Source organism: Sphingopyxis sp. (genome assembly GCF_036675685.1).
Classification (GTDB): domain Bacteria; phylum Pseudomonadota; class Alphaproteobacteria; order Sphingomonadales; family Sphingomonadaceae; genus Sphingopyxis.
Map to the genome: position 1 here is coordinate 1 of NZ_JAKFEM010000007.1, position 57671 is coordinate 57671.

The 57671-nt window shown below is 66.8% G+C and carries 49 protein-coding genes (1 of these 49 running past the window's edge); 33 read left to right on the forward strand and 16 right to left on the reverse strand.

Annotation, left to right across the window (positions count from 1 at the left end; translation table 11 throughout):
- Positions 1-258: 258 nt before the first annotated feature.
- Genes V6M50_RS03920 through V6M50_RS03935 form a run of 4 tightly spaced genes read right to left on the reverse strand, consistent with a single transcriptional unit; the run spans position 259 to position 4323 of the window.
- A complete protein-coding gene (locus V6M50_RS03920; protein ID WP_332817240.1) occupies positions 259-1689 on the reverse strand; it encodes an amino acid permease in 1431 nt (476 codons plus the stop codon).
- A gap of 47 nt (positions 1690-1736) precedes the next feature.
- Positions 1737-2384 (reverse strand): GntR family transcriptional regulator, encoded by a 648-nt coding sequence (locus V6M50_RS03925; protein WP_332817241.1) that lies wholly within the window; start codon positions 2382-2384, stop codon positions 1737-1739.
- 7 nt (positions 2385-2391) lie between these two features.
- Complete coding sequence (locus tag V6M50_RS03930; protein ID WP_332817242.1) at positions 2392-3390, reverse strand: 4-hydroxyproline epimerase; 999 nt, start codon at positions 3388-3390, stop codon at positions 2392-2394.
- Positions 3391-3399: 9 nt separating this feature from the next.
- Complete coding sequence (locus tag V6M50_RS03935) at positions 3400-4323, reverse strand: dihydrodipicolinate synthase family protein (RefSeq protein WP_332817243.1); 924 nt, start codon at positions 4321-4323, stop codon at positions 3400-3402.
- A 48-nt stretch (positions 4324-4371) separates the two neighbouring features.
- Here V6M50_RS03935 and V6M50_RS03940 point away from each other — a divergent pair, with 48 nt between their 5' ends.
- Together V6M50_RS03940 and V6M50_RS03945 are read left to right on the forward strand one after the other, a co-directional pair.
- Positions 4372-5646: an NAD(P)/FAD-dependent oxidoreductase gene (locus V6M50_RS03940; protein ID WP_332817244.1), complete on the forward strand. Its 1275-nt coding sequence runs from the start codon at positions 4372-4374 to the stop codon at positions 5644-5646.
- Between the two features lie 2 nt (positions 5647-5648).
- Complete coding sequence (locus V6M50_RS03945; protein ID WP_332817245.1) at positions 5649-6851, forward strand: M24 family metallopeptidase; 1203 nt, start codon at positions 5649-5651, stop codon at positions 6849-6851.
- 1 nt (position 6852) lies between these two features.
- Here V6M50_RS03945 and V6M50_RS03950 read toward each other — a convergent pair whose 3' ends face one another.
- Positions 6853-7872, reverse strand: coding sequence for an Ldh family oxidoreductase (locus V6M50_RS03950; RefSeq protein ID WP_332817246.1), 1020 nt, complete (start codon positions 7870-7872; stop codon positions 6853-6855).
- Between the two features lie 103 nt (positions 7873-7975).
- Here V6M50_RS03950 and V6M50_RS03955 point away from each other — a divergent pair, with 103 nt between their 5' ends.
- Genes V6M50_RS03955 through V6M50_RS03970 form a run of 4 tightly spaced genes read left to right on the forward strand, consistent with a single transcriptional unit; the run spans position 7976 to position 15677 of the window.
- On the forward strand, positions 7976-10348 hold the full coding sequence (locus V6M50_RS03955) for a glycoside hydrolase family 127 protein (protein ID WP_332817247.1): 2373 nt from the start codon (positions 7976-7978) through the stop codon (positions 10346-10348).
- Positions 10349-10383: 35 nt separating this feature from the next.
- Complete coding sequence (locus tag V6M50_RS03960; RefSeq protein ID WP_332817248.1) at positions 10384-12096, forward strand: gamma-glutamyltransferase family protein; 1713 nt, start codon at positions 10384-10386, stop codon at positions 12094-12096.
- Positions 12097-12114: 18 nt separating this feature from the next.
- Entirely contained in the window at positions 12115-13866 is a 1752-nt protein-coding gene (locus V6M50_RS03965; protein ID WP_332817249.1) for a DUF885 domain-containing protein, read from the forward strand.
- A gap of 8 nt (positions 13867-13874) precedes the next feature.
- Positions 13875-15677: a DUF885 domain-containing protein gene (locus V6M50_RS03970; RefSeq protein ID WP_443030480.1), complete on the forward strand. Its 1803-nt coding sequence runs from the start codon at positions 13875-13877 to the stop codon at positions 15675-15677.
- A 27-nt stretch (positions 15678-15704) separates the two neighbouring features.
- Here the strand turns inward: V6M50_RS03970 and V6M50_RS03975 are convergent, their stop codons facing one another.
- Positions 15705-17282 carry an aldehyde dehydrogenase (NADP(+)) gene (locus V6M50_RS03975; protein WP_332817251.1) on the reverse strand — a complete coding sequence of 526 codons (1578 nt, stop codon included), beginning with the start codon at positions 17280-17282 and terminating at the stop codon, positions 15705-15707.
- Positions 17283-17577: 295 nt separating this feature from the next.
- Between V6M50_RS03975 and V6M50_RS03980 the strand changes: the two genes are divergently transcribed.
- Positions 17578-18231, forward strand: a complete 654-nt coding sequence (locus V6M50_RS03980) for a response regulator transcription factor (RefSeq protein WP_332817252.1) — start codon at positions 17578-17580, stop codon at positions 18229-18231.
- Between the two features lie 168 nt (positions 18232-18399).
- On the opposite strand, the gene V6M50_RS03985 is transcribed toward V6M50_RS03980, so the two are convergent.
- Positions 18400-19452 carry an ACP S-malonyltransferase gene (locus V6M50_RS03985; RefSeq protein WP_332817253.1) on the reverse strand — a complete coding sequence of 351 codons (1053 nt, stop codon included), beginning with the start codon at positions 19450-19452 and terminating at the stop codon, positions 18400-18402.
- A complete protein-coding gene (locus V6M50_RS03990) occupies positions 19449-21650 on the reverse strand; it encodes a thiamine pyrophosphate-dependent enzyme (protein WP_332817254.1) in 2202 nt (733 codons plus the stop codon). The genes V6M50_RS03985 and V6M50_RS03990 overlap by 4 nt, the downstream gene beginning before the upstream one ends.
- A 166-nt stretch (positions 21651-21816) precedes the next feature.
- Here V6M50_RS03990 and V6M50_RS03995 point away from each other — a divergent pair, with 166 nt between their 5' ends.
- From V6M50_RS03995 to V6M50_RS04030, 8 genes are all read left to right on the forward strand, one after another.
- Entirely contained in the window at positions 21817-22512 is a 696-nt protein-coding gene (locus V6M50_RS03995) for a DUF4129 domain-containing protein (protein WP_332817255.1), read from the forward strand.
- Positions 22509-23747 (forward strand): DUF4350 domain-containing protein, encoded by a 1239-nt coding sequence (locus V6M50_RS04000; RefSeq protein ID WP_332817256.1) that lies wholly within the window; start codon positions 22509-22511, stop codon positions 23745-23747. The genes V6M50_RS03995 and V6M50_RS04000 overlap by 4 nt, the downstream gene beginning before the upstream one ends.
- A 94-nt stretch (positions 23748-23841) precedes the next feature.
- Complete coding sequence (locus V6M50_RS04005) at positions 23842-24711, forward strand: AAA family ATPase (RefSeq protein ID WP_443030483.1); 870 nt, start codon at positions 23842-23844, stop codon at positions 24709-24711.
- Complete coding sequence (locus V6M50_RS04010; protein ID WP_332817257.1) at positions 24708-26036, forward strand: DUF58 domain-containing protein; 1329 nt, start codon at positions 24708-24710, stop codon at positions 26034-26036. The genes V6M50_RS04005 and V6M50_RS04010 overlap by 4 nt, the downstream gene beginning before the upstream one ends.
- Positions 26033-27073 carry a stage II sporulation protein M gene (locus V6M50_RS04015; protein ID WP_332817258.1) on the forward strand — a complete coding sequence of 347 codons (1041 nt, stop codon included), beginning with the start codon at positions 26033-26035 and terminating at the stop codon, positions 27071-27073. Before V6M50_RS04010 ends, V6M50_RS04015 begins: the two co-directional genes overlap by 4 nt.
- Entirely contained in the window at positions 27070-27936 is an 867-nt protein-coding gene (locus V6M50_RS04020) for an RDD family protein (RefSeq protein ID WP_332817259.1), read from the forward strand. Before V6M50_RS04015 ends, V6M50_RS04020 begins: the two co-directional genes overlap by 4 nt.
- Positions 27923-28609 carry a nitroreductase gene (locus V6M50_RS04025; RefSeq protein WP_332817260.1) on the forward strand — a complete coding sequence of 229 codons (687 nt, stop codon included), beginning with the start codon at positions 27923-27925 and terminating at the stop codon, positions 28607-28609. The genes V6M50_RS04020 and V6M50_RS04025 overlap by 14 nt, the downstream gene beginning before the upstream one ends.
- Positions 28610-28611: 2 nt before the next feature.
- A complete protein-coding gene (locus tag V6M50_RS04030) occupies positions 28612-29109 on the forward strand; it encodes a hypothetical protein (RefSeq protein WP_332817261.1) in 498 nt (165 codons plus the stop codon).
- Positions 29110-29147: 38 nt separating this feature from the next.
- Here the strand turns inward: V6M50_RS04030 and V6M50_RS04035 are convergent, their stop codons facing one another.
- Entirely contained in the window at positions 29148-29582 is a 435-nt protein-coding gene (locus tag V6M50_RS04035) for a hypothetical protein (protein WP_332817262.1), read from the reverse strand.
- Between the two features lie 107 nt (positions 29583-29689).
- On the opposite strand from V6M50_RS04035, the gene gyrB reads away from it, so the two are divergent.
- Positions 29690-32266 carry a DNA topoisomerase (ATP-hydrolyzing) subunit B gene (gene gyrB, locus V6M50_RS04040; RefSeq protein WP_332817263.1) on the forward strand — a complete coding sequence of 859 codons (2577 nt, stop codon included), beginning with the start codon at positions 29690-29692 and terminating at the stop codon, positions 32264-32266.
- Positions 32267-32365: 99 nt separating this feature from the next.
- The gene (locus tag V6M50_RS04045) at positions 32366-32746 is read left to right on the forward strand and encodes a septal ring lytic transglycosylase RlpA family protein (RefSeq protein WP_332817264.1); all 381 of its coding nucleotides are present in this window, start codon (positions 32366-32368) and stop codon (positions 32744-32746) included.
- Positions 32747-32806: 60 nt separating this feature from the next.
- On the opposite strand, the gene V6M50_RS04050 is transcribed toward V6M50_RS04045, so the two are convergent.
- A complete protein-coding gene (locus tag V6M50_RS04050) occupies positions 32807-33736 on the reverse strand; it encodes a glutaminase (protein WP_332817265.1) in 930 nt (309 codons plus the stop codon).
- Between the two features lie 280 nt (positions 33737-34016).
- Between V6M50_RS04050 and V6M50_RS04055 the strand changes: the two genes are divergently transcribed.
- The 8 genes from V6M50_RS04055 to V6M50_RS04090 all read left to right on the forward strand — a co-directional run bounded on the left by V6M50_RS04055 (position 34017) and on the right by V6M50_RS04090 (position 45788).
- Complete coding sequence (locus V6M50_RS04055; RefSeq protein WP_332817266.1) at positions 34017-34487, forward strand: VOC family protein; 471 nt, start codon at positions 34017-34019, stop codon at positions 34485-34487.
- Positions 34484-34813: an ArsR/SmtB family transcription factor gene (locus V6M50_RS04060; RefSeq protein ID WP_332817267.1), complete on the forward strand. Its 330-nt coding sequence runs from the start codon at positions 34484-34486 to the stop codon at positions 34811-34813. The genes V6M50_RS04055 and V6M50_RS04060 overlap by 4 nt, the downstream gene beginning before the upstream one ends.
- Positions 34810-35277: an SRPBCC domain-containing protein gene (locus tag V6M50_RS04065; RefSeq protein WP_332817268.1), complete on the forward strand. Its 468-nt coding sequence runs from the start codon at positions 34810-34812 to the stop codon at positions 35275-35277. Before V6M50_RS04060 ends, V6M50_RS04065 begins: the two co-directional genes overlap by 4 nt.
- A gap of 142 nt (positions 35278-35419) precedes the next feature.
- Entirely contained in the window at positions 35420-37828 is a 2409-nt protein-coding gene (locus V6M50_RS04070) for a ligase-associated DNA damage response DEXH box helicase (protein ID WP_332817269.1), read from the forward strand.
- An 85-nt stretch (positions 37829-37913) separates the two neighbouring features.
- Positions 37914-38951: a retroviral-like aspartic protease family protein gene (locus tag V6M50_RS04075; RefSeq protein ID WP_332817270.1), complete on the forward strand. Its 1038-nt coding sequence runs from the start codon at positions 37914-37916 to the stop codon at positions 38949-38951.
- 123 nt (positions 38952-39074) lie between these two features.
- A complete protein-coding gene (pdeM, locus tag V6M50_RS04080) occupies positions 39075-39791 on the forward strand; it encodes a ligase-associated DNA damage response endonuclease PdeM (RefSeq protein WP_332817271.1) in 717 nt (238 codons plus the stop codon).
- 158 nt (positions 39792-39949) lie between these two features.
- Entirely contained in the window at positions 39950-42754 is a 2805-nt protein-coding gene (locus V6M50_RS04085) for a TonB-dependent receptor (RefSeq protein ID WP_332817272.1), read from the forward strand.
- A 250-nt stretch (positions 42755-43004) separates the two neighbouring features.
- Positions 43005-45788: a TonB-dependent receptor gene (locus tag V6M50_RS04090; RefSeq protein ID WP_332817273.1), complete on the forward strand. Its 2784-nt coding sequence runs from the start codon at positions 43005-43007 to the stop codon at positions 45786-45788.
- A gap of 128 nt (positions 45789-45916) precedes the next feature.
- Here V6M50_RS04090 and holA read toward each other — a convergent pair whose 3' ends face one another.
- The 4 genes from holA to V6M50_RS04110 are packed head-to-tail and all read right to left on the reverse strand — an operon-like array spanning position 45917 to position 50584.
- Entirely contained in the window at positions 45917-46948 is a 1032-nt protein-coding gene (gene holA, locus V6M50_RS04095; RefSeq protein ID WP_332817274.1) for a DNA polymerase III subunit delta, read from the reverse strand.
- A 6-nt stretch (positions 46949-46954) separates the two neighbouring features.
- Positions 46955-47497 carry an LPS assembly lipoprotein LptE gene (lptE, locus tag V6M50_RS04100; protein ID WP_332817275.1) on the reverse strand — a complete coding sequence of 181 codons (543 nt, stop codon included), beginning with the start codon at positions 47495-47497 and terminating at the stop codon, positions 46955-46957.
- Positions 47497-50058, reverse strand: coding sequence for a leucine--tRNA ligase (gene leuS, locus V6M50_RS04105; RefSeq protein WP_332817276.1), 2562 nt, complete (start codon positions 50056-50058; stop codon positions 47497-47499). The genes lptE and leuS overlap by 1 nt, the downstream gene beginning before the upstream one ends.
- Positions 50059-50110: 52 nt before the next feature.
- Positions 50111-50584 carry a DUF3576 domain-containing protein gene (locus V6M50_RS04110; protein WP_332817277.1) on the reverse strand — a complete coding sequence of 158 codons (474 nt, stop codon included), beginning with the start codon at positions 50582-50584 and terminating at the stop codon, positions 50111-50113.
- Between the two features lie 329 nt (positions 50585-50913).
- On the opposite strand from V6M50_RS04110, the gene V6M50_RS04115 reads away from it, so the two are divergent.
- Entirely contained in the window at positions 50914-51576 is a 663-nt protein-coding gene (locus tag V6M50_RS04115; RefSeq protein ID WP_332817278.1) for a hypothetical protein, read from the forward strand.
- Here V6M50_RS04115 and V6M50_RS04120 read toward each other — a convergent pair.
- Positions 51549-52175: a thiamine phosphate synthase gene (locus tag V6M50_RS04120; RefSeq protein WP_332817279.1), complete on the reverse strand. Its 627-nt coding sequence runs from the start codon at positions 52173-52175 to the stop codon at positions 51549-51551. The genes V6M50_RS04115 and V6M50_RS04120 overlap by 28 nt on opposite strands.
- 56 nt (positions 52176-52231) lie before the next feature.
- On the opposite strand from V6M50_RS04120, the gene V6M50_RS04125 reads away from it, so the two are divergent.
- On the forward strand, positions 52232-52894 hold the full coding sequence (locus V6M50_RS04125) for a YggS family pyridoxal phosphate-dependent enzyme (RefSeq protein WP_332817280.1): 663 nt from the start codon (positions 52232-52234) through the stop codon (positions 52892-52894).
- 32 nt (positions 52895-52926) lie between these two features.
- A complete protein-coding gene (locus V6M50_RS04130; protein ID WP_332817281.1) occupies positions 52927-53556 on the forward strand; it encodes a GyrI-like domain-containing protein in 630 nt (209 codons plus the stop codon).
- Here V6M50_RS04130 and V6M50_RS04135 read toward each other — a convergent pair.
- Entirely contained in the window at positions 53550-54062 is a 513-nt protein-coding gene (locus V6M50_RS04135; protein WP_332817282.1) for a DUF4402 domain-containing protein, read from the reverse strand. The two genes, V6M50_RS04130 and V6M50_RS04135, sit on opposite strands and share 7 nt — an antisense overlap.
- Positions 54063-54147: 85 nt before the next feature.
- Between V6M50_RS04135 and V6M50_RS04140 the strand changes: the two genes are divergently transcribed.
- From V6M50_RS04140 to V6M50_RS04160, 5 genes are all read left to right on the forward strand, one after another.
- Positions 54148-55230: a type III polyketide synthase gene (locus tag V6M50_RS04140; protein WP_332817283.1), complete on the forward strand. Its 1083-nt coding sequence runs from the start codon at positions 54148-54150 to the stop codon at positions 55228-55230.
- Positions 55227-55943, forward strand: coding sequence for a methyltransferase domain-containing protein (locus V6M50_RS04145; protein ID WP_332817284.1), 717 nt, complete (start codon positions 55227-55229; stop codon positions 55941-55943). The genes V6M50_RS04140 and V6M50_RS04145 overlap by 4 nt, the downstream gene beginning before the upstream one ends.
- Positions 55940-57043, forward strand: coding sequence for an NAD(P)/FAD-dependent oxidoreductase (locus V6M50_RS04150; RefSeq protein WP_332817285.1), 1104 nt, complete (start codon positions 55940-55942; stop codon positions 57041-57043). The genes V6M50_RS04145 and V6M50_RS04150 overlap by 4 nt, the downstream gene beginning before the upstream one ends.
- Before the next feature lie 96 nt (positions 57044-57139).
- Positions 57140-57547 (forward strand): peptide-methionine (R)-S-oxide reductase MsrB, encoded by a 408-nt coding sequence (gene msrB / locus V6M50_RS04155; protein WP_332817286.1) that lies wholly within the window; start codon positions 57140-57142, stop codon positions 57545-57547.
- A gap of 57 nt (positions 57548-57604) precedes the next feature.
- On the forward strand, positions 57605-57671 hold the 5' end (the start) of the coding sequence (locus V6M50_RS04160; RefSeq protein WP_443030481.1) for a transglycosylase domain-containing protein. Its footprint extends 2120 nt past the window's final position; 67 of the gene's 2187 nt are visible here — the first part of the coding sequence; its start codon is at positions 57605-57607; the stop codon falls past the right edge of the window.

Sequence of the window (57671 nt, forward strand, 5' to 3'; positions counted from 1 at the left end):
ATTCGTCATCCCGGGCTTGACCCGGGACCCGCCTTCCTTCTTCCCAACCGAGAAAAGACAAGGCAGGCCCCGGGTCAAGCCCGGGGTGACGAGAAGTTGGATGACTGCAACCGGTCGTTAGCGGACACCCTCAATTTCCGTTCGTGTCGAGCGAAGTCGAGACACCCCCGATGGGCATCTCGACTTCGCTCGATGCGAACGGGATTGGAAAAGGGCGACTACCTGTATGACCGGCAATCGCCCATTTGCCCTCTATCGTCAGATCCCAACCACCGGCTGGTTATGCCGCGCCATGCTGCGCGCACGGCCGTAGGCGAGGTAGACGAGGATGCCGAGGATGTTCCATCCGAGGAAGCGGACCAGCGTCATGCCGGGCAGGCTGAACAGCAGATAGAGGCAGCCGAGCACCGCGAGCGAGCCGACCAGATAGGGCGCCGGGCAGCGGAACACGCGCGGCAGGTCAGGCGCCTTCTTGCGCAGCACCATCAGGCAGACGCCGACCGCGATGAAGGCGACCAGCGTCCCCGCATTGGCGAGTTCGGCGATCTCGTCGAGGCGGAAGAAACCCGCGACCGCGGCGACGAAGAGGCCAGTGATGCCGGTGACCAGCACCGGCGTGCCCGTACGCTTCGACACCTTGCTCAGCGAGCGCGGCAGCAGCCCGTCGCGGCTCATCACAAAGAACACACGGCTCTGGCCGTACATCATCACGAGGATGACCGAGGGCAGCGCGATCAACGCCGCGAGCGCGACGAGATGCGAGGCGACCGGATGGCCGAGCGTGCGCAGCACCAGCGCGAGCGGTTCGGGCGAGTTGCCGAGCGTCGTATAGTGCATCGCGCCGATCGCGCTGATCGCGACGAGCATGTAGATCAAGGTACAGATCGCCATCGATCCGATGATCCCGATCTTGAGGTCGCGCGACGGATTCTTGGCCTCTTCGGCCGAGGTTGCGACCGCGTCGAAGCCATAAAAGGCGAAGAAGACGATCGCGGCGGCGGCCATCACCCCCTTCGTCGCGCCGCCCTCGACATGGCTGGCAAAGCCATAAGGCATGAAGGGCTGGAGATTGTTCGCGTCGAACGCGGGCGCCGCGAAAGCGACGAAGATCGACAGCGCGGCGAGCTTGATGATCACGAGGATGATGTTGAGCGTCGCGCTCTCGCGCGTGCCCGCCATCAGCATCCCGGCAACCGCCAGCGCGACGATCACCGCGGGCAGGTTGACGATCCCGCCGGCGTGCGGCCCCGACAGCAGCGCCGCGGGCAAATGGATTCCTGCCGACTGGATCCAGCCGACCAGATAGCCCGACCAGCCGACCGCAACGGTCGAACAGGCGAGCGAATATTCGAGGATCAAACTCCACCCGACGATCCATGCCAGCGTCTCGCCGAGCACCGAATAGGTGTAGGTATAGGCGCTGCCCGCGGTCGGGATCATCGTCGCGAGCTCGGCATAGGCGAGCGCCGCGCAGGCACAGACCGCACCGGCGATAGCAAAGGCGAGGATCACTGCCGGGCCCGCGCGCTCGGCGCCCACCCCGGTCAGCGTGTAGATCCCCGTTCCGACGATCGCGCCGACCCCCAGCGCCACGAGATGCGGCCAGCTGAGGCTGGCGCGCAGGCTATGCCCCGCCTCCTGCTGTGCAACCGCGATGGGCTTTATCGGCCCGAAAAAACCTGCTGCCACCTATTGCTCCTCCCTGAAACTGGAGCCGACGGCAGCCGGCTCCCCGGTTAATCGTCGACGAGCTGCTGACGCAGATCGTCCAATGTCTTGCGGATATGCGCATCGACCAGTTCGCCGACCTGGTCGGCATCGCGCGCGATCCAGGCCTTGAGCAGCGCGCGATGCTCCTCGTTCGCGCGTTCGTCGCGCCCGAGCGGCTCGAGATGCACGCGCACATAGCGTTCGGAGAGCACCTGCAGCCGTTCGAGGATGCTGACCGTGACCGGCTGGCCGCACGGGCGGAACAGCGCGCGGTGGAAGGCGCGGTTGAAGGCGCCGACGCCTTCGCCATGCTCGTCGGTGACATGGTCGAGCGTCTCGAGCGTCACGATCGCGTGCGTATGATCGGCCTCGGTCGCGAGCTTTGCCGCGAGCGCGGTGGCATCGGGTTCGAGCTTGATGCGAAGCTCATACACCTCCTGCGCTTCGGACGCGCTGAGCGACCGCACGAAGAAGCCGCGGTTCGCTTGGGAGCGAACCAGTCCTTCCTCTTCGAGACGCGCGAGCGCCTCGCGTAGCGGGATCTTGCTGACGCCGAGTTCGGCGGCGAGCGCGTCCTGCCGGATGGCATGGTCGCTGGATACGACGCCCGAAAGGATGCGGTCGCGGACTAGGTCCACCAGCTGGTCGGAAAGGTTTCTGATGATGAGGCTCATAAATGCCTCATAGCACCGAAAATCCATTCCAGAAGGCATCTGCGCGATCGACCCAGATCGTGTTGAATCCGGTCGCGATCGCCGATCCTTCGATCGAGGGGATGATGGCGGGGGTATCGCCGAGCATCGCCCGGTCCTCGACGCGCCCGATAAAGCGGCTGCCGATATAGCTTTCGTGCACGAAACGCTCGCCGACCTGCAGCCGTCCCTTGGCGACGAGCTGCGCCATCCGCGCCGATGTACCGGTGCCGCAGGGGCTGCGATCGATCGCGCGTTCGCCATAAAAGACGGCGTTGCGGCCGTCGGCGCCGGCGCCCCTGGGCCGGTCGGTCCACATCACATGGCTGACCCCCCGGATGCGATCGTCGAGCGGGTGCACCGGCTCATACGCCGCCTGCATCAGCGACCGCACCGTCCGGCTGAGGTCGACGATCCGCGACGCACCGAGCGCGTCGAGGCCGATATAGGGGCCCTGCGGCTCGACGATCGCGTAATAATTGCCGCCATAGGCGACGTCGATCGTCAGCCGGCCGAAGCCCGGAACGTCGATCTCGACCCCCTCGGCAGCGAGATAGGAGGGCACGTTGCGAATCCGCACCCACGACACCCGGTCGCCTTCGGTACCATATTCGATGTCGATCGTTCCCGCGGGAACCTCGACACGCAGCTTGCCCGGCTGACGCGGGGTGATCAGCCCGTTTTCGAGCCCGAAGGTGACGAGGCCGATCGTGCCATGGCCGCACATCGGCAGGCAGCCGCTCGTTTCGATAAAGAGGATGCCGATGTCGCTGTCGGCCTCTGTCGGCGGATAGAGAAAGCCGCCCGACATCATGTCGTGTCCGCGCGGCTCGAAGCACAGGCTCGTCCGGATCCAGTCGAACCGGTCGAGGAAATCCTGGCGCCGCTCGGCCATCGACCCGCCACGGACGAGCGGCGCACCACCGGCGACCAGCCGGACCGGATTTCCGGCAGTATGGCCGTCGATGCAGAAGAAGCTGTGGCGCATCGGGACCGGTCAGCCCGCCAGCGCCGCGATCTTGCTCGGCTGGGTCGCCGCGCATTGCTCGACCCACGCGATCACATCCTTGCGGCGCTGGCCGGCGAGCGGCAGGCGCGGCAGGCGCACGCGCTCGGACCCGCGTCCCATGATCTGCTCGGCGAGCTTGATCGACTGGACCAGGTCGCGGTCGGCGTCGAGATGGAGAAGCGGCATGAACCAGCGATAGATCGCCAGCGCCTCGTCATATCGGCCCTCGTTGAAGGCCGCGACAAGGCGGACCGATTCGGTCGGGAAGGCGCTCGTCAGCCCCGAGACCCAGCCACTGGCCCCGAGGAACAGGCCCTCGAGCGCAATGTCGTCGAGCCCGGCCATCACCGTATAGCGATCGCCGAAACGGTTGAAGACATCGGTGAAGCGGCGCGGATCGGGGGCGCTTTCCTTGATTGCGACGATATTGGGGACATCGCGCAGCGCCTGAAGCGTCGCGAAATCGACGTCGACGCGGTACGCGGGCGGATTGTTATAGAGCATGATCGGGAGCGAAGTCGCCTCGGCCACGGCGCGGAAATGCGCCTGCAGCTCTTCGGGCGTCGGCACATAGACCATCGCGGGAAGCAGCATGATCGCGTCGGCGCCGAGCTTTTCGGCGTCCTTGGCATATTGGACCGCGCGCGCGGTGGTGAATTCGGAAACCCCCGCGACGATCGGCACGCGCCCGGCAACCGCCTCGACCGCACCTTTCAGGACATGGCGCTTCTCGTCGGGCTCGAGCGAATTATTCTCGCCGCACGTGCCCAGGATGATGAGCCCGTCCACGCCGTCATCGACGAGCGCGCTCTGCACACGCTGGGTTGCGTCGAAATCGATCGACAGGTCCTCGGCGAATTGAGTGGTAGCTGCGGGATATACGCCCTCCCACAGTGTCCGTATTACGCTCATTCATTACCTCCGTTGAAGCTTCGGATCGTATACGGTATATGATACAAGATGCCAAATGATTTTCCATCCCGCCCGTCCGATCCGCAAAATGCCGTCGTCATCGGCGGCGGCGTGGTCGGCCTCGCCACTGCGCTTGCCCTGCAAATGCGCGGTATTTCAACCATTCTGATCGATTCGCCCCCGGTCTCCCCGGCCGCATCATGGGGCAATGCGGGGCATATCGCCATCGAACAGGTCGAACCGCTCGCTTCGCGCGCGACGATCCGGTCGATGCCGCGCCGCCTGTTCTGGCGCGGCGGCGCATTGTCGCTGCCGCTGCGCGACATAAGCGCGTGGGCGCCGTTCGCGTTGCGGCTGGTCGCCGCAACCAGCCCCGCGCGTTTTCGGAAGGGGCGAGCCGCGCTCGCCGACGCGCTCGGCGACGCGATGGGCGCGTGGCGCCGGCTGCTCGGCCGAATCGGGTCGAGCGAGCTGCTGGTCGAGGACGGCCATTTCATCGTCTGGGAAAGCGCCGCCAGTGCCGCGAAGGGCCGCGCGCATTGGGCGGCCGCCGACATCGGGCAGGCGACGATCCGCGATGCGACGCCCGCCGAACTGCGCCAGCTGGCGGCGCTCACGCCGAACCCGATCGCGGGCGCGATTCGCTTCTCGGGATCGGCTCGGATCGCCGATCTCGACGCGCTAGCCGCAGCGTTGCGTACCGGATTCGATGCTGCGGGCGGAACGCGAATCGAAGCAAAGGTCGAGAGTCTGATCGTCGAGGGCGGCTGCGCCGCCGCGACAACTGTCGGGGGGCAACGGCACGAGGCGGATGCGATCATCGTCGCCAGCGGCGCGGCATCGGGTGTGCTATTGGCATCGATCGGCCATAAAGTGCCGATCATTGCCGAGCGCGGCTATCATATCCAGTCGGCGGCGAGCGATTGGCCGATGGACATGCCGCCGGTGGTGTTCGAGGATCGCTCGATGATCGTCACCCGCTTCCGAACGGGGCTGCGCGCGGCAAGCTTCGTCGAATTCGGCCGCGGCGCCAGCCCTGCCGATCCGCGCAAATGGGAACGGCTGCGCCAGCATGTCGCGGCGCTCGGTCTGTCCTTTCACCTGCCCGGTGCCGAGTGGATGGGCGCGCGGCCGACCTTGCCCGACTATCTGCCCGCGATCGGCCGTAGCGACCGGGCGACGAACCTCTTCTATGCGTTCGGGCATCAGCATCTCGGCCTCACCCTTGCGGCCGCCACCGGGGATGCCGTCGCCGCGCTAGCGACCGGCAATGCACCGCCGTTCGACCTTGCCCCCTTCGACCTCAAGCGTTTTGGAGCCTGACCATGACCCACGGAATCGGCGGATCGACCGCAGACAAAGAACTCGCCGCGATCACCCCCTGGACCGATCGCGCCGCACCGATCACCGCTGCCGAACGCGAGCAGCGAATCGAGAAGGCGCGGCGGTTGATGCGCGAGACGGGCGCCGACGCGCTGTTGATCGGGGCTGGCGCCAGCCTGCGCTATTTCGCCGGCATCCCGTGGGGCGCGAGCGAGCGGCTCGTTGCGATGCTGCTCCCGCAGACGGGCAAGCCGATTGTGATTGCGCCCGCCTTCGAACTCGGCACGCTCGAGGCCGACCTCAAGATCGAGGTCGAACTGCGACTGTGGGAAGAGGATGAGAGTCCGTCAACGCTCGTTGTCGGCGCACTGCGCGAGATTGGCGCGACGACGCTCGCGATCGATCCGGCGATGGCGTTCCTGTTCGTCGAACGGATTCGCCGCGCCGCACCGTCGCTCGACATCGTCGAGGGCGGGCCGATCGTCGACGGCTGCCGGATGTATAAATCGGCGAGCGAACTGGCCTTGCTCCAGCAGGCGAAGTCGATGACGCTCGAAGTCCATCGCCGCGCGGCGCGCATCCTAGCGCCGGGCATCGCCGCGAGCGAAGTCACGCGTTTCCTCGAGCAAGCGCACCGCGCGATCGGCGCGCCGGGAGGAAACAGCTTCTGCATCGTCCAGTTCGGCCGCTCGACCGCCTTTCCGCATGGCCTTCCGGGCGACGCACGATTGCAGGAAGGTGACGTCGTGCTGATCGACGTCGGCTGCGTCGTCGAAGGCTATAATTCGGACATCACGCGCACCTATGTCTTCGGCGAGGCCGATGCGGAGCAGCGGCGCATCTGGGCGCTCGAGAAGGAGGCGCAGGCCGCCGCTTTCGACGCCGCGCTCCCCGGCGAGCCATGCGAAGCAGTCGACGCCGCGGCGCGCGCGGTGCTTGAAAAAGCGGGGCTCGGCCCCGACTATCGCCTGCCCGGCCTGCCGCACCGCACCGGCCACGGCATCGGCCTGTCGATCCACGAGCCCGCCTATCTGGTGCGCGGCGACAAGACGCCGCTCGCGCCCGGCATGTGCTTTTCGAACGAGCCGATGATCGTCATCCCCGATCGCTTCGGCATCCGGCTGGAGGATCATTTCTATATGACCGAAACCGGCGCCGCCTGGTTCACCGAACCCTCGCCCGAGATCGACCGGCCGTTTGGCTGACCTAGTCGAGCAGGCGAAGCACATCCTCGTAGAGCGGGCGCGGTATGTGCACGCCGTTCGCGAGGCTGCGCGCGCGGGCCTCGAAGCGGCGCTGCGACGGCAGCCGCGCGCCCTGTCCGGCGATCGCATCGAAGACCGCCTCGGCGCGCTCGATATGGTACGCCGCTTCGGCACCGAGGAAGCCGGCAGGATCGATCGCGAAGATGAATTCGCCGCCGATCGGTGACGAGCCCGCGCCTGCGTCGAGCGCGATCGATTCGGCGCTGGTGAGGTCGCCGATCAGCGGCCCCGCGAGCAGTTCGACCATCGTTGCGAGCGCCGATCCCTTATGCCCCCCGAAAGTGAGCATTGCGCCACCAAGCGCGGCCTCGGCATCGGTCGTCGGACGTCCTTTGGCATCGATGCCCCAGCCTTCGGGAATGGGTTTGCCCGCGCGGCGATGCAGTTCGATCTCGCCGCGCGCGACCGCGCTCGTCGCGAAATCGAAGACATAGGGATAGGCGCCGGGGCGCGGCCAGCCGAAGGCGATCGGGTTGGTGCCGAACAGCGGCTTGATGCCGCCCGCAGGTGCGACCCAAGCGTGGCTGGGAGTGCAGGCGAACGCGACCAGTCCGGCGGCGGCGACCGCCTCGACCTCGGGCCATAGCGCGGCGAAATGGACGCAATGGTTGATCCCGAGCGCGGCGATCCCGTTTTGCCGGGCTTTTTCGACGAGGTGCGGCAGTCCTTCCCCGAACGCGGTCTGGGCAAAGCCACCCCCCGCATCGACCCGGACCAGCGCCGGCGCGACATCGTGCACGACGGGGACGGCGTCCTTCACGACCTTCCCCGCCTTCAGCGTGTTCACGCAGACGAGCAGGCGATAGATGCCATGACTCGCGCATTCGTCGCGCTCGCCGGCGACGATCGTTGCGGTCACCGCCTCGACATGACGCGGCGCGAGGCCGTGATGCGCAAGAATATCGCGCGACAGCGCCGCCACTTCGTCCAGCGAAAGCTGGACCTTTTCATCCTCGATCATCGATCCTCCACCAAATTATCGGTTGGACATATAGCCGCTTGCAAACTTCGTATACTGTATAATATGCTGTCATCAAGGCGGGCAAGGACTTGAGGGGAGCGTGATGCAGCCATCGCATATCAATCGCCGCACCCTGCTTGCGGGCGCCGCCGCCGTGGCGCTGGTCCCGGTTTTTGTACGCGCGGCGCCCTCCCTGTCCACGACCTTCGGGCCTGCCAAGCCGCTGCCGCTGTCGGCGGTGCGCCTGCTCGATTCGCCGTGGCGCGATGCGATCGAGGGCAATCTTCGCTATCTGCACGCGCTCGAACCCGACCGCCTGCTCCATAATTTCCGCACCAGCGCCGGGCTCGAACCCAAGGGCGCGGTTTACGGCGGGTGGGAAAGCGATACGATCGCGGGACACAGCCTCGGCCATTATCTGACCGCGCTGGCGCTGATGCACGCGCAGACGGGCGATGCCGAGAGCAAGACGCGCGTCGATTATATCGTGAACGAGCTCGCCGAAGCGCAGGCGGCGCATGGCGACGGCTATGTCGCGGGCTTCACGCGCAAGCGCGGCGACGTCGTCGAGGACGGCAAGCTGCTGTTCGCCGAGCTGAAGCGCGGCGACATCCGGTCGATGGGGTTTGACCTCAACGGCTGCTGGGTTCCCTTCTATAACTGGCACAAATTGTTCGCAGGGCTGTTCGACGCAGAGGAGCTTTGCGGCAATGCCAAGGCGCTGCCCGTTGCGGTCGGGCTTGGCACCTATATCGACGATGTGTTCGCGGCACTGAACGACGAACAGGTCCAGCAGGTGCTCGACTGCGAACATGGCGGGATCAACGAAAGCTTCGCCGAACTTCATGCGCGGACGAAAGACCCGCGCTGGCTGCGCCTTGCCGAACGGCTGCGGCACCGCAAAGTGCTCGACCCGCTGAGCGAAGGGAAGGATTCGCTGCCGTGGATCCATGCCAACACCCAGATCCCGAAGATCATCGGCCTCGCGCGGCTGCACGAGCTGACCGGCAAGGCGGATGACGCGGCGGCGGCGCGTTTCTTCTGGGAAACGGTCGTCCGCGATTATAGCTATGTCATCGGCGGCAACGCCGACCGAGAATATTTCCCCGCGCCGCGGACGATCTCGAAACATATCACCGAACAGACGTGCGAGAGCTGCAACAGCTATAATATGCTGAAGCTGACGCGCCATCTCTACGGCTGGCGGCCCGAGGCGCGGCTGTTCGATTATTATGAGCGCGCGCACACCAACCATATCCTCGCGCATCAGGACCCGGCGACGGGCATGTTCGCTTATATGGTGCCGCTGATGTCGGGATCGGCGCGCCAATTTTCGAAACCCTTCGACGATTTCTGGTGCTGCGTCGGGTCGGGCATGGAAAGCCACGCGAAGCATGGCGATTCGGTCTGGTGGCAGAGCGGCGACACGCTGTTGATCAACCTCTACATCGCCTCGACCGCGAGCTGGGCCGAGCAGGGCGCGACCTTCCGGATGGAAACCGCCTATCCGTTCGGCGAGCGGGTCAACATCACCCTCGACGCGCTCGATCGCTCGGGCGACTTCGGCGTGGCGCTGCGAATTCCGGGCTGGTGCGACGGCGCGACGCTGACGGTGAACGATGTGCCCATGCCGACGGCGGCAGGCGACTATGCGGGGATCCGCCGCCGCTGGGCGAAGGGCGACCGCATCGCGCTGACGCTGCCGATGCGGTTGCGCACCGAGGCGGCGAACGACGATCCCTCGACCATCGCGCTGCTCCACGGGCCGGTCGTGCTCGCCGCCGATCTCGGCCCCACCGACCAGCCTTATGACGGCCCCGCGCCCGCATTGGTCGCGGCCGACCTGCTCGCGGGCTTCGCGCCGGTCGATGCCGCCGCTGGACGCTTCCGCACCACGGGAATCGCACGGCCCGCCGACCTCACCTTTGCGCCTTTCTTCCAACAGCGCGACCGGCGCACCGCGGTCTATTTCAAAAGCTTCGACGACGCCGGCTGGGCACGCGAGCAGGCCGCCTTTGCCGCCGAGCACGCCCGCCAGCAGGACCTCGCGCGGCGGTCGGTCGACGTCATGAACCTCGGCGAGATGCAGCCCGAGCGCGACCATGGCCTCACCGCGAAGAACAGCTATGCCGTCACCTATCGTGGGCGGCACGGGCGCGATGCGCGGACCTTCGGCTTTTTCGAATATCGCGCGAAGGTGCGGCCCGGCCCGCTGATCCTGCAAGCGACCTATTGGGGCGAAGAGCGGGGCAAGCTGTTCGACATCCTCATCGACGGGACGAAGATCGCGACGCAGGCGCTGACCGGCGCACACCCCGGCGACTTCTTCACCATCGACTATCCGGTTCCTGCCGAACTGACCCGCGGCAAGGACAGCGTCATGGTCCGCTTCCAGCCGGCCAACGACACGACACGCTGCGGCCCCGTCTTCGGGGTCCGCATCTTCACGCCCGCTCCAGCGCAAGGGACGGTCTGACGCACGGGCATATTCGATAACAAAGGGGTCGCGACATGGGAAAACGCTATCGATTGCTGGTCACGCTTGGCCTCGTAATATTTGCGCCATCGGTGCTGGCGCAGGAACAGGGCGCCAAGCCCGCGGTCCACGCCAAAGCGGCGATGGCGTCCTCCTCGAACCCGACCGTGACCAAGGCGATGGTCGAGGTGATGAAGAAAGGCGGCACCGCGCTCGACGCCGTGCTCACCGCGGTGCCGATGCAGGCGGTGATCGAACCGCAGATGACAACGCTCGCGGGCGGGGTCTCGATCCTCTATTATGACGCAAAGACCGGCGAATATCATTATCTCGACGCCGAGCTCGATCATACGAAGGATGCGCAGGTCGGCGGCGGCTGGGCGCAATATACCGGCGGCGGCGGCGAGCGGCTGCCCGACACGTCGGGCAAGCGCATCGGCATCCCCGGCACGGTGGCAGGGCTGAAGGCGGCGGCGGACCGCTTCGGTACGCTCAAATGGGGCGATTATTTCGCGCCCGCGGTCAAGCTCGCCGACGACGGTTATCCGATGTACAGCTTCCTCTATGGCGAGCTTGCCGAGGCCGCGCTGACCCGGCTGTCCGCTTACCCTTCGGGGCGCGAGGAATATCTGCCCGAGGGCTATGTCCCGCCCGTTGGCACGATCGTGAAGCATCCGCGGCTCGCGCAGGCGATGCGCCGCATTTCGGCCGAGGGTCCATCATACATCTACACCGGCGAATGGGCGGAGCGCTTCGTCGCGGCGGTGCGTTCGACCGGCGGCGGGCTCACCGCCGAGGAGCTCGCGGGGTACAAGCCGCGCTGGGAAACCCCGCTGCGTTCGACCTATAATGGCTATGAGATCATCAGCGCGCCGCCGCCATCGACCGCGGGCACGCTGATCTCGATGGTGCTCAACATCGTCGAAAATTACGACCTCAAGGCGCGCCCGCATTATGCGCAGTCGGCCGAGAGCCTCGAATTGATCCGCCGCGCCTTCGGTTTCGCCGAGACCGCGACCGACGAATTCGTGCGCGATCCGCTGAGCTATGACGTGCCGACCGGGCTTCTGCTGTCGAAGGATTATGCGAAGGGGCTCGCCGCCCAAGCCACGGCAAGCCTGCCCAAGCCCGCCGCCGCCGCGGCGCAGGCCGCCCCCGCGCCGGGGAGCGCGCTCGAACTCGCGGCGTCGTTCGCGACGCACGACAAGCACTCGACCGACACCAACCACCTCGTCGCGGTCGATGCAGAGGGCAACATGGCCTCGGTCACCCACTCGGTTTACGGCAGCACCTTCGCAACCGGCATGGTCGTCGACGGGATCGCGATGAACAGCGGCAATAATTTCCCCGGCAACACCGCCGGCCCCGGCCGCCGCGTGATCTCCCCCTTCCCGCCGACGATGGTAGCCAAGGACGGCAAGCCGTGGATGACGATCGGATCGCCCGGCCTGTCCTCGCGCGCGGTGACGATCACGCTGATCAACCTGCTGGGTTACGGCGCACCGCTCGAACAGGCGGTCGACGCGCCGCGCTTTCAGGGATCGCAGGCCGGGGTGCCGATGGTGGTCGAAAGCCGCGTCAGCCAAGCGGTGCGCGACGAACTCAAGGCGCGCTATGGCATCAATGTCCGCCCCACCGCGCCCTATAATTGGCACTTCGGATCGATCCAGGCGATCCAGCGCAACCCCGACGGCAGCCTGACCGGCGTCGCCGATCCGCGCCGCGCCGGTCTCGCCGCCGGTTACTGACAACAGGAGGAAACCCCTATGCGTTATCTTGCTCCCGCGGTGCTGGCCGTCTCGGCCCTCGCCCTCGCCGCCCCCGCTTTTGCGCAGTCGGCGTCCCAACCGGCATCGCAATCGGCCGATGTCCGGCTCAAGGCGCTGTACGATGCCGAATGGCAATGGCGCACCGAGGAACTCGCGCTCGATCCCGACGGCGAACGCGAGGGCAGCGACCGCTTCCCGAGCGTCGACGCCGCAAGCCAGGCGCGCCGCGCCGCCTATTGGAGCAACGCGCTGACCGAGCTGAACAAGATCCCCTTCGACCAGCTGTCGCCCGAGGAGCGGATCAACGCCGAGGTGTTCAAGACCGCGCTCGAAGAGTTTGGGGTAGAGCAAAAATACCGCGAATATGAGGATCCGTTCGGCTTCTGGACGTGGATCGCGCCGCGCGGCGGGCTGCCCGGCGCCGACGCCTATCGGAGCTATATCAAGCGGCTTGGCGATATGCCGCGCTATGTCGATCAGCAGATCGTCAACATGCGCGCGGGGCTCAAGCGCGGTTTCACCAAGCCGCAGGTCTCGCTCGCGGGCCGCGATGCGCCGATCGCGCCGCTGGCGTCGAGCGACGTCGACAAGAACCCGCTGTTCACCAGTTTCGCCGCGATGCCGGGGAACATCCCCGAAAGCGAGCGCGCCGCGCTGGTCGCCGAAGGGCGCCGCGCGGTGGCCGCCGCTGCGCCTGCGTTCGCAAAGCTCCGCGCATTCGTGCGCGACGAATATATCCCGAACGCGCGGACCGCGATCGCGGGCGAGGCGCTGCCCGATGGCAAGGCCTATTATCCCGCCAAGATCCGCCAATACACGACGCTCGACCTGACCCCCGAACAGATCCACGCCATCGGGATCAAGGAGGTCGCGCGGATCGACGCCGACATGCAGGCGACGATGAAGGCGGCGGGATGGAAGAGCGATTTCGCCGGCTTCCTCCATTTCCTCAAGACCGATCCGCAGTTCACCGCCAAGTCGCCGTACGAACTGATGGCCAAATCGGCCTATGTCGCGAACCGGATCAACGGCCAGCTCAAATTCCTCGTCGGCCATTTGCCGCGCTATCGCTTCACGATCCGCCAGACCCCCGACAATATCGCGCCCTTCGCGACCGGCGGCAACGGCGGGCTCGAGAGCTGTTTGATGAACACCTATAATCTGCCGGCGCGGCCGCTTTATACCATCCCGCCGCTGACGGCGCACGAATGTGCGCCCGGCCACAGCTTCCAGGCCGCGCTCGCGCTCGAGGCGCCGAACCGGCCGCAGATCCGCCGGACGACCTATTTCTCGGGCTATGGCGAAGGCTGGGGACTCTATACCGAATGGCTCGGCATCCAGATGGGGATTTACGAGACGCCTTATGACGAGTTCGGACGCGAGACATATGAGATGTGGCGCGCCGCGCGGCTGGTTGTCGACACGGGGCTGCATCACAAGGGCTGGACGCGCCAGCAGGCGCTCGATTTCATGAAGGCACACACCGCGCTGTCGGATCACGAGATCACGATCGAGGTCGACCGTTATATCAACGATCCGGGGCAGGCGCTCGCCTACAAGCTCGGCGAGATGCTGATCCGTCGCAAGCGCGCCGAGGCCGAGAAGGCGCTGGGCGCGAAGTTTGACCAGCGCTGGTTCCACGATACGCTGCTCGGCCTCGGTTCGGTGCCGCTGCCGACGCTCGAACGCGTGCTCGACGAATGGATCGCGGGGGGCGGCAAGAATCCGAACCCCGAACCCGCCGCCTGATTTTTCCGATGAGGAGACGCCCCTTGTTCACCCGCACGATCCTGCTTTCCACCCTCGCCCTCCTGCCGCTGGCGCCCGCTGCGGCAGAGGCCCCCGCCGCGGCCGAACCCCAGGCCGCGGCGGCGGCCGCCGACAGCGCCGACGCGCAGCTTCGCGCGCTTTACGAGGCCGAATGGGCGTGGCGGCAGAAAGAGTTTGCGCGCCGCGTCGGCGACCCGCCCTTCGCAGCGTCGGCCGACCACCTGCCGCGCGTCGACGCCGCGACGCAAGCGGCGCGGATCGCCTATTGGAAAAAGACGCTCGCGGCGCTCGACCAGATTCCCGAGGGTCAGCTGTCGGACGACGAGAAGATCAACGCCGCGGTGCTACGCACCAGCCTCGAGGCGTTTGTCGCCGAGGGGCGCTACCGGATGTGGGAAATGCCCTTCAACGCCGACAGCCAGTTCTGGTCGGGGCTGAGCGCGCGCGACAGCTATCCCTCGATCGAGGAATATCAGCGCTATATCGGGCGGATGCGCGACATCCCGCGCTATTTCGACGAGCAGATCGTCAACATGCGCGCCGGGCTGAAGCGCGGCTTCAGCGTGCCGCGCGCCTCGCTCGAAGGCCGCGATGCGACGATCGCCGCCTATATTGATGCCGACACGGCGAAGAACCCCTTCTATGCCGCGTTCAACACGATGCCTGCGTCGATCCCGGCCGCCGAACAGGAACGGGTCCGGACGGAAGCGCGGCAGGTGATCGCCGACACGGTGGCGCCCGCTTATGCCAAGCTGCTCGCTTTCTACAGGCAGGAATATCTGCCGAAGGCGCGCACGACACTTGCCGCCGAGGCGATGCCCGACGGCAAAGCGTTTTACCAGGCGCAGATTCGCGAATATACGACCACCGCACTGACCGCCGAGCAGATCCACCAGATCGGGCTCAAGGAAGTCGCGCGGATCACCGCCGAGATGGAACAGGTGAAAGAGAAGGCGGGTTTCAAGGGCGACCTCGCCGCCTTCATCGAGTTCCTGCGCACCGACCCGCAATTTTACGCGAAGACCCCACAGGAGCTGCTCGCCTTTTCGGCCGATGTCGCCAAGCGCGTCGACGGCCAGCTCAAATATACGATCGGCTTCCTGCCGCGCTATCGCTTCACGATCATTCCGGTGCCCGCGGCGATCGCGCCGACCTATACCGCGGGGCGCGGCGGGCTCGATGCGTGCCAGATGAACACTTACGACCTGCCCTCGCGCCCGCTCTACCAGATCCCCGCGCTGACGCTCCACGAATGCAATCCGGGGCACAGCTTCCAGGCCGCGGTCGCGCTCGAAACGACGAAATGGCCGGCGTTCCGCCGCCAGACCTATTTCTCGGGCTATGGCGAAGGCTGGGGGCTCTATACCGAGTGGCTCGGCACCAAGATGGGCATTTATCGCACCCCCTATGAGGATTTCGGGCGCCTGTCGTTCGAGATGTGGCGCGCTTCGCGGCTCGTCGTCGACACCGGCGTCCATCATTATGGCTGGAGCCGCCAGCAGGCGATCGACTATCTCGCGGGCCACACCGCACTCGCGCGTCACGACGTCGAGACCGAGGTCGACCGCTATATCAGCTGGCCGGGTCAGGCGCTCGCCTACAAGCTCGGCGAGATCACGATCCGGCGGCTGCGCGCCGATGCCGAAGCAAAGCTCGGGCCGAAGTTCGACCAGCGCAAGTTCCACGACACCTTCCTCGCATTGGGGTCGGTGCCGCTCCCAGTGCTCGAGCAGCAGCTCGAAAAGTTCATCGCCGACGGCGGCGAGGGTCCGGCCGCCGCCGCGCCCTGATCCCGTTTCCCACCGGCGCGCACCGCCTTAATCGCCCGCGACAAGCGCGCCGTCGACCCGGCGCGCGATGCCCCATGGATTGCCGGGCTTGAGCGCGGCCGGGAGCAGGCCTTCGGGTAGGTTCTGGTAGCTGACCGGGCGCAGGAAGCGCTCGATCGCGAGCGTGCCGACCGACGTGCTGCGCCCGTCCGAGGTGGCGGGAAAAGGCCCGCCGTGCACCATCGCATGACAGACCTCGACCCCGGTCGGCCAGCCATTGGCAAGGATGCGCCCGACCTTGCGCTCGATCAGCGGCAGCAGCTTCGCGGCAAGCGGCTCGTCCTCGGCGTCGAGCTGGAGCGTCGCGGTGAGCTGACCCTCGAGGCCGGCGATAAGCGCCGCGACGTCCTCGACATCGCGGCACCGGACGATGACCGCGGACGAACCGAACACTTCGTGGCCGAGCGCCGCATCCGCGCGGAAACCGTCGGCATCGGTGATGAACAGCGCGCCGCGCGCCGCGCACAGGCCCGGCCCTTCGGCACCGCGCGCGACGAGCTGCGTCGCGCCATGCTGCTCGAGCGCTCCGACACCGCTTTCGAAGCTCGCATGGATACCCGGCGTGAGCATCGTCGCGGGCGCAATAGCCGACAGCGCGGCACCCGCAGCGGCGGCGAAACGATCGAGATCGGCTCCGCCCACCGCGATCAGCAGCCCAGGGTTGGTGCAGAATTGGCCGGCGCCCATTGTCAGCGATTGCGCGAAGCCTTCCGCGATCGATTCCGCGCGGTCGCGGAGCGCGGCGGGGAAGAGGATGACCGGATTGATGCTGCTCATTTCGGCATAGACCGGGATCGGTTCGCCGCGCGCCGCAGCGATTTGCATCAGCGCGAGCCCGCCGCCGCGCGAGCCGGTGAAGCCCACCGCCTTGATCCGCGGGTCCGCGACAAGCGCGGCGCCGAGCGCGTTCGACGGGCCGGGAAGATAGGAGAACACACCCTCGGGCAGCCCGCAGCTCGTCACTGCGGCCTTGATCGCGCGCGCCACCAGTTCGCCGGTGCCGGGATGCGCGGGATGACCCTTGACCACGACGGGGCAACCCGCGGCAAACGCCGAGGCGGTGTCGCCGCCGGCGACCGAGAAGGCGAGCGGGAAATTGCTTGCACCGAACACCGCGACGGGGCCCAGCGCCACGTGGCGACGGCGCAGGTCGGGCCGGGGAAGCGGTACGCGTTCGGGCTGCGCGGGATCGATCGTCGCGTGCAGCCAGTCGCCCACACGGACGAAGGCGGCGAACATGCGAAGCTGCCCGATGGTGCGGCCGCGCTCGCCCTCGAGCCGCGCGCGCGGCAGCCCGCTTTCCGCCATCGCGCGCGCGATAAGGTCGTCGCCGAGTCCGGCGATGCCGTCGGCTATCGCCTCGAGGAACGCGGCGCGCGCCGCGAGCGTGGTTTCCGAAAAGCTTGCAAACGCCGCGTCGGCCAGCGCGCAGGCGCGCTCGACATGATCCACGCTCGCGGAGCTGAACTCGGGGCCGATCGCCTGCCCGGTCGAGGGGTCGGTCGCAACGAATTTCTCCGCCACATTGTCTTCGGCAGCGCCGACGAGAATCGAACCAGCTATCATAAATCGTCCTTCATTCGCCCTGGGGCATGCGATCGGTGTCGGGCCGGAAGGCCCGGGTCATTGCGGCCGTAGTCGCAGAGGCGAGCGACGCTCCGCCAAACAAGGTGCCTTGCGAATCGGGGGCCAAGAAAGGTCTCTGATGATTCTGAAGAGAAGCTCCTGTGTACATCGTATACGATTTTGGTCAAGGACCTGACGCAAGATCCTGCCTTGGCGGATCATCGCTTCCATAGTGGCGCCGAAGCCGAACGGATCCGGCTGGGCCCGATGCCCGCACCGCGGCAGCATCCCCTTCGTGAACGACGCCGGGGGCCATATCCATCTCGTCCTGCCCGACCCGATCGAGCGCGCAGCCTGTTTTCGGGTGCTCGCCGGTGCCGGCGGCCGCATCGTTCGCAGCTTTGCGAGCGCCGATGCGTGGCTGGAGGCCGAAGCCGATCACCAGGGCGGCATATTGCTCTTCCACTGGCGGCAGCCGGGCGCAACCAGCGGGGCGGCGCTGCTGGGCCGCGTCGCGGGGCAGGCGGACATGACGATTTTCGTCGCCGCCGACCATCTGACTATCGCGGAATCGCGGGCGATCCTGCGCGGCGGCGCGCACGACCTGCTGCCCGCGCCGCTCGACCCGCGCCTCGTCCGCCGGGCCGTCGATCAGTCGCTCGGCGACTGGCGGATGCGGCAGGATGCACTGGACCGCCACCGCGAAGCCGAGGCGCGATTGGCCGCACTGACCCCGCGCGAGCGCGATATATTGCACGCCATCGCCGCCGGCCTTGGCAACAAGGCGATCGCGCGGCAGCTGGAATTGAGCCCGCGCACGGTCGAGGTGCACCGCGCGAATATCATGCGCCGCGCCGGCGCCGGCAATGTCGCCGAGCTGCTGCGGTTGCAGTTCATCGCCGAATATGCGCGCGCCGCGCCGGCCAATCCGGTCCGTTTTGGCGCATGATCGCGCGCGCGTCCGGCCCTGAACGCAACGCCGCGCCTATAAGGGATATGAACGGTGTACCGCCCTTGAGTTGGTCCCCATGGGCGCTGCCGTTCATCCGCACGGACCAACCCCACCTGGTCCGTGCGACCAAAAGGGCCGGTAGAGGATGTTCCTCCTCTGCCGGCCCTATCGCGTTCCGGTGACGAGCTCGCGCTGATCGGCGCGGCCCATCGACAGCAGGATCGGGTCGGCCGCCTGCCGCGCCGCAAAGTCCGCCTTGCTTAAAATTCCCTGCCAGCCGATGCCGATCAGCGATTGCGCGATCGCGCCGCCCAGCGTGTCGCCGGGTCCGGGCAGGATGACGACGTCGGGCGCATATTCCTTCACCGCGACCTGCACCGAACGCGCGAAATCATAGGGTGCCAATATCTGGTGGCCGAAGGTATAGTCCCAGATGGCGGCGGGGTCGCTCGCATGGCGGCGCCAGACATGGCCGCGCCCGTCGACCAGCGGCAGTGCGGGTCGGTGGAAGAGCGAATGCGGCAGCTCGGCCATCGCCTTGTCCGAACTGCCGAACATCAGCGGGGTGTGGAAGGGTCCGTGGCCCGCGAGGCGGAGCGGATCGCGCCCGGGGGTCGGCGGCGCTTCGGCGAGCAAGGCGGCAAGGCCCTCCTCATTGCCCGCGAGGACGAGCATGCCGGCGAGGTCGATCGACAGCGCCAGCGCGTGACCGGGGCGCGTGGCGATATCGGCGACGAGTGCCAGCAGCGTTTCGCGCAGGTCGGGGACGGCGCGCCAATCCTCGTCGACGACCTGCAGCAATATCTGTCCGCCGGGGCCGTGGGTCTGGCTGTTGAGCCCCATCGCGTTGCTGATGCGAAACCCGTCCTCGACCGAAACCGCCCCGCCGAGCGCGAGCGCGCTGTACCAGCCCATCGAATTGCCGGCGACGGCGACGATGTCGAACTTGTCGCGGTCGATGCCGAGAAAGTCGAGCGCGGTCGCGGTGTAGATCAGCGGCGCCGCGACATCGCCGCGCATATGCACCCCGACACTGAAGCGGTCGGCGCCGTCGAGTTCGCTGACCGTCGGCTGGCCACGCTCGCGGCGCTGCGCATCGAAATTGGCGATGAGGTCGCCGAAGCGCGCGCCGTGCAGGCGTGCGATGCTGCCGAGTTCGTTTTTGCCATAGGTGCCGCGCCCGGGCGCGACGACGATGGCGGTCTTGCGCACGCTCATGCGAGAAGCTCCTTCGCCGCGGCGACGATCGAATCGCGGCTCGGCAAGGTCAGCGTCGCGGCGCGGCCCAATGGGATGAAGCTGTCGTCGGCGGCGATGCGCGCGAGCTTCTTGTCTGGAGTACGCTCGACGAACAGCGCCATCAGCGCCTCGCTCTGCGACCCGGTGATGCGGCATTCGTCGACGATCAGCACGCGTTTGGCATCGCCGACCGCGGCGACCAAAGCATCGGCATCGACCGGCCCCAGCCAGCGCAGATCGATCACGCGCACCCTCACGCCCTCGCCCGCCAAAATCTTCTCGGCTTGCCGAGACAAATAATATCCGTTGCCATAGGTGACGATCGCGAGGTCGTTGCCGTCGCCAAACACGCCCACCTGCCCCAGCCGGATCGGCGTGCCGTCGCCCGGCGCCTCATAGGCGCTGGTCCACAGGCCATCGCCCTCTTCATGGAGGTCGCGGGTCATGTAGAGCGCGATCGGTTCGACGAAGACGACCACGCGCTGCTCCTCGCGCGCCAGCCGCACGCATTCGCGGAGCATCGCGACCGCATCGCGCCCGTTCGACGGCACCGCGAGGATCACGCCGGGAATGTCGCGGAACACCGCGAGGCTGTTGTCGTTGTGGAAATGGCCGCCAAAACCCTTCTGGTAACCGAGCCCCGCGATGCGGAGGACCATCGGGTTGGTATATTGGCCGTCGGAGAAGAAGCTGAGGGTCGCCGCTTCGCCGCGAATCTGGTCCTCGGCATTGTGAACATAAGCGAGGAACTGGATTTCGGGCATCGGCAGGAAATCATTGTGCGCCATGCCGATCGCGAGGCCGAGAATCGCCTGTTCGTCGAGCAAGGTGTTGACGACGCGCGCCGAACCGAAGCGCTGGTGGAGCTTGGCGGTGACGTTATAGACGCCGCCCTTCGGCCCGACATCCTCGCCCGCGACGACGATTTCCTTGTGCGCGAGCATCAGGTCGGCGAGCGCCCAGCTCAAAAGCCGCGCCATATGCTGCGGCTTGTCCATCGCCCCCGCGTCGCTGCCGAACATCGCCTTGCGGTCTTCGGCCGACGGCGTGTTGGGCCGCGCCACTTCGCGTTTTGGCGGGATCAGGCTTTCCATCACATGGGCGGGTGTTATGATCTTGGGCCGCAGGATCGCCGCCTCGGCCTGCCGCGCGAGCGTGCCGCCAATCTCTTCATAAGCGTCGGCGATCTCACCGGGGGTCATCCAGCCATGCTCGGCCATCAGCGCCGCGCCGGCGAGCAGCGGATCGCGCGCCTCGTCGGCCTCGATCAGCGCCTTGGGCAGATACGCGCCCTGCACGTCGGAGCCGGCGTGACCGTAGAGCCGCACCGTCGCCATATGGAGGAAGACCGGCCTCCGCGTGCGGCGCGCATAATCGGCGGCCTCGGCGGCGCCCGCATAGGCCGAGACGAGATCGGTGCCGTCGCATTTGATATAATGCAGCCCCGCGCGGTGGCGGAACTGCGCCTCGATCCAGCCCGTCGGGGTGCGCGTCGAAATGCCGATACCATTGTCTTCGCACAGGAAAATAAGCGGCATCGGCGATCCCTGAAACGCCGCCCAGCCCGCGGTGTTGAACGCGCCCTGCGCGGTCGAATGGTTCGCCGAAGCATCGCCGAAACTCGTCAGCACGACGGCATCGTCGGGCAGCGGCAGCCCGCTCATGCCGAGGCGGCGCGCGATGCCGATCGAGAAGGCCGCGCCGACCGCCTTGGGCAGGTGCGAGGCGATCGTCGAGGTTTGCGGCGGGATGTTGAGCGGTTTCGACCCGATCACCTTGTGCCGCCCGCCCGAAATCGGATCTTCGGATGAGGCGGCGAAGCTCAGCAGCATGTCCCATGTCGGGGCCTGACCCGGCACCGACCGCGCACGGTGCAGCTGGAAGGCGTTCGAGCGATAGTGGAGGAACGCCATGTCGGTGACACGCAGCGCCGCGGCGACCGCGGCATTGCCCTCGTGCCCCGACGACCCGATCGTGTAGAAACCCTCGCCGCGCGCCTGCAGATGGCGCGACAGCCGGTCCATCTGACGGCTGGTCAGCTGCGACAGGAAGATATCGGTCGCGTCGGCGCGCGACAGGCCGACGATCGCAGGATCGGGCGCGTCGACGCGATCGGGCAGCCTGCCCCCCGCCAGCGCTGCCAAGAATTTTTCATGTACCGCTTGCGCCGCGTCCACTTGTCTCTCCTGTCGCGCGGCCGGTGGTTACAAAGGTAACGAACCGGCCGATTTTGCCGCGCGCTAGAACGGGGCAGTTTCGCGCGCAAGCATCTCTTGCCTTGCTCCGCCCGCTCGCGCTACCACCATTCACGATGCACGATCGGGGCGGGGCCATCTTTTCAATATGATATCCTTATGGATCGCCCAGGCGTCGACCGCGGCCGACACGTCTAGCCAGGGATGGCTGCTCGATCCCGAACTCGTCGATCCGGGCTATAGCCAGACGATCGCGGGGGGCGAGATCCAGACCGCCTTCCCGCCGCCACAGCCGCCGCCGCCAACGCCCGAATGGCTGAAATCGCTGTTCGACGCGATCGGCAGCTTTTTCCAGTGGAGCGCGCCCGCCGCCAAGCCTCTGCTGTGGATTTTCGTCGCGGTGGTGATCCTCGTCCTCCTCTATCATTTCGTCCCCGCCTTTGCCCGCTGGGTCGACAATCTGCCGTTCCGGCGCAAGGCGGACGATGACGATGCGGTGGACGGCGTCGGCCTTGCCGAAGCGGGCGCTGCGCGCGCGCTGCTCGCCGAAGCCGACGCGCTCGCCGCCGAGGGCCGTTTCGCCGAGGCGGTGCACCTGCTGCTCTATCGCAGCGTCGAGGACATCAGCGATCGTCGCCCCGGGCTGGTCAAGCCCGCGATGACGTCACGCGAGCTCGCCGAGGCGCGCGACCTGCCCTCGGTCGCGCGGGGCGCCTTCAGCCGTATCGCGCGCGCGGTCGAGATCAGCCTGTTCGGCGGGCGGTCGATCGACGCCCGCGCGTGGGACCAATGCCGCACCGCCTATGCCGAACTGACCGTGCCAAAGAATTGGGCGCGCGCATGAGCGGCGCATCGGTCAGCGACCATGGCTTCAACCCGCGCCTGATCGCGGGTGTTGTCGCGATCGGCATCATCGCCTTCATCGCGCTCTGGGCGCTGATCGCGCTGGGTCCGCAGCTTTCGAGCGGCAATGACGGCGGCGGTCATGCACTGTCGAAGGCGGCGCCGGGCTATGCCGGCATCGTCGACCTGCTCGAGCGCAGCGATGCCGTCGTTTCGCTCCGGCGCACCGAAGAGGCGCCGACCTATGAAGAAGAATGGCGCGAACTGCTCGTCCTGACGCCGACGCACCGGACCAAGCCCGATGAGATTGCGCGTGTCGTGAAAGGGCACCGCGGCGGACCGATCCTGATCGTCCTGCCGAAATGGCGAGTGGGGAAGCACCCGGAAAAGGCGGGCTGGTCGGGGGGCGGCTTCGCCAGCACCCCTTCGCCGCGCTTGCTGCCCCCAACGATCGGCAAGATCGACAAGATCGTCAGCGAAGCGCATGCGCGCGGCGCCGTGGCAGCCGGCGCCATTGCGGGACGGCGCATGTCGTTACCGCTACGCGGGCTTCGCTCGCAGGTCATCGTCGCGGACGATTTCGACACGCTTGTCGGATTTCCGCACGGCGGCGCCGTGCTCGCCAAGCATCGCCGCGACAATATCTATATCCTGTCCGATCCCGACCTTGTGAACAATCTCGCCTTCGCCAACCGCGAGAGCGCCAGGGCGGCGGCGATGCTGGTCGATGCGATCGCCGAAGACGCCGAAGCCGACGCGCTCGCCTTCGACCTGACCTTGAACGGTTTCGGTAGCGGGCGTTCGCTGCTCCGTTTCGCCTTCGTCCCGCCCTTCATCGGCATCACCCTCTGCCTGATCGCCGCCGGCTTGCTCGCGCTGTGGCAGGCGTGGATCCGTTTTGGCCCCGCGCTGAAACCAAGCCGGGCGATTCCGGTGTCGAAAGCGGCGCTGATCGCGAACAGCGCCGACCTGATCAAGCAGGCGCGGCGCGAACTCGACGGCGCCCTCGCCTATGTCCATAGTCAGCGCACCGCGATCGCGCGGCGCCTGCACGCGCCGCCGGGGCTCGATGACGCGGCGACCGACAGCTGGATCGACCGGCATCTCGAGGCCGGCAGCGAGCTGTTCTCCAGTCTCGCGCGGCGCCTGCCGCTCGCGCGCAACACCCATGAATTTCTTGCAGACGCCCAGGCGCTGCACGACATCAGGAAGGATTTACTCCGTGACAGCCAATAATATCACCAAGGGGATCGACGGCGTCCAAGCCCTCGGCGCCGCGATCGAGGGTGAGGTCGCCAAGGTTGTGTTCGGACAGGGACCGCTCACCCGCATGGTGACGATCGCGCTGCTCGCGGGCGGCCATGTGCTGCTCGAAGGCCCGCCGGGGACGGCGAAGACCTTGCTTGCGCAGGCCTTTGCCCGTGCGACGGGCCTCGCGTTCGGGCGCATCCAGTTCACCCCCGACCTGATGCCGGGCGACATTTTGGGGTCGAACCTGTTCAACTTCCAGACCTCGAGCTTCACGCTGACCAAGGGACCGATCTTCACCGAGCTGCTGCTCGCCGACGAAATCAACCGCACCCCGCCCAAGACGCAGGCCGCGCTGCTCGAGGCGATGCAGGAGCGGCGCGTGACGATCAACGGCGAGGCGCATGTGATGAGCCCGCGCTTCACCGTGCTCGCGACGCAGAACCCGATCGAGCAGCAGGGCGTCTATCCGCTGCCCGAAGCGCAGCTCGACCGTTTCCTGTTCAAGCTGGTCGTCGACTATCCCGCCGCTGACGAGGAAAGGCGGATTGTCGCCGACCATGGCGGGCGCTTCAAAAGTCCCGCGGTCGGCGATTTCGGCGTGACCGAGGTCGCCAACGCCAAGACGATCGACGTGGCGATCGATACGATCGCGACGGTGCGGCTCGCCGAAGAGATCGTCGATTATATCGTCCGGCTGGTGCGCGCGACGCGCGAGAGTGCCGACCTGGAATGCGGCGCATCCCCGCGCGCCGCGACTTTGCTCGCGCGCGCGGCCTGCGCCGCGGCGGCGCTCGACGGGCGCGACTATGTGATCCCCGACGACATCCAGCGGCTCGCCGCGGGCGTGCTGCGCCACCGCGTCATCCTGTCGGCGGCGGCCGAGATCGAAGGGCGCAGCGTCGAACAGATCGTCGCGGCCTTGCTCGAACGCGAGGACGTCCCGCGGTGATCTACCCGACCCGGCGCGCGATATATTTGCTGCTGCTGGGCGCCCCGATGGCGCTCGCACTCGGGCTGATCCGGCCCGAGTTGTGGCTGGTCGCACCCGGCTGGATCGGCGTGATCCTCGCGTGCCTGATCCTCGACACGATCGCGGGCGCCAATCCGCGCCACCTCGCCCTCGATGCGCGTTTTCCGCATCGGGTCGGGGTTGGCGATCCGTTCGACCTGTCGCTCGCCGCGAGCGGCGCGGCGGTCCCGCCGCGCGCCGAACTCGCGCTCGCGCTCGACGAGCGTTTCGTCGCGGGCGGGCGGCTGGCGGGCGACATGCGCGCCGTTCCAACCAAGGACGGAACGCCGCACATGCTGGCACGAACGCTCTCGCTCACCGCGTCGCGGCGCGGGCAGGCGCTGATCGAGGCGCTGTGGATCCGCTGGGCGGGGCCGCTGGGTCTCGTCTGGAAACAGCGGCGCTTCGCGATCGGCGGCGCAATCAGCGTCGTCCCCAGCCTGCGCGCGGTGACCGACGAGGGCAGCCGGTTGTTCCAGCGCAACAGCTGGTTCGGCCTTCGGCAACAGCGCCTGCGCGGCGAAGGCAGCGAATATGAAGCGCTCGCCGAATATCAGGCGGGGATGGACCGGCGCGCGATCGACTGGAACGCCTCGGCGCGCCACGTCAAGCTGCTCGCCAAGGAATACCGCGTCGAACGCGACAATCGCGTCGTGCTGGCGATCGACAGCGGACGGACGATGGCCGAGCCCGTCGGCGGCATGCCGCGCGTCGACCGCGCGGTGTCGGCGGCGCTGCTCCTCGCTTATGTGGGTTTGAAGCTCAACGACCGGATCAGCTTCTTCTCCTTTGCCGCCAAACCGCAGGCGCTGACCCCCGCCTATATGCACACGCAGGATTTCCCGGCGCTGCAACGCGCCGCGAGCCTGATCGACTATGCCCATGTCGAAAGCAATTTCACCCTCGCGCTGACGACGCTCAGCGCGCAGCTCAACCGCCGCTCGCTGATCATATTGTTCACCGAATTCACCGACGCGACGAGCGCCGACCTGATGATCCGCGCCGCGGGGCGGCTGGTGAAGAAGCACCGGCTGCTGTTCGTCGTGATCAAGGACGAAGAGGTCGAGAGCGAGGAACGGCGACGCCCCGAAAGCGGCGCCGATGTCACGCGGTCGAACGTCGCGGCGGCGATGCTGCGCGACCGGCAGCTGGTGATCGCACGGTTGCAACGGCTGGGCGCCGACGTCATCGAAGTGCCCGCCGATGCGATGGGCGCGAGCGCGGTCGAGGCCTATCTCGGCATCAAGCGGGCGGGCAGCCTGTGATCCCTTCGGCCACCCCCGCCCGCGCGCTCGACGCCCCGAGCTTTTCGACCAGCCGCTTTCGCGCCGAGCGCGAAGCCGACTGGATCGCCTTTGATCTGCTCCTCACCAAGCTGGAGAAGAAGGGCGCCGCAGCGCTGACCAGCGACGAATTGCTCCAGCTGCCCTTGCTCTATCGCGCGACGCTGTCGTCGCTGTCGATCGCGCGCGCGACCAGCCTCGACAAGGCGCTGCTCGGGCATCTCGAGGCGCTGTCGATCCGCGGCTATTTCCTCGTCTATGGCGTGCGCGAGAGCCGACTCAACCGGCTACGCCGCTTCTTCCTCTATGACTGGCCCGCCGCGGTGCGATCGGTGTGGAAGGAAACGATCATCATCGCGCTGATCATCCTGCTCGGCGCGCTGACCAGCTATTCGCTCGTCGCGAGCAATCCCGAATGGTATTTCAATTTTGTCCCCGAAGAGATGGCGGGAGGCCGCGATCCGCGTGCGACCGTCGAATATCTCCAGTCGACGCTGGGCCATGGCAAGGCGGCCGCGAGCGACAGCGAAAGCGGGCTGCACGTCTTTGCGACCTATTTGTTCACCCACAACAGCCAGGTGTCGATCCTGTCCTTTGCACTGGGTTTCGCCTTTGGCGTGCCGACGATGATGCTCGAATATTATCAGGGGATCGGGCTCGGCGCGATGATGGCGGTTTTTGCCGGCAAGGGGCTCGGTTATGATTTCGGCGGCTGGCTGTTCATCCACGGCACCACCGAGCTGTTCGCCGCCGCGCTGTCGGGCGCCGCTGGCCTCCGGATCGGCACCGCGGTCGTCTTTCCCGGCGCGCGCGGGCGGCTGCAGGCGGCGTCGGAGGCGGGGCGCACGGCAGGCAAGGTGATGATCGGCGTCATCCTGATGCTGTTCGCCGCCGGGCTGCTCGAAGGGTTCGGGCGCCAACTGATCACCGACACGATGCTGCGCTATGCCATCGGATCGCTGATGCTGTTATTCTGGATCGCCTATTATTACATCCCGCGGCGCGAGGATGTGACATGACCGCCGCTGCCAACGCCAAGCTGCGCGCCGCGGGCGCGAAGAAAATCCGCCAGTTCATCACCCCCGAGGGCGTCGACCTCGAGCTGAAGATCGCGAGCTCGGGGCTGCGCTTTGGCGCGTTGATGATCGACCTGATGCTCATGCTGGTGGCGCTCATCCTTTTTGCGCTCTTTCTCGACTGGATTGATGCCGCCGCGTCGCGCGACATGATTGAAATCGTCTGGCTGTTCGGTTTCTTCCTGCTTCGCACCTTCTGGTTCATCGGCTTCGAACTGGGCTCACGCGCCGCAACCCCAGGCAAGCGGCTGATGGGCATTCGCGTGGTCGCGCGCGACGGCGGCCGCCTGACTGCCGATGCGGTGGTCGCGCGCAACCTGATCCGCGAGCTCGAACTGTTCCTGCCGCTGATGATGCTGGGGGTCAGCGCGGCCGAGGATATGGCGTCGGCGTGGACCATCCTAGCCGGCGTGCTCTGGTCGCTGACATTGAGCCTCTTCCTGCTGTTCAACCGCGACCGGATGCGGATGGGCGACCTGATCGCCGGGACGTGGGTGGTGATGGCGCAGCGCGCGAAGCTCGACGCCGATATTGCGACAAGCACGGCGGGCGAGGAGATCCGGTTCAGCGAGGCCGAGCTCGCCGTTTATGGCATTTTCGAGCTTCAGGAACTCGAACGCGTCCTGCGCGGCCGCGATCCACGTGCGATGCGCGAGGTCGCCGATGCGATCCGCGCCAAGATCGGCCGCCCGGTGGCCGAGGAGGATGACGTCTTCCTGTTCAGCTATTATCGCCAGCTGAAAGCCCGGCTCGAACGCAAATTGCTGTTCGGCAAACGGCGAGAGGATAAATATGCCAGTGACTGACGCCAGCGTAGCCACCGCCCTTTACCAGCGCCGCTCGGTGCGCGCCTTTACCGACCGGGCGGTCGATCCGGCGCTGCTCAAGGAGATCTTCACCGCGGCGCAGCGCGCGCCCTCGGGGGGCAACCTCCAGCCATGGCAGGCGACGGTGCTGACCGGCGAACCATGGCAGGCGGTCAAGGACGCGGTCGCGGCGCGGATCGCGATGGGGCGCGCGGGCTATGAGCCCGAATATGACATTTACCCGAAGGGGCTGACCGAACCGTGGGAGGCGCGTCGTTTCGGGGTCGGCGAGGCGCTTTACGCGGCGCTCGGCATCCCGCGCGAGGACAAGGCGCGGCGGCTCGCTCAGTTCGTGGAGAATTACCGGGGTTTCGGCGCACCGGTGATGCTTTTCCTCCATTGTTCGCGCATCATGGGTCCGCCGCAATGGTCGGACATGGGTATGTGGTTGCAATCGGTGATGCTGTTGCTCGTCGACGCCGGGCTCGCCAGCTGTCCGCAGGAATGCTGGGCGTTGTACGGCGCGACGGTCCGCCGTGCGCTGGCACTGGACGACGGGCAGATTTTGTTCACCGGCCTCGCGATCGGCTATGCCGCCGATGATGCAGCGGTGAACCAGTGGCCGGTGCCGCGCGCACCGCTGGGCGAAGTGATTGATTGGCAGGGATTTTAAAGATGAATAGATGCACCGCCGTTCGCCATGCCGTCGCGGGGGCGCTCGCACTCGCGCTGGTGGGCTGCACGGCGATTCCGAAGCCCGTCGCGCCGCCGCCCCCGCAGCCGGTTGCCCCGGCACCAACGCCCGCCCCGCTGCCCACGCCGACCAAAAGCTGGGAAGACCGCGCGATCGATGCCGGCGCGTGGCGCTATGACGCGGGCAGCCGGACCGCGGCTTTCGTTCCGACGGGCAGCGCAAGCCCGCTGCTGACGATGACGTGCAGCAGCGGCGGCATTCGCATGACCTCGGCGCTCGCCGGCAATGTCAGCCTGCGCACGAGCGCGGGGACGGACCAGATCCGTTTCGATGGCGGCAGCGCGAACCTGACGAACCGCGACGCGCGGCTCGACCGCATTGCGTTCAGTCGCGGCCGCTTTGCGCTCGAAACGCCCGGCGGCGCGCTGACACTGCCCGTGCAGTCCGAAATCGGCCGCGTGATCGAGGATTGCCGATAGCCATCGTCGCCCCCGCCTTCGCGGGGCAACGGCTAAACTCACCCGCCTAGCTGCACCGTCCCGCCCTTGATCCAGCCCCAGCGACACGGACCCTGATATTCGCGTGCGTTCGGCACCGATTTGCCGACGCCGCACATATCGGGGTCGGTTCCCGGGGCGTCGAATACCACCCCGAACCAGGCGTCGTTTTCGGCGGCCTCGCAGAGCGACACGCGCACGCCGCCGGCGAGCTTCGCCTTGACCGCGCGCGTTTCGCCCGGCGCCCAATAGACGTCGGTGCCGCCGGCCTTGACGCGCGAAATGCTCGAACAGGCGGGCAGGCTCGGCCCCTCGGTGCCGACCATCACCGCGCGCGTCGCGAGCGGTTCACCATTCACGACGGGCGCATTTTCGGTGGGCGGCGCCGGTTGGCTGCACGCGGCAAGCGAGAGGATGAGCGTAGCGGCGAGGGGGATGGCGAGACGTTGTTTCATGGGAGCGAAACTAGCCGCCGCGGCGCGCGCGCGCAACACCCCTCGCCATGGCGCGCTAGCCCGCATTTTCGCTTGGGTTTTGCGTCCTTCGACCCTATATAATCGATATGACGGACACCCCAGAAAATACGGCGCCGAGCGCCAATACCAACCTGCCCAATTCCAATGCCTACGGCGCCGATTCGATCAAGGTTCTCAAGGGCCTCGACGCAGTGCGCAAACGGCCGGGCATGTATATCGGCGACACCGACGACGGGTCGGGGCTGCATCACATGGTGTTCGAAGTCAGCGACAATGCGATCGACGAAGCGCTCGCGGGCCACTGCGACCTCGTGCTGATCACGCTGAACAGCGACGGATCGGTCAGCGTCGAGGACAATGGCCGCGGCATTCCGACGGGCATCCATGCCGAGGAAGGCATTTCGGCGGCCGAGGTCATCATGACCCAGCTCCACGCCGGTGGGAAGTTCGAGAACACCAGCGACGACAATGCCTACAAGGTGTCGGGCGGCCTGCACGGCGTCGGCGTCAGCGTCGTCAACGCGCTCAGCGAATGGCTCGAGCTCACGATCTGGCGCGACGGCGAAGAGCATTGGATGCGCTTCGAACATGGCGATTCGGTCGCGCCGCTCAAGGTCAACGGCCCCGCCCCGGCGGGCAAGAAGGGCACGCGCGTCACGTTCCAGGCCTCGACCGACACGTTCAAGAATGTTCTCGAGTTCGATTTCGAGAAGCTCGAGCATCGCTATCGCGAACTCGCTTTCCTCAACTCGGGGGTGCGGATCAAGATCGTCGATGCCCGCCATGCCGAACATGTCGCGCACGACCTGTTTTACGAAGGCGGCATCGCGGCGTTCGTCAAATATCTCGACCGCAACAAGAATGCGCTGCTGCCCGATCCGATCGCGATCAGCAGCGAACGCGACGGCATCGGCATCGACGTCGCGCTCGAATGGAACGACAGCTATTATGAAAATGTGCTGTGCTTCACGAACAATATCCCGCAGCGCGACGGCGGCACGCACCTGGCGGCTTTCCGCGCCGCACTGACGCGCACGATCAACGGTTATGGCGACAAGTCGGGAATCCTCAAGAAGGAAAAGGTCTCGCTTACCGGCGAGGATATGCGCGAGGGCCTCACCGCGATCGTCTCGGTCAAGTTGCCCGATCCGAAGTTCAGCTCGCAGACCAAGGACAAGCTGGTCAGCAGCGAAGTACGCCAGCCGCTCGAAAGCCTGATGGCCGACCGGATGACCGAGTGGCTCGAGGAAAATCCCGCCTATGCCAAGGCGGTGATCCAGAAGGTCATCGACGCTGCCGCGGCGCGCGAAGCCGCGAAAAAGGCGCGCGAACTGACGCGGCGCAAGGGCGCGATGGACATCGCCTCGCTACCCGGAAAGCTCGCCGACTGCCAGGAACGCGACCCCACCAAATGCGAACTTTTCCTCGTCGAAGGTGACTCGGCAGGCGGATCGGCCAAGCAGGGTCGCGACCGCCACATCCAGGCGATCCTGCCGCTGAAGGGCAAGATTTTGAACGTCGAGCGCGCGCGTTTCGACCGCATCATCTCGTCGAAGGAAGTCGGGACGCTGATCCAGGCGCTCGGCACCGGGATCCGCGACGAGTTCAACCTCGAAAAGCTGCGCTATCACAAGATCGTGATCATGACCGACGCCGACGTCGACGGCGCGCATATCCGTACCTTGCTGCTCACCTTCTTCTATCGCCAGATGCCCGAGATCATCGAGGGCGGCCACCTCTACATCGCCCAGCCGCCGCTCTACAAAGTCGCGAAGGGGCGGAGCGAGGTTTATCTCAAGGACGATACCGCACTCGAAAATTACCTTGTCGACGGCGGCATCGACGCGCTGATGCTCGAGACGACGGGCGGCGCGCGGTCGGGCGCCGACCTGCGCAACCTGATCGAGCATGGCCGCCGGATGCGCGCGCTGATGCGCTATGTCCCGCGCGGCCATAATTATGAGCTGGTCGAGGCGCTCGCGCTCAACGGCGCGCTCGATCCGGCGCTCGACAGCGCCGGCCGCACCGCGGCGGGCATACGCGCCGCCGAGTGGCTCAATGCCGCCGAGCGCGCGCTCACCGGCGGCGCCGAAGCAAAATGGACGATCGTCGCGGGCGGCGGCGGCTATACGCTCGAAAAGCGCTGGCGCGGGGTCAGCGATCATCACGCGATCGACGCGGCGTTCCTCGCGAGCCAGGAGGGGCGCCGGCTGCACAAGCTTGCCGCCGAACAGGCCGAAACCTATGCGCATCCGGGCCGGTTGGTGAAGGGCAGCAGCGCCGCGGCGCAAGCGGCCGATGCCGCGGCGCTCGCCGCCGCCGATGCAGCGGAAGACGACGCCGAAGCGAGCGACAGCGACCTGCCCGTCGCCACCGTCGGCAAGGTCACGCCGATCACGCGTCCGTCCGAGCTGCTCGAGGCGATCTTCGCGCACAGCCGCAAGGGGCTCGCGATCAGCCGCTACAAGGGGCTGGGCGAAATGAATGCCGAGCAGCTCTGGGAAACGACGCTCGACCCGTCGAACCGCTCGCTGTTGCGCGTCGAGGCCGAACAGGCCGATGTCGCGCACGAAATCTTCGAGCGACTGATGGGCGACGAGGTCGAACCGCGGCGCGACTTCATCCAGACCAATGCGCTGAGCGTCGCGAATCTCGACGTTTAAGCGCAGATTCCCAACAGCGTAGCGCGGGCGGCTTGCAAGGGCCGCCCGTCGCTGCTTGATGCCGCACAGCCTGAAAAAAGGGAGGCGGATATGCGGCGCATGATGGCAATAGCCCTGCCGCTGCTGCTGGCGATGCCGGGGGTTGCTCAGGAATTACCCGATCAGACTGGCGGCGGCGACCATACCGAACTCGGCAGCGGCGTGGCGAGCTATTACGGCAACGAACTCGCCGGAAATCGCACCGCGAGCGGCGAACGGTTCGATCCCGGCGAAATGACCGCGGCGCACCGGACGTTGCCGTTCGGCAGCAAGGTCCGCGTCACCAACATATCAAACGGCCAGAGCGTCGTCGTACGCATCAACGACCGGGGTCCGTTCGGCCGCGGGCGCGTGATCGACATTTCGCACGCCGCCGCCAAGGAAATCGGGATGCACCGCAGCGGCACCGCGAAGGTCAGCATGACGTTGCTCGACGATTGAGCTAGCGGCACCGGCCCGCTCTCCCCGGCGGTCCGGTGTCGTTTCCGTATCGGTGGAAGATCAATCGAACACCGACCAGCCGGCCGCATAAGCGAAATGTTCGAGCGCCACCGCGCCCGCGAGCGACGTTCCCGCCGCGTTCAGCGCGGGCGACCAGACCGCGATCGATCCCTGCCCCGGCGCGATGCAGAGGATGCCGCCGCCGACCCCGCTCTTGCCCGGCAGGCCGACGCGAAAGGCGAACTCGCCCGAATTATCGTAATGGCCGCACAGCATCATGATCGCGTTGATGCGCCGCGCGCGATGCGGTTCGACCAGCTGCTCGCCGGTGAGGGGGTCGCGCCCCTCCATCGCGAGGAACAACCCGGCGCGCGCGAGCTGGCGACACGACATCGCGATCGCGCATTGGCGGAAATAGACGCCGACCACCGTCTCGACCGGATGCTTCAGATTGCCGAAAGCGTCCATGAAGTGCGACAGGCTGCGGTTGCGCGCGCCGGTTTCGGATTCGGAAAAAGCGACGTCGAGGTCGATTTCGACGCCATCGTCGCCGGCCCGCGCGCGCATGAAATCGAGGATTTCGTCGGCGACCGCGTCGCCGCTCCGCCCGTCGATCAGCCGGTCGGTGGTCGCGATCGCGCCCGCGTTGATCAGCGGGTTGCGCGGGATGCCATGCTCGCTTTCGAGCTGGACGATCGAGTTGAAGGCGCTGCCCGACGGTTCGCGCCCGACGCTGTCCCACAGCGAACTGCCGACGCGCCGCAGCGCGAGCGCGAGCGTGAAGACTTTCGACACCGACTGGATCGAGAAAGGCTCGTCGGCGTCGCCCGACGTGTGGACGGTGCCGTCGGGCAGCGCGAGTGCGAAACCGAGCTTGTCCGGATCGACGTTCGCGAGCGCCGGAATATAGTCGGCGACGCGCCCCTGGCCGAGATGCGCCGCGGCCAGCGTCATCGCTTCGTCGATATGATTGCGCAGATCGTCGGTCATCGCGCTTCGCCTAATCCAGAATCGCAGCCGAATGAAGCGATTTGGCTTCAACTCGTCATCCCGGCCCTTCGACTGCCTTGTCAGGCGCTCAGGATAAACTTCCGCCAAAGGCGGAAGGCCGGGATCTCAAGGGGGCGGCAGAACGGGACGGTGAGATCGCGTCGGGAGTCACGCGCCTCCCGCCACCCTTCGCCGGGATGACGGATGGATATTTACTTTCATTTTCTTAGAAATATTCTATGTTATGGAAATCAAGTGCAGCGAATCGGGAGAAAGAGACATGGTCGATCATCCGCGAGGCAAGGGGCTTTCGAGCGCCGTCAGTTACCAGGACAGCAAGGCGGCGTTCCGCTGGCTCGAGGAGGCGTTCGGTTTCGAACCCTTATTCGTGCTGCTCGACGCCGACGGTAATCTCGCCCATTCGGAAATGGGCTTTGGCACATCGGCGGTGATGGTCGGCAATGAATGGTCGGACGATCACAAGAGCCCCAAGTCGATCGGCGGCAAGAATACGCAATCGGTGCACGTCCAGCTGAGCGTCGGCGAGGACATCGACGCGCATTGCGAGAAGGCGCGCGCCGCAGGGGCCGAGATCATCGCCGAACCCGAGACGCAATTCTATGGCGACCGCAGCTACCGCGCCAAGGATCCCGAGGGGCATATCTGGACCTTCGGCGTGACGGTCGAGGAAAAGACCGCCGAGCAATGGGACGCCGAGGGCGGCTTCACCACGAAGACCCGGCTCGATTGAGCGCGCGCATAGACCGCACGCTCGCCGCACTCGCCGACCCCTATCGGCGGCGCGCGGTCGAGCTCTTGGGCCAGCGACCGCGCAGCGCGGGCGAGCTCGCGGGCGAACTCGGCCTCGCGGCGCCGGCGATGAGCCGCCACCTGCGCGCGCTGAAAGCCGGCGGGCTCGTCGAGGACAGCCACCCCGTCTTCGACGCGCGCGTGCGTATCTATTCGTTGAAGGATGGGGCGACCGCGGAGCTCAAGCAATGGCTCGCCGAGACCGAGGCGCTGTGGACGCACCAGCTCGCCGCGTTCAAGGCGCATGTAGAAGGGGGTGGGGAATGACCGCTGCGGTCATCGTCGCGCTCCGCGTTACGGTATCGCCGGATGCGGCGTTCACCGCCTTCACCCGCGACATCGGTCGCTGGTGGCAAGGCCATCCGCTATTCCAGCTTTCGCGGCGCGGCGACGGCGCGCTGCGTTTCGACCCCGCAGGCCCGGGCGGCCGCCTCGTCACCCGCTTCGACGATGGCAAGGAGTGGGAGATCGGCGCGGTGCATCACTGGCTTCCCGGCGAACGGCTCGCGTTCGGCTGGCGCCTGCCGAGCTTTAAGGACGGTCAGGCGACCGAAGTCGAAGTCCGGTTTGAAGCCGTGGGCGCCGAAACGCGCGTCACGGTCGAGCATCGCGGTTGGGATACGATCCCGCAGAAGCATGTCGCACGCCACGGGTTCGAGCTGATGCTGTTCCAGCGGCGGCTGGGCGAGCATTGGCGCGGGCTGCTGGGAGCGATGGCGGAGCGCTTCTAGTCCCCCTCCCGCTGGCGGGAGGGGCTAGGGGAGGGCATGTCGAGGTCGGGACGGTGCCGGAACAGGCCCTCCCCCGACCCCTCCCGCCAGCGGGAGGGGAGAAAGACTTGCCGGCTCGTCTTCTCAGTCCCACGTTCCACCCATGGACCTCCCCGCCCCCTTCACCGACTGGTTCGCCGCGCGCGGGTGGCGGCTGCGGCGGCATCAGGCCGATATGCTCGCCGCGGGTGCGCGGGGCGAGAGCGCGCTGCTCGTCGCCGCAACGGGGGCGGGCAAGACATTGTCGGGCTTCCTGCCGACGCTCGTCGATCTGTATCGGTATCCGACCGACCGGCTCCACACGCTGTACGTCTCGCCGCTGAAAGCCCTTGCCGCCGACGTCGAGCGCAACCTGCTCGGACCGGTCGCCGACATGGGGCTCGACATCAGCGTCGAGAGCCGCAGCGGCGATACCAGTTCGGACAAGAAGGCGCGGCAGCGCAGCCGGCCGCCGAACATCTTGCTGACAACCCCCGAATCGCTGTCGCTGCTGCTGTCCTATCCCGACAGTTTCACGATGTTCGCCGACCTGAAAACGGTGGTGATCGACGAGATTCACGCCTTCGCCCCCGGCAAGCGCGGCGACCTGCTCAGCCTCGCGCTCGCGCGGCTGCAGTCGATCGCGCCCGGCCTCCGCCGCGTCGGCCTTTCGGCGACGATCGCCGATCCCGTCCAATATGCCGGCTGGCTGGCCCCCGACAGCCGCGCCGAAACGGTGACATTGGTTGAGGGCGAACCCGGCGCCGATCCCGACATCCAGATCCTGCTGCCCGAGGGCGCGGTGCCATGGGCGGGGCATTCGGGGCGCTATGCGGTGCATCAGGTGATGGCAGAGGTCGCGCAGAACCGCACGACGATCATCTTCTGCAACACGCGCGGGCTCGCCGAGCTGATCTTCCAGGAGTTGTGGAAAGTCAACGACCTGTCGCTGCCGATCGCGATCCACCATGGCAGCCTCGACCGCGAAGCGCGGCAGCGCGCCGAAGCGGCGATGGCCGAGGGGCGGCTGCGCGCGCTCGTCGCGACCTCGAGCCTCGACCTCGGGCTCGACTGGGGCGATGTCGACTGCGTGATCCAGATGGGCGCACCCAAGGGTTCGTCGCGGCTGCTGCAGCGGATCGGGCGCGCCAACCACCGCCTCGACGAGCCGAGCCGCGCGCTGATCGTGCCGGGCAACCGCTTCGAATATCTCGAGGCAGAGGCCGCATTGGACGCCGTGGACGCGGGCGAGCGCGACGCCGACCGCTTCCGCCCCGGCGCGCTCGACGTGCTCGCGCAGCATGTGATGGCGCTCGCTTGCGCCGCGCCGTTCAAGGAGGCGGCGCTGCTCGCCGAAATACAGAGCGCGGCGCCATATCGGTGGATCGATGCCCTCACTTTCGCGCGGCTGCTCGGCTTCGTGCGCGATGGCGGCTATGCGCTCAAAAGTTACGACCGCTTTCGCCGTCTCGCGCCCGACGGGCAGGGCGGGTGGCGCATCGCGCATCCGCGATTGGCGGCGCAGCACCGCCTCAACGCCGGGATCATCGTCGATGCGCCGACGCTCGACGTGCGCTTCAAGAACGGGCGGCGGCTGGGCACCGTCGAAGAGTATTTCGCGAGCACGCTGACCCCCGGCGACACCTTTGCCTTCGCCGGATTGAGCCTCGAGGTCGAGGCGATCCGCGACACCGACCTGATCGTCCGCGCGACGACGCGCCCCGCACGCATCCCGAGCTATATGGGCGCGCGCATGGCGCTCACCACGCGGCTCGCAGACCGTGTACGCGGGTTCCTTGCCGATCGGTCGAGCTGGCAGCGCTTCCCCGAGGATGTGCGCTTTTGGCTCGAGATGCAGGCGCTGCGCTCGGTCCTGCCGCGCCCCGGCGAGCTGCTTGTCGAAACCTTCCCGCACGAGGGCGCGCATTATCTGGTCGTCTATCCGTTCGAGGGGTGGAATGCCCACCAGTCGCTCGGCATGCTGATCACCAAAAGGATGGAGCGCGCGGGGTTGCAACCGCTGGGCTTCGTTGCCTCGGACTATGCGCTCGCTATCTGGTCGCTGCGCCCGGTCACCGATCCCGCCGCCCTGTTCGACCCCGCGATCCTCGAGGGCGAGTTTGTCGAATGGGTCGAGGGGTCGCATCTGCTCAAGCGCGCCTTCCGCGAGGTCGCGGTGATCGGCGGTCTCATCGAGCGCCAGCATCCCGGCAAGCGCAAGACGGGCAAGCAGGTGACCTTCTCGACCGACCTCATCTTCGACGTGCTGCGCAAATATGAGCCCGACCATCTGTTGCTCGAGGCGGCGTGGGCCGACGCACGCGAACGGCTCACCGACGTCGCGCGCCTCGGCGACCTGCTCGACCGCGCGGCAGGGACGATGGTGCATCAGGCATTGCCAAGGATCAGCCCGCTCGCGATCCCCGTGCTCGTCCTGATCGGACGCGAAAACGTCGCGGCGTCCGACCTCGACGACATGCTGCTCGGCGAACTCGCCGACACGCTTGCCGAAACGGCGATGCGGGCGGAGTAGCCGGCTGCTCGCCGTATCGGCGTTTCGCTTGCTGCGAAGGGCGATGAGGCGTAGATTGCGCTCAAAGATAATGAGGATGCCAGCGATGACCCAGGCTACCAAGCGGTCCGTCCTATTGGCGCTGCTGCTCGCCGCCCCCGCGCTGACCGGCGCGACCCCGGCCCCCGCCGGGCCGCCGGCCGTTCCGGCGGCCGCGCCCGCCCCAAGCGACGATGTCGTCGCACCGCCGATCACCGTGGTGCCCTTCATCGAGCCGTTCGACCTCGACGCGTCGCGGCGCATGTCGGTAAAGGTCATGGTCGGGGGCCAAGGCCCCTTCTCTTTCCTTGTCGATACGGGCGCCGAGCGGACGGTGATCGCGCGCGAACTCGCCGTCCGGCTCGGGCTGGTCGAGGGCGCAAAGCTGCGGCTTGCGACGATCGGCGGATCGACTACGGTCCCAAGCTATCGCGTCGCGGCGCTCCAGATGTCGAAGCTGCACCTCGCCTCTGTCGAGGCGCCCGCCTTTTTCGGCCGGCATATCGGTGCGGCGGGGCTGATCGGCGTCGATATGCTCGAAGAGCGCCGCATTCTCATCGATTTCCGCAAGGAGACGATGCAGATCCTGGAAACGCGGCGCCGCGCGTCACCGATCATCCGCGACGATGACGCGATCGTCGTCACCGCGCGCAATTCGGCGGGCCGCCTGATCCTGTCGGACGCGCGGCTCAACGGCAAACGCATCGATGTGATCGTCGACACCGGCGCCCAAACAAGCGTCGGCAACATGGCGCTGAAAAAGCTGGTCACCGAGCGGCGCGCGAACCGCTTTCCCTTTGTCGCGACGATCCTCGACGCGGTGACCGGCGAGGCGGTGCCGGCGGTGCGCACCGCGATCAAGCGGATCGTGATCAACGGGATGGACGTCAACGACCTGCCGGTCAGCTTCGCCGACAGCCAGGCCTTTCGCGCGCTGGGCCTCCACGAGCGGCCCGCACTGCTGCTCGGGATGGACAGCCTGTCGCTGTTCGACCGCGTCGAGATCGATTTCCCGAACAAGCGCGTCGTTTTCGACCTGCCCGACGAAGCGAGCCACAAAACCAAAATACGCTTCGCCGCAAACACGGCGACGCGGGGTAGCTAGGACGCCGTCATTCTTTGCCGGCGAAAGTTTATCCTGAGCGCCTGCCAAGGCAGTCGAAGGGCCGGGATGGCGGAGATATGAAGGGTGCTTGCGACGACCGGGCGGCGCCTGCATAGCAGCGCCATGTCCGCCGCGCCGACCTTTGCCTTTGCGGGCCAGCAGTTTCAGATGCTGGCCGACCGGGCGCTGTTCTGGCCGCGCCACGGCGCGCTGATTGTCGCCGACCTGCATCTCGAAAAGGCCAGCTGGTATGCCGCGCTCGGCCAGCCGTTGCCGCCCTATGACAGCCACGACACGCTCGACCGGCTCGCGGCGCTCGCGGCCGGAACGGAGGCGCGCGCGATCTGGTGCCTCGGCGACAGTTTCCACGACCAGGACGCGGCGGACCGCATCGTGCCCGCGGTCGCCGAGCGATTGCGCGGGCAGGCCGCTTCGGCAAAGCTGCTGTGGATCGCGGGCAATCACGACGGGCTCTCCGGCGGTGCGTGGGGCGGCGAGGTCGCCGACGAGCTTTTCATCGACGGCATCGTCTTTCGTCACCAAAGCCTCGGCGGCGAGATGCGGCCCGAAATTTCGGGGCATTTCCATCCCAAACTGCGGCTCAACCTCCGCGGCCGCCATGTCTCGCGCCCTTGTTTCGCGGGCGACGACCGGCGGCTGATCCTGCCCGCTTTTGGCAGTCTGACGGGCGGGCTCGCTGCCGACGATCGGGTGATCGCGGAAAATTTTGCCGGTCCCTATCAGGCGATGCTCGTCGCAAAAGGTCGCCTGCTCCGCTTCCCGTGCAGCGGCAACACGCCCGCTGACGCTACGGCAAGCCGCGCCGTCGCCGCGGACTAAGACCTAAACCCAGCGAACAGGCGCTTTTCCGCCTGTGGCCAAAAAGCATCACCCGTTCAAAAACGACGCAAATACGTGCCCCCCGCTGGATTGGCCGCGCAATTGAGTTATGTTCCCCGGGCAACAAAAATAATGAAATATTGAGAGGAGTGCCCGCTATGAAATCATCTTCCCTTCTTGCTGCCCGATTACTGCGCACCAGCGCGCTCGGCGTATCGCTTGCCATTGCTGTCGTTTCGGCACCGGCCTTTGCGCAGGACGCGCCGGCCGACACCGCGACCGACGATAGCGACAACACGCCGATCATCGTCACCGCGCAGGGCCGTTCGCAGCTCCTGTCCGACGTTCCCGTCGCGATTTCGGCGGTGAGCGCCGAAACGCTGCAGAACAGCGGCGCCAACGACATTCGCCAGCTGAACCAGGTCGCTCCCTCGCTGCTCGTCTCCTCGACGGGTTCGGAAGCCAATGGCTCGGCGCGTATCCGCGGCATCGGCACGGTCGGCGACAACCCCGGCCTCGAAAGCTCGGTCCCCGTGTTCATCGACGGCGTCTATCGTTCGCGTTCGGGCATCGGCCTCAACGAACTCGGCGAAATCGACCGCGTCGAAGTGCAGCGCGGCCCGCAGGGCACGCTCGGCGGCCGCAACTCGTCGGCGGGCCTGATCAGCATCTATTCGAAAAAACCGAGCTTCGAATTCGGCGGCACGGGTGAGATCACCTATGGCAATTACGACTATTGGCGCCTCGCCGGCGGCGTCACCGGACCGATCGGCGAAACCCTTGCCTTTCGTCTCGACGGCGTCTGGGTGAAGCGCGACGGCTTCCTGCACGACACCACGAACGATACCGACGTCAACAACCGCGACCGTTATTTCGTGCGCGGCCAGCTGTTGTTCGAACCGACCGACGCGCTGTCGATCCGGCTGATCGCCGACTATACGTCGCGCAAGGAGGAATGCTGCGGCGCGACCTATATCGACCGCAGCGTCAACCAATATATCGGCAATCTCAACAACCCGTCGGTGCCGCTTTCGGTGGGCGGAGTACCGTCACCCACCGGCAACAACATCATCAACGTGCTGCGCGACCTTGGCCAGCCGCTGGCCGCCTTCAATCAGGGCTATAGCCGCAATATCTCGGTCAGCCCGGGTCGCAGCTATGCCGGCAAGACCAAGGACTACGGCTTCTCGGGCCAGATCGACTATGATTTCGGCGGCGCGACGCTGACCTCGATCACCGGCTATCGCGAATATCGTTCGGGCCAGGCGGGCGACGTCGATTATGGCGTGGTCGACATCCTCTATCGCGCGCCGAGCGACGACGCCTATCGCCAGTTCCACACCTTCACGCAGGAAGTGCGCCTGCAGGGCGAGGCGTTCGACGGTAAGCTCGACTGGCTCGTCGGCGGCTTCTACGCCAATGAAAAGCTGACGGTGCGCGACAATCTGCGTTTCGGCACGCAGTACGGCCGCTTTGCAGCTTGCCGCCTGATTTCGGGTGGCGGGCTCGCGGGGCTCTATTCGCCGACGTCCCCCGGCTGCGTCGCGGCGCGGCCGCCCGCTTTCGGCGCGGCCTCGCCCGCCATCTACGCGGCGCTCGATCAGCTCGACAGCATCAGCGACAAGGGCAGCATCAACGATCGCTATAATCAGAAGGACACCAACTGGGCGCTGTTCACGCACAATATCGTCCATATCACCGACAAGCTCGATCTGACGCTGGGCGTGCGTTACACCCACGACAAGAAGAAGTTCTCGGCGACCTTCACCAACGACAATGCGGCGTGCGTCAACGTCCAGAACCTCGTCGGCGGGTTCCTGACCAACCCCGCGCTGGCGGCGGTGTCGGGCGGCCTCGTCGGCCTTGCGTGCCAGGGCAATTCGACCGCCGAGCTGAACGGCGTGTCGATCAACGACAGCCGCAGCGAGGATGAATGGACCGGGACGGCGATCCTGTCGTACAAGCCGATCGACGACCTGATGGTCTATGCGAGCTTCGCGCGTGGCTACAAGGCGGGCGGCTTCAACCTCGACCGCTCGGCGCTCAAGAATCCGATCCAGGTCGTGGGTGGCGTTCCGACGACGACCTTCGCGGCGGCGGGCGGTGCGCAGGCACTGGTCGGCAACCTCCAGTTCGACCCCGAACTGGTGAACAGCTATGAACTGGGCGCGAAATATTCGACCGGTCCGTTCGGCCTCGGCCTGACTTTCTTCCGGTCGGATTTCAAGAACTTCCAGCTCAACACGTTCAACGGCAGCGTCTTCCTCGTCCAGACGGTCAACGGCTGTTCGTCGGACCTGAACGGCGGCGACCGCGACCAGAGCAAGTTCAACACCGCGCCCAACTTCAACGCGGCGGCGGCCGCCACCGGGGCGTGCCCGTCGGACGATGTCGGCTATGGCGTGCGGACCGAGGGCTTCGAGCTCGAGGCCTCGCTTGTTCCCTCGCGCGACTTCCGCATGACCGCCGGCCTGACCTATGCCAACACCAAATATCGCAGCAACCTGGTGGGCAACAAGTCGGGCGCCCCGCTCGATCAGGCGCTCCGCCTGCTGCCGGGCAACAATCTGTCGAACGCGCCCGAACTGGTCGCGACCGGCAGCATCACCTGGACCCCCGACATTGGCAGCAGCGGCCTAACCGGCCTTGTCTATATCGATGGCCGCATGACGAGCGATTACAACACCGGTTCGGACCTGTTCCCGCAGAAGGAACAAAATGGTTATGCGCTGTTCAACGCCCGCGTCGGCGTCCGCGGCCCCGATGAAAAATGGGGCATCGAACTCTGGGCGCAGAACCTGTTCAACAAGCAATATGCCCAGGTCGCGTTCAACTCGCCGTTCCAGGAAGGCGGCGTCAGCGGCGCCTTCGCCGACCCGCAATATCCGGGCGGCCGCCAGATCTTCTCGCAGTTCCTTGCCGAACCGCGGACCTATGGCGTGACGCTGCGCGGCAAATTCTGATCGCAAGCCATCTCTGACACATCGGGCGGGGCCGTCGTGCCCCGCCCTTTTTTTGCCCGCCCGGAACGTCGAACCGAGTCAACCCGTCACATCTGACAGCTGTGACATAAAAGCCGCGGCGCATCGTACAACGACGTTACGGCACGGGCTTGTGCTGGCTTGGGCGAGCCCGGTCGTGATACGCTGCTCCGCAAATAGAATATCGTGACACTCTCCCGCAAAAAAACACCTGTGGAGGAGGGCCATGACCATGAAAAACCGTTCCCGCCGTGCCCGGCTGCTGCGCGCCAGCGCCGCCGGCCTGTCTTTGTCGCTTGCCCTGCTGGCGACGCCCGCCGCGGCGCAGGACGCCGGCGCCGAGACCAATGACGAAACGATCATTGTCACCGCGACGCGGCGCAGCGAAGCGCTGTCCGATGTCCCGATTGCGGTATCGGCGGTCACCGGCGAGACGCTCGAAAAGACCGGTGCGACCGACGTCCGCGCGCTGGGCCAGGTCGCCCCGTCGCTGCTCGTGTCGGGCGCGACGAGCGAAGTCAATTTCTCGGCTCGCATCCGCGGGATCGGCACGGTCGGCGAGAATCCCGGCCTCGAATCCTCGGTCGGGCTGTTCATCGACGGCGTCTACCGCAGCCGCACTGGGGTCGGCCTGTCCGAACTCGGCGACATCGAACGCGTCGAAGTATTGCGCGGGCCGCAGGGAACGCTGTTCGGGCGCAATTCGACCGCGGGCCTCATCAACATCGTCACCAAGGGACCCGAGCTCGGCCGCTTCGGCGCCAAGGGATCGGTGTCATACGGCAATTATGACTATTGGCGCGTCGACGGCATGATCAACGCGCCGCTGGGCGACAAGGTGGCGGCCCGCGTCGACGGGGTTTGGCAAAAGCGCGACGGTTTCATCGACAATGCCACCGCGGGCGAGCCCGACATCAACGACCGCGACCGCTATCTGGTGCGCGGCCAGTTGATGTTCGAACCCAGCGAAATGCTGAAATTCCGCCTGATCGCCGATTACAGCGAACGCAATGAAAACTGCTGCGGCGGCATATTGCTCAACCCCGTCCGCAACCTGGCGCGCGGCCCCGGCGGTTTCCCCGTGGCATCAGCGAACAGTTTGCTGCCGATCCTGCAGGCGCTCGGCGCAAACCATCAGGTGGCGCCGACGGACACGAAATTCGTTCGCCGCCAGTCGACGACGCCGGGGGTCACCTATCGGTCGGACACCAAGGATTGGGGTGTTTCGGGCGAGCTCAATTGGGAGCTTGGCGCGGCGACGCTGACCTCGATCACCGCCTATCGCGATTACAAGAATGCGCAGGGCCAGGACGCCGACTTCAGCGCGCTCGACGTGCTGCGCCGCACCGACCTCGACCGCCGTTTCCGCCTGTTCACGCAGGAACTGCGGTTGCAGGGCGAGGCGTTCGACGGGCGGCTCGACTGGCTCGTCGGCGGCTATTATGCGAACGAGAAACTCGATGTCGACGACGACATCGTCTACGGCAATAATTACGAACAATTCGCCAATTGCCTGCTCTTCGCAAGCGCGCTGCCCAGCGCTGTGCTGCCCTCGAACCCCTCGTGCGTGAACGTGCCGGTGGTACAGGGGACGATCGCGGTGCTGCCCCCGGGGGCGACGCGCTCGCTGCTGCAGGCGCTGATCGCCAACCCGGCGCGTCCGGGCTTCGGCTCGCTCGCCGCCGCGCTCGGCCAGCCGGCGCTCGCGATCAACGGCACCGGCAACCAGGGATCGACCTTTGCGCAGCGCAGCCGCAACTTCGCGGTGTTCACGCACAACAGCTTCGACATCGTCCCCGACGTGCTGACCTTCACGATCGGCGCACGCTACACGAGCGAGCGCAAGACATTGGATGCCGACGCGAATTTCAACAATGCGATCTGCCCGCTGATCGTCAATTCGCCCTTCCAGTCGCTCGCGACCTTGCCCTGCGTCATCAACAGCACCGCGCCCGACCTGCCGCGCGGCACCGCGGGGACGAAGTTCAAGGACAATGAATGGACCGGAACCGCGGTGCTGAGCTGGAAACCCGCCCCCGAGTGGCTGGTCTATGGATCGGCGTCGAAGGGCTATAAGGCCGGGGGGTTCAACCTCGACTTCTCGGCGCTCGACCGGACGTGCAACACGACCTTCGACCCCGCCTGCGCCGCCCGGCTCGCGCTGCCCGCCAACACGAGCGGCAACGGCCGCCCCGAGGCGAGCGACCTGCAATTCGCGAGCGAAAAGGTCGACGCCTATGAGCTCGGCATCAAATGGGACGGCCCCGGCATCGACGTCAATGTCGCGGCTTTCTATCAGGAATATAGCAACTACCAGCTCAACACCTTCAACGGCGTCAATTTCGAGGTCACCAACATCCAGGCGTGCAAGGATGATCTGAACGGCGCCGATTCGGACGGGTCGGCGGCCACCGGCGCGTGCCCGTCCGACCGGTTGAAGCCCGGCGTGCGGTCGAAGGGCATCGAGATCGAGGCCTTCCTGCGCCCCGCGCGCTATGTGTCGGTGAACATGGGGCTGACCTATGTCGACACCCTCTATCGCCGCAATCTGGTGGGCACGGGCGGACGGCCGCTGTCGCCGGTGCTGTTCCAGCTTCCCGGCCGCGGGGTGTCGAACGCGCCGCGCTATGTCGCGACCGCAGGCATCAGCTGGACGCCGCCGATCGGCAGCGCGGGGATGAGCGGGCTCGTCTATGTGGACACGCGCCTGCAAAGCGACACCAACACCGGGTCCGACCTCGACGTCGAGAAGATCCAGGACGGCTTCGCCATCTTCAACGGCCGCATCGGCCTCTATGGCCCCGAGCGGCGCTGGGGGGTCGAGCTGTGGGGCCAGAATCTGCTCAACAAGAAATATTACCAGATCGGCGCCGACATGCCGCTGCAGGGCGGCGGCACTTTCCGCGCCGTCGCGGCCCCCGCCTCATCGGGGCTGGCGGGCACCGCGAACCAGCTGTTCGTTGGTTTTCCTGGCGAACCGCGCACCTATGGCGTGACGCTGCGCGGCCAGTTCTGACCGGTCTCTCCCCCTCCCCGCTTTGGGGAGGGAGCAGGAGGGTCTGCCGCGACCGGGCACTGTTGCGGCAGACCCTTTTCTTTGGGTGCGTTGATGAAGTCCGCTTTGGGGTAAGAAGCTGCCTGCGCTTATCGCGCCCGCGCGGCCTGGTGCGCGATGTCGGTTATCAGCTTGCGGAACAATACGCCGCCCGCGGTGCCCGAGGATTTGAGCGCGCGCTCGCAGTCGAGCAACCGGCTCATCAGGCGCGCGATGCGTACCGAATCCCAGATGTGGAGCTGCGCCGTCACCGCGTCGCGTTCCTTCCAGAAAATCCCGCTGGTGCGTGCCGCCACCACCGTTGCGGGGTGCGCGCCGCCGTCGACCTCGGCCCGCAGTCGCGCCAGCGCCATCGCGCGGATCGCGAGCGCGCGGATGATACGGATTTCGGCGACCCCGACCGCTGTCGCTTTCGCGAGCATCGCGGGAAGGTCGCGCACCTTGCCGCCGAGTGCGACATTGATGCACTCGCTGACATCCTCTTCGTGCGTCGCGGCGCCCAATGCGGCGATGTCGGTGGCGGTCACCTGCCGCTGGCGGTCCGAACCCGCATCGAGATAGAGCGCCATCTTCTCGATCTCGCGCCGCATCAGCGCCTGATCGCCCGACACCAGATCGATGAGCAGCTGTGCCTCGGCATTGGCAAGCCGCAGCCCCTGCTCCTGCGCCGCCGCCATCGCGATACCGACGAGCGCGCGGCGGTCGGGCTGGTAACAGATCGCAGCGACGGCATGGTTCGAGCCTTCGACCAGCTTGACGAGTTTCGACTTGGCGGTGACCGACGCGCCGGTTGCGATCACCGGGTTGATCGCGGTTTCGGCGGCGAGCAGCGCCTCGACCGCCGCGAGGCTGTCGTCGCCGCTGCCGCCGATTTCGAGCCGGATCACACGGCTCGCCGAAAAGAGCGACATCGACGCGGCCTCGGCAGCGAGCAGCGACGGATCCTGCGACAGCTGCGTTCCCGAAAGGTCGAGCCGCTCGGCATCCTTGCCCGCCAGCGCGACGAGGTAGCCCGCGACGGCTTCCATCGTCGCTTCGTCGGGGCCGGTGAGCAGGGTGAAACGAAGTGCGGGGTCGAGGCGCGACTGGCGTTCGAGGTCGGCGGGCTTGACCGTTTTCATTGCCGCTCAGGGAGTCGGCGCGGGCGTCGTCGCAGGCGTCTGGCCGCCGCCGCGGTTCGCAAAGACCGCGAGCCGGGTGACGATCTGGTCGGCGACCCCCGAGGCGAGCCGTTCGAGCGCCGATGATTCGGCGGCGATCGTCGCATATTCGCTGCCGACGACGTCGATCCCGGCGTCCTGCGCCGCGGTCGCGTCGAGCAATACCTCACCGGTCGCGGCGTCGACGAGCTGGTAGCGCGCGCGCAAGGTCCGCCGCTCGCGCGTCACCGCATCGTCGGCACGGACGCCGAAGCCGGTGATACTATCCTCGAGCCGCACGTCGAGCCGCAGCCGCTTGCCCGCGCCCCGCCCGCCCTGCGTCGCCTGGAGCCGGTCGCGCAGCGCGTTGCGGACGAGCCAGCCCGAATGCCCCTCGATCGCGGCCACATCGACGTCCGCGAGCACCGTCGCGACCGCCCCCTTGCTGCCGTTCGCGTACAAAGGACGGAGACCGCAGCCGCCGACGAGCAGCGAAGCGGCGACAAGGCAAGAGGTCAGGACATTGCGCATCAGGGAACGATATTCACCAAACGGTCGGGGACCACAATCACCTTCTTCGGCGCGGCGCCGGCGAGCAGCTCGGCGATGCGCGGGCGCGCGAGCGCCGCGGCTTCCACCGTGTCTTTATCGAGGCCTTTGGCGAGCGTCATCGTGTCGCGGAGCTTACCCGCCATCTGGATCGCGATTGTCACCTCGTCATCGACGAGCAGTGCCGGATCGGCGGCGGGCCACGCGGCATCGGCGACCATCGCGGTGATGCGCTGCGATTCAGGAAGCGCCGCCCACGCCTCTTCGGCGAGGTGCGGCATCATCGGCGCGACGAGGAAGATCAGGGTGCGACACGCCTCGGCGCGCGTGGCCGAGGGCTTCGCTTTCTCGATCTCGTTGGCGAGCGCGTGGATTTTCGCCACCGCCTTGTTGAAGCCCAAGGCTTCGATGTCGGTCGCAACCCCGGCGATCGCCTGGTGCAGCTTGCGCGCGAGGGCCAGGTCCTCGCCGCCGTCGCCGACATTTTCGGTGTCGCCGAACAGACGCCACAGGCGCTGGACGAAGCGCCACGCGCCCTCGATCCCGGCCTCGCTCCACGGCAGGTCGCGCTCGGGCGGGCTGTCGGAGAGCATGAACCAGCGCACTGCGTCGGCGCCGTACTGGTCGAGGATGGCGTCGGGATCGACGACATTCTTCTTCGACTTCGACATCTTGATCACGCGGCCGATCTGTACCGGCGCGGCATCGGCGGTCAACGTGGCGCCCTCCGACGTGCGTTCGATCTCGTCGGGGGTGAAATAGAGCGGCGGCAGGCCTTCGCCCTGGTCGCGGCTGTAGGTTTCGTGCGTCACCATGCCCTGCGTGAACAGGCTCGCGAAGGGCTCGGCGATGTCGATCATCCCCATCTTCTTGAGCGCGCGTGTCCAGAAGCGCGCGTAGAGCAGATGGAGGATCGCATGCTCGATGCCGCCGATATATTGGTCGACGGGCAGCCAGCGGCGGATCACCTCGGGATCGAAGGGCTTGTCCGCGGGCGAGCTGGCGAAACGCAGGAAATACCAGCTGGAATCGACGAAAGTGTCGAGCGTGTCGGTTTCGCGTTGCGCGGCGCCGCCGCACGACGGGCACGCGACATGCTTCCACGTCGGGTGGCGGTCGAGCGGATTGCCGGGGACCGAGAAATCGACATCCTCGGGCAGTATGACGGGAAGCTGGCCCTTGGGAACCGGCACGGTGCCGCACGCATCGCAGTGGATGAAGGGGATCGGGGTGCCCCAATAGCGCTGGCGCGAGACGCCCCAGTCGCGCAGGCGCCACACGGTCGTGCCCTTGCCCCAGCCCTCGTGCTCGGCGCGCGTGATGACGGCGGCCTTCGCCTCGTCGATGCTCATGCCGTCGAGGAAGTGGCTGTTCACCAGCTTGCCAGGGCCGGTGTACGCCTCGTCGCCGGTGAAATGCTGCGCGGTTTCGTCACCATCGGCGATGACGCGGTGGACCTGCAGCCCATATTTATGCGCAAGGTCGAGGTCGCGCTGGTCGTGCGCGGGACAGCCGAAAATCGCGCCGGTGCCATAGTCCATCAGCACATAATTCACGACCCAGACGGGCATATGCCAGTTCGGATCGAGCGGATGCTCGACCGACAGGCCGGTATCGAAACCGAGCTTCTCGGCGGTCTCGAGCTGTTCGGCCGACGTGCCCTGACGGCGGCATTCGGCGATGAACGCGGTGAGTTCGGGCGAATCCTTCGCCAGCCGTTCGGCGAGCGGATGGTCGGGCGAGATCGCCGCAAAGCTCGCCCCGAACAAGGTGTCGGGGCGCGTCGTGAAGACGTCGAAGCCAACCGCGCCGCCCGCGAGCTTGAACGAGAATTCGAGCCCCTGCGACTTGCCGATCCAGTTTTCCTGCATCAGCCGCACCTTGTCGGGCCAGCTGTCGAGACTGCCCAGGCCTTCGAGCAATTCCTCGGCAAAGTCGGTGATCTTCAGGAACCACTGCGACAGTTTTTTCTTTTCGACGAGCGCGCCCGAGCGCCAGCCGCGGCCGTCGATCACCTGCTCGTTGGCGAGCACGGTCATGTCGACCGGGTCCCAGTTGACGTAGCTGTGCTTGCGCGTGACGAGCCCCGCGGCGAACAGGTCGAGGAACAGCGCCTGTTCCTGCCCATAATAATCGGGCTCGCACGTCGCGAGTTCGCGGCTCCAGTCGATCGACAGGCCAAGACGCTTCAACTGACCGCGCATCGACGCGATATTGTCGCGCGTCCAGCCGCCGGGGTGCACGCCCTTTTCCATCGCCGCATTCTCGGCGGGCATGCCGAACGCGTCCCAGCCCATCGGGTGGAGGACGTCGTGGCCGGTCATTTTCTTGAAGCGCGCGAGGACGTCGCCCATCGCATAGTTGCGGACATGCCCCATATGGATGCGCCCCGACGGATAGGGGAACATCTCGAGGATATAGGCCTTGGGCCGGCCACCGTCGGCGTCGGCGCCGTCGGTCGTGGCAAAGCTGTTCGCCGCCTCCCACGCCGCTTGCCAGCGAGCATCGGCAGCCAAAGCGCCAAAGCGCGTTTCGCGGGTCATTCGTCGGTTACCCCGTTTGTCTGTCTAACTGGCGCGGAGCCGCGCCGCCGGATTAGCCCTTGATTGCCGAGCGGCGCAGGTCGCGGGCGCGGGTGAGGATGATTTCCTCGAGCTTCTGCACCGTCGCCGCCTGAACCGGCGCGTCGACCCAGGCGCCGCCCTGCGCGACCTGGCGCGACGCCGCGACGCGAAGCGCATCGGCGCGCAGGTCGCGGTCGAGGATCGACACCGTCACCTTCATCCGCTCGCCCGGATTGCCCGGGTTCGCATACCAGTCGGTGATGATGACGCCGCCCGACGAATCGGCCTGGAGCAGCGGCATGAACGACAGCGCATCGAGCGACGCGCGCCACAAATAGCTGTTCACGCCGATCGTCGTCACCTGCGACGCGGCGAGGTCGGCGCGCGGCCGGTCCTTGCTGGCGCAGGCCGAAAGGCCGAGCGCCGCGAGCCCGAGCAGCGCGAACGCGGCCGGGCGGCGAGCGAGCGTGACGCCGAGCTTGGCAGGGACGGAAAGCTTGGACATGCCGAAAACACCTTATCTTTGGGCACCGCCGGATCGCAAAACCGGGCCGCGCATAACGGAATTGCCAGCGTCTCTATCGCCCTTGCCGCCGTCCGGCAAGCGCGGCAATTTCGGCTTTGCCGCGGTTCAGATTCTGGTCAGACTGCATCCCCACTGTGGTGATCGCGCAACAATATCGGCGAAAAGCGGGATCGATGCGATAAATTGACGGGATTCACTGGCAATATCGTGGTGGGGGCCCTATCTCCTGAGTCTATTGGGGTTGGAGTCGCAGAGCAATGGCGCGGACATCGCGACATTTTTGGAAAGCAAGTCTCACCGCTTTGGCGGTGGTTTCGCTTGCCCTGCCTCCGGCGCTCGCGGCGATGTCGCGTGCCGACCGTATCCGCGACACCGCGCTTTCCGAAACCCTGCTTGGCCAGTTCACGCCTGCCTCTGGCGATCCGCGCCTGATCGCGCGCTATGCCAAAATGTCGGCCGAACAGCGCAGCAGCTTCAGCTTTACGCCCGCGCTGACCGACGAAAGCCGCAAGAACCGCGCGATCACCGTCGTGATTCGCGCCCGCGACGACGCATCGAGCGCCGCACGGACGTCAGCGCTAGCCGCCGGCCGTACCGCGCCGATCGCGATCACGCCGGTCGCCTATAATCTGGGCGCCTCGGTCGGCTTCGAGAAATTCGTCACCCCGGCGCTGCCGCGCGGCACCGATCTTCGCAATCTGCCGATCGCCAAGGCGCCCGAACAGGATGAAAAGAAGTCGCGCTTTGCAACGCGGATGCTCAACCGGCCGAGCGACCCCAGCGGCGCGACCGACCGCGTCACCGCGCCCGGCGAAGCGGCCGCGGTCGATGTCGTCAGCAGCTATCGCCTGACCAAGAATATCGATGTCACCGCCGGCGTTCGCTATCGTGCCGACGACCGCGTCGAACCGCTGACCGATTCGCGGCGCGACAGCCAGGCGGTCTATGTCGGGACGGCATTCCGCTTCTGACGTTTCCGGCGCTTCGTCGCCTTTTCTTCCCACGCATCGATCGCCGCCCAACCGGGCCCCAGTCCGCTCGCGCGGTTTAGCGCGCGCGCGCGCGCCGCGGTCATCCCGCCGAGCGCGATCACCTGCCCGCCCGCGAGCCGCGCCAGCCGCAGCCACGCCGCGCGGCCGAGCGCCGGCGCGCCGGGGTGCGAGCGGGTCGGGTGAAGCGGGGAGATGAAAACGCCATCGGCTCCGGCGCGGCGGGCGCGGCGCGCCTCGCGCGCGTCATGGACCGGCAGCGTCGCCAGCAGGCCAAGCCGATGCGCCTGCGCCGCGCGGCTCGCGCCACGCTGACGAAGATGGACGCCGTCGGCGCCCCAACGCCGCGCCGTATCGGGCGTTCCGGCGAGCATCACGGTAAGCTGCCGCGCCCGCGCGATACGGATCAGCCGCCGTAGCAGGCGCCAGCGCGCGCGCGGCGCAAGGCTGTCGTGGCGCAGGACGATGCCGCTGCCGGGCGGCAGCAGCGCCGCGAGCCCGGCGACACCGATGGCAAGCCGTTCGTCGCTGAACAGCCAGATGCTTGGCAATTTGGAGGGCGGGGGGTGGCGTCGGACCATCGGCCTTTCTATAGGCGCGTGCCGACAGGGTGCAACGCGTGGGATCGGACGACAGGATGAGCGAAGCAGCAGAGCGACTGGCCGAAGTGCAGGCGAATATCGCGGGCGCGGCGGCGCGCGCGCGGCGGCGGGCCAAGGATATTTGCCTGATCGCGGTATCGAAGACCCATGATGCGGCCACGATCCGTCCGCTGATCGCCACGGGCCAGCGCCATTTCGGCGAGAACCGCGTGCAGGAAGCCGCGGCGAAATGGCCCGAGCTGCGCGCCGAGACGCCCGATGTTGTGCTCCACCTGATCGGCCAGCTGCAATCGAACAAGGCCGACGAAGCGGTGGCGCTGTTCGATGCGATCCATTCGCTCGACCGCAGCTCGCTCGTTCAAGCCGTCGCGAAAGCTTGTCAAAAGGCGGGCAAACAACTGCAGCTGTTCGTCCAGGTCAATATCGGCGACGAAGAGCAAAAGGGCGGCTGCGCGGTCGCGGATCTCCCTGCGCTGCTCGCCGAAGCGAAGGCCGCCGGGCTCACGATCGAGGGCCTGATGGCGATCCCCCCCGCCGACATCGAACCCGCGCCCTATTTCGCGCTGCTCGACGAACTCGCCGAACGCAACGGGCTGCCGCTGCGATCGATGGGGATGAGCGGCGATTATGAGACGGCGGTGATGCTGGGCGCGACGCATGTGCGGGTTGGGACCGCGCTGTTCGGGACACGAGCTTAGTTGCACCGTCGACGGGATAAGGGAGGAACCCATTGGAAAAGCTGGACCTCAAAAAGACCCGCAAGGCGCTGTTCACCGCTTCTCACAACCGGTTCGCGCCAATCATGGTGCCGCAAGTTTCGTACCTGATGGTCGATGGACATGGCGACCCGAATATAGCTTCCGAATATAAGCGCGCCGTCGAGAGCCTGTACGCGACCGCCTATACGATAAAATTCTCCTGCAAGACCCAGGGTGAAGATTTCGTCGTGGCGCCGCTGGAGGGGCTTTGGTCGGCCCCGGACCCCGAGAGTTTCACGGCACGGCGCAAGGACGAGTGGGACTGGACCATGATGATCATGGTGCCCGACCATGTGAACGAAGAAACATTCCTTGCCGCCAGGACCAGAGCACGCGAGAAGCTTGGCACCCTGTCCGAAAGCCTGAGGCTGGAATCGCTGGAAGAAGGGCTGTGCCTCCAGGCCCTGCACCTCGGCAGCTATGACAACGAAGGACCCCTGCTCGCGTCGCTGCACAGCGACATAATGCCATCGGGCGGGTACGACTTTGCCGGCCGCCACCATGAGGTGTATCTCAGCGACCCCCGCAAGACATTGCCCGAAAAGCTCAAGACCGTCATCCGCCAGCCCGTGCGGTCGCGGGCTTCATCCCCGCCTCACTGATACTCCACCGTCACCGGGATCCGCCCGCGATAGTCGCCGTCGTCGAGGCCGGCGATCTGGAGCCGGCCGCCGAAGCGGAACTGGAGGCGGCCGTCGGCGCCGAGGCGCGGCGCGGCCGAGAGGTCGGTGACGAGACCGGTCACGCGCGCGGTGCGGCCATAGCCGCCCTCGAGGTCGACCGTCGCCGGCAGGATGACGCGCACTTCGGCGCCGGGTTCGCCGCGCACCGTAACGACGCCGGTGAGCGCGAAGCCGCCGAGGTCGACGACGTCGCCGCGCACGCGGCGCGCGCCCGATACCGGGTCGACCTCGACCTCGCCGCCCATCGCGCCGACCGCGACGCGGCCCATATCGAGCTGGGTTTCGACATCGACGCGCAGCGGCACCTCGGCCTTGCGCACAATGGTGCCCGCCGCCTTGTCCTGCGCGCAAAGCATGCACTGCGCCGCCGCGGAGGGCGCGCCGGCGAAAGCCAGCGCAAAGCCAAGGAAAAGACGCAGTTTCACGCCTGTAGCCATAGCCCCCCGTGGTTAATCCGCGGTAAAGCGGGCGCGGCGCTAATCGCTGGCCAGTTTCCCGCTTTTCGGCCACATGTGCGCGATGACCACACCCCCGCCGTCCCCCCGGCTGAACGCCCTCGCCACCGCGGTGCCGGGGCACGATATTCATGCCGCCTTTATCGACTGGGCGATCCCGCGCCTCGCCGACGGACGCGTGCGCGCGATCTTTTCGCGGATGACCGCGCGGTCGGGGATCGACCATCGCTGGTCGGTGCTGCCGCCCACGGCAAGCGGCGGATCGCCGGTCGCGGCGGGCGGATTCTACGACGTCCCGGGCCTGCCGCCGACCTCGGTCCGCATGCGCGCCTATGCGGAGCATGCGCCCGATCTGGCGATGCAGGCGATCGCAAAGCTCGGCGACGCGTTCGATCCGGCGCGCGTCACCCATATCGTCGTCGCGAGCTGTACCGGCTTCGTCGCGCCGGGAATCGACCAGATCCTCGCGCGGCGGCTGGGGCTGTCACGGGCAGTCGAGCGCGTGCTGATCGGCTTCATGGGCTGTTATGCCGGGGTCACCGCGCTGCGCACCGCGCGGCATATCGTGCGGTCGGAGCCCGACGCGGTGGTGCTGGTGGTGAGCGTCGAACTGTCGACGCTGCATCTCAGCCTGGCCGACCAGCCCGAGCCACTGCTCGCGATGCTGCAGTTCAGCGACGGCGCCGCGGCCGGGATCGTGTCGGCCAAAGCGGTCGGCCTCGAACTCGGCGAGGGGGCGAGCCTCGCGCTCGAAGACAGCGACGACCTGATCCGCTGGGACATCGGCGACAAGGGTTTCGAGATGATATTGTCGGGTGAAGTGCCGGGACGGCTGCGCGAGGCACTGGCCGACCCCAGCGTGCAGCGCGCGCTGTTCGGCAAAGCCGGCGCGCCGCCGCTGCTCGCGGTCCACGCCGGCGGCCGCTCGGTGCTCGATGCCGTCGAACATGCGCTGGACGTTCCCCCGGACGCACTCGCCGAGAGCCGCGCGGTGCTCGCACGCTTCGGCAATATGTCGTCGGCGACGATCTTGTTCGTGCTCGCCGACATGATGGCACGCGGTGCGACGGGCGAGGGGATCGCGATCGCCTTTGGCCCCGGCCTCGCTGCCGAAGCGATCCGTTTCACCGCGTCATGAACCCCTTCGCCAGCCTTCGCGTGCCGATCGAGGCGGAGGAGGAGATGGATGCCGCCGAGCTGGCGCCCGCGCGCTATGCGCACATACTCGCCGACCTGTCGCGGATCAACGGCCTGACGCTCGCCGCGCGGCCGACGCTGGGCTTTCTGGAGCGGGTGCGCGCGCGCGCCGGGAACGACACGCGGCCATGGCGCATCCTCGATGTCGGGTTCGGCAGCGGCGACATGCTCGCGCGGATCGCGCGTTGGGGAAGGAAGCATGGCGTCGCGCTCAATCTCGCCGGGGTCGATCTCAACCCCAAGAGCGCGGCGGTCGCCGAAGCGCGGCTCGGCGGTCAGGCGCGGCTGACCACCGGCGATTATCAGGACCTGGCGGGGCAGGGGTGGGACATCATCCTGTCCAGCCTCGTCACCCACCATATGACGCCCGCCCAGCGCACCAATTTCCTGCGTTTCATGGAGGCCGAGAGCGCGCGCGGCTGGCTGGTCAACGACCTCCACCGCCAGCGCTTGCCTTTTGCCGGCTATCCGCTGCTTGCCACGCTGGCGTGGGTCGATCCGATCGTTCGCCGCGACGGGCAATTGTCGGTCGGGCGCAGTTTCCGCCGCGCCGAATGGCAGGCGATGCTGGCTGCGGCGCTTCCCGATAGCGCCGACACCTGCCGTATCTTCCGCAGCTTTCCCTACCGGTTGTGCGTCGAGCGGATCCGGTGACCGACCCGCAAGCGATCGTCATCGGCGCCGGACCCGCGGGGGCCGCGGCGGCGATCGGCCTTGTCCGTGCGGGGACGAAGACGCTGCTGCTCGAGCGCGCGCGCGAGACGGGCGATGCGCTGTGTGGCGGATTCCTGAGCTGGCGCTCGCTCGCACGACTCGAAAAGCTCGGCATCGACCGCGCGGCGCTGGGCGGGCAGGACGTTACGCGCGTGCGGCTGTTTGCCGGTCGGCGGAGCAGCGAAACCGCGCTGCCGGCGCGCGCGATGGGCGTATCGCGGCGGCGGCTCGACAGTGCGTTGCAGGCGACGGCCGAAAAGGCGGGCGCGGCGCTCGAACGCGGCGTTCATACGACCGCGATCGAGGGCGGCAGCGTGCAGACGCGTGATGGTGCTGTCCTATCGGCGCCCGCGCTTTTCCTCGCCGCAGGCAAACACGGCTTTCGCGGCTTTCCCCGCGAGCCTGCGCCATGGCAGCGCGCCGACCCGGTGATGGGCCTGCGATTGCGGCTGCCCGGGCATGCCACGCTCGACCGGCTGGTCGGCGATGCGGTCGAGCTCCACCTGTTCGACCGCGGCTATGCGGGGCTGGTGCGGCAGGAGGACGGCAGCGCCAACCTATGCCTCGCCGTGCACAAGTCGCGCCTCGACGAAGCGGGCGGCGAACCCGCGGCATTGCTGCACGCACTCGCCGACGCGCACCCACAGCTTGGCGAGCGGCTGGCGTTTGCCGACTGGTCGCGCGACGTCGACGCGATCGGGCATGTTCCCTATGGCTGGCACGCGGCGGATAGCGTCCCCGGCCTGTTCCGGCTCGGTGACCAGGCGGGCGTGATCCCGAGCCTTGCGGGCGAGGGCATCGGGCTGGCCTTCGCCAGCGCCGATGCCGCGGTGGCGGCGTGGCGTCACGGTGGCGCGGGCGCGGCCCCTGCCTTTCAAGGGCAGCTCGCCGCGCGCATGGCGCGCCCCTTTGCGATCGCCAACCTCGTCTGGCGCGCGGGCGAAAACCCGCGCACCGCGGGCGGATTGACGCTGTTGGCGTCATGCGTTCCGCCGCTGGTACGCTGGGCGATGCACGCGACGCGTATCCGGGGCGACTGAGCAGCGGCCCCCTTGCAGCACGACGGCTTCGGTCCGATATTATGGGCAATAGCGGCGCTGCCGACCATCGGCCTGCCCCCACGGAGAAACTCCATCATGACCGATCCGAAAACCCGCAAGGACCTCGATCCGATGGCGCACCATGTGCTGCGCGAAGGCGGCACCGAACGCGCCTTCACCGGCAAATATACCGACCATAAGGGCGACGGCCTGTACCGCTGCGCCGGATGCGGCGAACCTTTGTTCGACAGCCGTACCAAGTTCGACAGCGGGTCGGGCTGGCCGAGCTATACGGCCCCGGCCGAGGGCGGCGTGGTCAAGGAACTGACCGACACCAGCCACGGCATGGTCCGCACCGAAGTGCGCTGCGCGAAGTGCGAAGGCCATCTCGGCCATGTCTTCCCCGACGGCCCCGGGCCCACGGGCCTGCGCTATTGCATCAACAGCGCGGCGCTTGACTTCGAAGGTCGCTCGCCGGATGAGGCGAAGGCCGGCGAAGGCTGAACCATCCTCGCAGGGCGCTGACGCATCAGGGGCGAAGCGAGGGAAGGAATACAGGCTTTGCGCCGCGAGAGACAGCAGGCATCGTCGAATAGATCGTCATCGTCCAGCAAGCGGAACGGCACGC

What these genes read in the sequence shown, in the direction of transcription:
- V6M50_RS03925 (WP_332817241.1), bottom strand. Translation starts at nt 2,384, where the DNA reads ATGAGCCTCATCATCAGAAACCTTTCCGACCAGCTGGTGGACCTAGTC.
- V6M50_RS03930 (WP_332817242.1), bottom strand. Translation starts at nt 3,390, where the DNA reads ATGCGCCACAGCTTCTTCTGCATCGACGGCCATACTGCCGGAAATCCG.
- V6M50_RS03935 (WP_332817243.1), bottom strand. Translation starts at nt 4,323, where the DNA reads ATGAGCGTAATACGGACACTGTGGGAGGGCGTATATCCCGCAGCTACC.
- V6M50_RS03940 (WP_332817244.1), top strand. Translation starts at nt 4,372, where the DNA reads ATGCCAAATGATTTTCCATCCCGCCCGTCCGATCCGCAAAATGCCGTC.
- V6M50_RS03945 (WP_332817245.1), top strand. Translation starts at nt 5,649, where the DNA reads ATGACCCACGGAATCGGCGGATCGACCGCAGACAAAGAACTCGCCGCG.
- V6M50_RS03950 (WP_332817246.1), bottom strand. Translation starts at nt 7,872, where the DNA reads ATGATCGAGGATGAAAAGGTCCAGCTTTCGCTGGACGAAGTGGCGGCG.
- V6M50_RS03955 (WP_332817247.1), top strand. Translation starts at nt 7,976, where the DNA reads ATGCAGCCATCGCATATCAATCGCCGCACCCTGCTTGCGGGCGCCGCC.
- V6M50_RS03960 (WP_332817248.1), top strand. Translation starts at nt 10,384, where the DNA reads ATGGGAAAACGCTATCGATTGCTGGTCACGCTTGGCCTCGTAATATTT.
- V6M50_RS03965 (WP_332817249.1), top strand. Translation starts at nt 12,115, where the DNA reads ATGCGTTATCTTGCTCCCGCGGTGCTGGCCGTCTCGGCCCTCGCCCTC.
- V6M50_RS03970 (WP_443030480.1), top strand. Translation starts at nt 13,875, where the DNA reads ATGAGGAGACGCCCCTTGTTCACCCGCACGATCCTGCTTTCCACCCTC.
- V6M50_RS03975 (WP_332817251.1), bottom strand. Translation starts at nt 17,282, where the DNA reads ATGATAGCTGGTTCGATTCTCGTCGGCGCTGCCGAAGACAATGTGGCG.
- V6M50_RS03985 (WP_332817253.1), bottom strand. Translation starts at nt 19,452, where the DNA reads ATGAGCGTGCGCAAGACCGCCATCGTCGTCGCGCCCGGGCGCGGCACC.
- V6M50_RS03995 (WP_332817255.1), top strand. Translation starts at nt 21,817, where the DNA reads ATGATATCCTTATGGATCGCCCAGGCGTCGACCGCGGCCGACACGTCT.
- V6M50_RS04000 (WP_332817256.1), top strand. Translation starts at nt 22,509, where the DNA reads ATGAGCGGCGCATCGGTCAGCGACCATGGCTTCAACCCGCGCCTGATC.
- V6M50_RS04005 (WP_443030483.1), top strand. Translation starts at nt 23,842, where the DNA reads ATGGTGACGATCGCGCTGCTCGCGGGCGGCCATGTGCTGCTCGAAGGC.
- V6M50_RS04020 (WP_332817259.1), top strand. Translation starts at nt 27,070, where the DNA reads ATGACCGCCGCTGCCAACGCCAAGCTGCGCGCCGCGGGCGCGAAGAAA.
- V6M50_RS04025 (WP_332817260.1), top strand. Translation starts at nt 27,923, where the DNA reads ATGCCAGTGACTGACGCCAGCGTAGCCACCGCCCTTTACCAGCGCCGC.
- V6M50_RS04030 (WP_332817261.1), top strand. Translation starts at nt 28,612, where the DNA reads ATGAATAGATGCACCGCCGTTCGCCATGCCGTCGCGGGGGCGCTCGCA.
- V6M50_RS04035 (WP_332817262.1), bottom strand. Translation starts at nt 29,582, where the DNA reads ATGAAACAACGTCTCGCCATCCCCCTCGCCGCTACGCTCATCCTCTCG.
- gyrB (WP_332817263.1), top strand. Translation starts at nt 29,690, where the DNA reads ATGACGGACACCCCAGAAAATACGGCGCCGAGCGCCAATACCAACCTG.
- V6M50_RS04045 (WP_332817264.1), top strand. Translation starts at nt 32,366, where the DNA reads ATGATGGCAATAGCCCTGCCGCTGCTGCTGGCGATGCCGGGGGTTGCT.
- V6M50_RS04050 (WP_332817265.1), bottom strand. Translation starts at nt 33,736, where the DNA reads ATGACCGACGATCTGCGCAATCATATCGACGAAGCGATGACGCTGGCC.
- V6M50_RS04055 (WP_332817266.1), top strand. Translation starts at nt 34,017, where the DNA reads ATGGTCGATCATCCGCGAGGCAAGGGGCTTTCGAGCGCCGTCAGTTAC.
- V6M50_RS04065 (WP_332817268.1), top strand. Translation starts at nt 34,810, where the DNA reads ATGACCGCTGCGGTCATCGTCGCGCTCCGCGTTACGGTATCGCCGGAT.
- V6M50_RS04070 (WP_332817269.1), top strand. Translation starts at nt 35,420, where the DNA reads ATGGACCTCCCCGCCCCCTTCACCGACTGGTTCGCCGCGCGCGGGTGG.
- V6M50_RS04075 (WP_332817270.1), top strand. Translation starts at nt 37,914, where the DNA reads ATGACCCAGGCTACCAAGCGGTCCGTCCTATTGGCGCTGCTGCTCGCC.
- pdeM (WP_332817271.1), top strand. Translation starts at nt 39,075, where the DNA reads ATGTCCGCCGCGCCGACCTTTGCCTTTGCGGGCCAGCAGTTTCAGATG.
- V6M50_RS04085 (WP_332817272.1), top strand. Translation starts at nt 39,950, where the DNA reads ATGAAATCATCTTCCCTTCTTGCTGCCCGATTACTGCGCACCAGCGCG.
- V6M50_RS04090 (WP_332817273.1), top strand. Translation starts at nt 43,005, where the DNA reads ATGAAAAACCGTTCCCGCCGTGCCCGGCTGCTGCGCGCCAGCGCCGCC.
- holA (WP_332817274.1), bottom strand. Translation starts at nt 46,948, where the DNA reads ATGAAAACGGTCAAGCCCGCCGACCTCGAACGCCAGTCGCGCCTCGAC.
- lptE (WP_332817275.1), bottom strand. Translation starts at nt 47,497, where the DNA reads ATGCGCAATGTCCTGACCTCTTGCCTTGTCGCCGCTTCGCTGCTCGTC.
- leuS (WP_332817276.1), bottom strand. Translation starts at nt 50,058, where the DNA reads ATGACCCGCGAAACGCGCTTTGGCGCTTTGGCTGCCGATGCTCGCTGG.
- V6M50_RS04110 (WP_332817277.1), bottom strand. Translation starts at nt 50,584, where the DNA reads ATGTCCAAGCTTTCCGTCCCTGCCAAGCTCGGCGTCACGCTCGCTCGC.
- V6M50_RS04120 (WP_332817279.1), bottom strand. Translation starts at nt 52,175, where the DNA reads ATGGTCCGACGCCACCCCCCGCCCTCCAAATTGCCAAGCATCTGGCTG.
- V6M50_RS04125 (WP_332817280.1), top strand. Translation starts at nt 52,232, where the DNA reads ATGAGCGAAGCAGCAGAGCGACTGGCCGAAGTGCAGGCGAATATCGCG.
- V6M50_RS04140 (WP_332817283.1), top strand. Translation starts at nt 54,148, where the DNA reads ATGTGCGCGATGACCACACCCCCGCCGTCCCCCCGGCTGAACGCCCTC.
- V6M50_RS04145 (WP_332817284.1), top strand. Translation starts at nt 55,227, where the DNA reads ATGAACCCCTTCGCCAGCCTTCGCGTGCCGATCGAGGCGGAGGAGGAG.
- msrB (WP_332817286.1), top strand. Translation starts at nt 57,140, where the DNA reads ATGACCGATCCGAAAACCCGCAAGGACCTCGATCCGATGGCGCACCAT.